The organism is Streptomyces sp. NPDC046335 (assembly GCF_055587985.1).
The window spans coordinates 1-57,671 of the sequence record NZ_JBVJFF010000023.1 but is presented as its reverse complement, the minus strand read 5'-3'; the positions used below and the strand labels follow the sequence as shown (position 1 = coordinate 57,671).

Sequence of the window (57,671 nt, the reverse complement as noted above, 5' to 3'; positions counted from 1 at the left end):
CACATCACCGAGCCCACCCCGCACGTGGACTGGACGTCGGGCGCGGTCTCACTGGTCACCGAGACCATGCAGTGGCCGGAGACCGGGCACCCCCGGCGGGCCGGTGTGTCCTCGTTCGGCATCAGCGGCACCAACGCCCACGCCGTACTGGAGCAGGCACCCGAAGAGACCCCGGCCGCCGAAGTGCCGACGTCCGCCCCGGCACCGACGTCCGGGCCGGTCCCGCTGGTGTTCTCCGCGCGTACGGAAGACGCTCTGCGCGCCCACGCGGCTCAACTCGCCGCCGCAGCGGAGAATATGTCACCCGCCGATGTCGCGGATGCCTTGCTGTCGCGGTCGGTGTTCGATCACCGGGCCGTGGTGGTGGCGGGTGGCGCGGACGCGCTGTCGGCGGTGGCCGCGGGTGCGGAGTCGGCTCGTGTGGCGGTGGGTGTGGCGAGGGCCGCGGGCAAGGTGGCCTTCGTCTTCCCGGGTCAGGGTTCGCAGTGGCTGGGGATGGGGGCGGAGCTGGCGGAGTCCTCGCCGGTCTTCCGGGCCTCCCTGGATGCTTGCGCTGAGGCTTTGGCCCCGCATGTGGACTGGTCGCTGCATGAAGCGCTGGGGGATGCCCGCCAGTTGGAGCGGGTGGATGTGGTGCAGCCCGTCCTGTTCGCGGTGATGGTGTCGCTGGCGGCGCTGTGGCGTTCCTACGGTGTGGAGCCGGACGCGGTGGTGGGTCACAGCCAGGGCGAGATAGCCGCCGCGCATGTGGCGGGAGCACTGTCTCTGGATGACGCCGCCCAAGTGGTGGCCTTGCGCAGCAAGGCGATTCTGGCGTTGTCGGGTCAGGGTGGCATGGTGTCGCTGGCGGTGACGGTCGGTCAGGCGCGTGAGCGGCTGGCGCGGTGGGACGGCCGTATCTCGGTCGCTGCCGTCAACGGACCCAGTTCGGTGGTGGTGGCGGGTGACGCCGACGCGCTGGACGAGCTGATGGAGTCCTGCGCGGCCGACGACGTACGTGCCCGTCGGGTGCCGGTGGACTACGCGTCGCACTCGCCGCATGTGGAGCGCATTCAGGACGTGTTGGCCGGGGTGCTGGCCGGGATTGAGCCGAAGTCGGCGAGTGTGCCGATGTTGTCGACGGTCACGGGGGAGTGGCTGACCGGGACGGAGGTCGGTGCCGAGTACTGGTATCAGAACCTGCGCAACACCGTACGGTTCGAGGATGCGACGCGGGGTCTGCTCGATCACGGCGTCGGCGTGTTCGTGGAGTGCAGCCCCCACCCCGTACTCACCATCGGCGTGCGCGAGACGGTGGAGGCCGCGGAGCGCGATGCCATCGTTGTCGGAACCCTGCGCCGGACCGACGGAGACCTGGACAGGTTCCTGCTCTCCGCCGCCGAGGCGTACGTGGAGGGCCTGCCGTTCGACTGGCGAGGTGTGGTGCCCGCCGGGCGGCCCGTGGACCTGCCCACCTACCCCTTCCAGCGCAGGCGGTTCTGGCTCGACGAGAAGACCCGCCCGTCGGCGGCCGTCGATCCCGCCTTCGAGGAGTTCTGGTCCGCGGTGGAGCGGGGCGACCTCGCCACCACGCTTGACGTGCCCGCCGACGCGCCGCTCACCGACGTCCTGCCCAGCCTGGCCGACTGGCGGCGCCGCAGCCAGGAGCGGTCCGCGGTCGACTCCTGGCGGCACCGGATCTCCTGGCGTCCCCTCGGGGCCAACCCCGCACCGGCCCTGAACGGCACCTGGCTCGTGGTCGGTTCGACGTCCCAGGCGGAGCACCCCTGGCGAGCGGCGGCCGCCGATGCGCTGCGCGCCCACGGCGCCGACGTCCTGGAGGTCGACGGCTCGGCCGATTCGCTGCGCGCAGTCGACGCCGTCCCCAGCGGCGTACTGTCCCTGCTGGCCCTCGACGAACGCCCCGACTCCGCCGCGCCGAGCGTTCCCCACGGCCTGTCCGGCACGCTGGCGCTGGTACGGGCGCTCGGCGAGGCCGGGATCGGCGCACCGCTGTGGCTGGCGACGACGGGCGCGGTGTCCGTCGGACGGTCCGATCCGCTGACGCACCCGACGCAGAGCCAGACCTGGGGTCTCGGCCTGGCCGTCGGTCTTGAGCACCCCGAACGCTGGGGCGGCCTCGTCGACCTGCCCGTGGCCCCCGACGCGAGGACCGCCGCGCGCCTCGCCGCCGTCCTCGCCGGGCAGACGGACGAGGACCAACTCGCGATCCGCGCCTCCGGCGTGTCCGTGCGACGGCTGACCCCCGCCCCCGCACCGGCCGAGGCGCCCGCCTGGCGCGCCGGCGGCACCGTACTGATCACCGGTGGCACCGGCGCCATCGGCGGCCACGTCGCCCGCTGGCTGGCCGCCAACGGCGCCGAGCACATCGTGCTGACCAGCCGCCGCGGCATGGACGCGCCCGGCGCGAGCGAATTGCGGGACGAGCTGAGCGGACTCGGCGTCCGCGCCACCGTCGCCGCCTGTGACGCCGCCGACCGCGCCGCCCTGGCCGAGCTGTTCGCCCGGTTCGACGCCGAGGGCACCCCGATCCGCTCCGTCTTCCACGCCGCGGGCACCGTCCCGTCCCTGCCGCTGGCCGAGACCGGCACCGCCGACCTCGCGTACGCGCTTGCGGCCAAGGCCGTCGGCGCCGCCCACCTGGACGAGCTGTGCGAGGGGCGCGAACTGGACGCGTTCGTGCTGTTCTCCTCCGGGTCCGCGGTGTGGGGCAGCGGCGAACTGGGCGCGTACGGCGCGGCCAACGCCTTCCTCGACGGCCTCGCGCAGCGCCGCCGCGCCGAAGGGCTGCCCGCCACCTCGGTCTCCTGGGGCATGTGGGCCGGCGGCGGAATGGTGACCGGCGACCTCGACGACCAGCTGCGCCGCCGGGGCCTGCGCCCCATGCGGCCGGAACTGGCGGTCGGCGCGCTCGCCACCGCCCTGGCGACGGGCGAGACGACCCTGACGGTCGCGGACATCGACTGGCCCCGCTTCGCCCCCGGCTTCACGGCGGCCCGCTCCCGGCCGCTGATCAGCGAGATCCCCGCCGTCGTCGCGCTCGCCGCCCAGGACACCCAGGAGCAGCCTGCCGCCGGCGGGGCACTGGCCGACCGCCTCACCGGGCTCAACGACGCCGACCAGCACCGGCTCCTGCTCGACCTGGTCCGCGGCCACGCGGCTGCGGTGCTCGGCCACGAGGGACCCGACACGGTCACCCACGACCGGGCCTTCCGCGAGCTGGGCTTCGACTCCCTCACCGCCATCGAGCTGCGCAAGCGCCTCAACACCGCCACCGGTGTACGGCTGCCCGCGACCGTCGTCTTCGACCACCCGACGCCGGAGGCGCTGGCCCACCACCTGCACACCGTGGTGCTCGGCGAGCGGCGCACCGCCGCGCCCGCCGAGAGCGCGCCCCGCGCCGCCGACGAGCCGATCGCCGTGGTCGCCATGAGCTGCCGCTACCCCGGCGGCGTACGCGGCCCCGAGGACCTGTGGTCGCTTGTCCTCGACGGGCACGACGCCATCGGTCCCTTCCCCGACGACCGGGGCTGGGACACCGACCGGCTCTACCCGGCCGACGCCGCGGCCCAGGGCCGCAGCCACACCCTGGAGGGCGCCTTCCTCGACGACGCGGGCGGCTTCGACGCGGGCTTCTTCGGCATCGCCCCGCGCGAGGCCCTGGCGATGGACCCCCAGCAGCGGCAGGTACTCGAACTGGCCTGGGAGGCCTTCGAACGGGCCGGCATCGACCCGACCTCCGTACGCGACAGCCTCACCGGCGTGTACGTCGGCGCCTCCCCGCAGAGCTACGCGGGCACCCTGGAGCAGGCGACACCCGAGATGGACGGCTACCGGCTGACCGGCGACGCGCTGAGCGTCGTCTCCGGCCGGATCGCCTACTCCCTCGGGCTGCGCGGCCCCGCCGTCACCGTGGACACCGCGTGCTCGTCCTCGCTGGTCGCCCTGCACCTCGCCGTGCAGGCGCTGCGGTCGGGCGAGTGCTCGATGGCCCTGGCGGGCGGCACGGCGATCATGGTGACGCCGACGCCCTTCGCCGAGTTCAGCCTCCAGGGCGGCCTGGCCCCCGACGGCCGGTGCAAGCCCTTCGCCGACGCCGCCGACGGCGTCGGCTGGGGCGAGGGCGCCGGCCTGGTCCTCCTGGAACGGCTCTCCGACGCACACGCCAACGGCCATGAGGTGCTCGCCGTCGTCCGGGGCTCGGCCACCAACCAGGACGGCGCGTCGAACGGCCTCTCCGCGCCGAGCGGGCCCGCGCAGCAGCGGGTCATCCGCGCGGCACTCGCGAACGCCGGCCTGACCCCCGCGGACGTGGACGCCGTCGAGGGCCACGGCACCGGCACCCGGCTCGGCGACCCCATCGAGGCACAGGCGCTCCTCGCCACCTACGGCCAGGACCGCCCCGCCGACCGGCCGCTGCTCCTCGGCGCGCTGAAGTCCAACATCGGCCACACCCAGGCAGCCTCCGGTATCGCGGGCGTCATCAAGATGGTGCAGGCGATGCGGCACGGCGTACTGCCCCGCACCCTGCACCTCGACCGCCCGTCCGAGCACGTGGACTGGACGGCCGGCGCCGTGGAACTGCTTCCCGAGCAGCGGCCGTGGCCCGAGGCCGGCCGGCCCCGGCGCGCCGCCGTCTCCGCGTTCGGCGTCAGCGGCACCAACGGCCACGTCATCCTCGAACAGGCCGAACCCGCCCCCGCTGCCCCCACCCCGGCCGACGGCCCAAGCGGCCGCCCCCTCGCGTGGGCGCTGTCCGCCCGCGACACCACCGCGCTGCGCGAACAGGCCGCCCGCCTGGCCGCCACCGTGGACGCCAGGCCCGAACTGCCGCCGCAGGACATCGCCGCGACCCTCGCCACCGGCCGGGCCGCGCTCGACCACCGCGCCGTCGTCCTCGGCACCGGCACACCCGAACTGCGCGCCGGTCTCGACGCGCTGGCCCAGGGCGCCGACGCCCCGGACGTGGTGCGCGGCACCCCCGACGGCGGCAGGCTCGCCGTGCTCTTCTCCGGCCAGGGCTCCCAGCGCGTCGGCATGGGCCGGGACCTGTACGGGACACACCCCGCGTTCGCCGACGCGCTCGACGAGGTGTTCGCCCACCTCGACCCGCACCTGGACGTGCCGCTGCGCGCCGTCGTCTTCGGCGACGACCAGGCCGCCCTCGACCGCACCGAGTACGCCCAGCCGGCCCTGTTCGCCGTCGAGGTCGCGCTGTACCGGCTGTGGGAGTCCTGGGGCCTTCGGCCCGACGCGCTCGCAGGCCACTCCATCGGTGAACTGGCCGCCGCGCACGTGGCGGGCGTCTTCTCCCTGGCCGACGCCTGCACGATCGTCGCCGCACGCGGCGCGCTCATGCAGGCCCTGCCCGAAGGCGGCGTCATGGTCGCCGTGCAGGCCACCGAGGACGAGATCACGCCGGAGTGCTCCGAGGACGTCGGTATCGCCGCCATCAACGGACCCGACTCACTGGTCCTGTCCGGCAGCGAACTCGAAGTGCTCGCCCTCGTCGACCGTCTCAAGGCGCAGGGCCGCAAGGTGAGCCGACTGCGGGTCAGCCACGCCTTCCACTCGCCGCTGATGGAGCCGATGCTCGCGGAGTTCCGCCGCGTCGTGGCGGGCGCGACCGCCCATCCGCCGACCCTGCCGATCGTCTCCACCCTGACCGGCGCACCGGTCGACGCCGGGGAACTCGCGTCGCCGGACCACTGGGTCCAGCACGTGCGCCGTCCCGTACGGTTCGCCGACGGCGTCACGAGCCTGGTCGCCCAGGGCGTGACGACGATGGTGGAGGTCGGACCCGGCGGCGTGCTCACCGCGATGGGCCAGGACACCGCCCCCCACGCCGTGTTCGTGCCGACGCTGCGCTCCGACCGGCCCGAGGCGGACACGACGCTCCTCGCCGCCGCGCGGCTCCACGTCCGGGGCGCACGCCTCGACCTGGCGGCCGTGCCCGGCCACCGCGGCACACGCGTCGACCTGCCCACCTACGCCTTCCAGCACGAGCGATACTGGCTGACCGCCGCCGTGGCGCCCGCCGGTGACGGTGCGACGGCGGCCCTCGGTCTCAGCACGGGCGACCACCCGCTGCTGCGGGCCGCGGTCGCACTGCCCGACTCCGACGGCACCGTCCTTACCGGCAGGCTCTCCACCCGCACCCAGCCCTGGCTCGCCGACCACGGCGTCGGCGGCCGGGTGCTCTTCCCCGGCACGGGCTTCCTCGACCTCGCCCTGCACGCCGCGGGCCACTGCGGGCTCGACACCGTCGAGGAGCTGACCCTGCACGCCCCGCTGGTCCTGCCCGAGCGCGGCGGCCGTGCCCTGCGGGTGACCGTCGGCGCCGACAGCGACGACCGGCGAAGCATCCGGGTGCACTCGCGGGCCGACGACGCCGACCGCGACGCACCGTGGACCGAGCACGCGACCGGCACACTCACGACGGGCGACGCTCCGGCGACCGAGCTGTCCGTGTGGCCCCCGCAGGGCGCCACACCGATGGACGCCGACGACGTCTACGACCGTCTCACCGAACTCGGATACGGCTACGGCCCGGTCTTCCGTGCCCTGCGCGCCGCCTGGCGCCTCGGCTCCGACGTGTACGTCGAGGTGTCCTTGCCCGAGGGGACCGGCGGCGAGGGCTTCAGCGTGCACCCGGCCCTGCTCGACGCCGCCCTGCACGCACCGGTGCTGCGCGCCCTGGAGGACATCGGCGGCGGCCCCCGGCTGCCGTTCAGCTTCTCGGGAGTGCGGCTGCACGCCGTCGGCGCCTCGCCGCTGCGGGTGCGCTGGTCGCCCACCGGGCAGGACCAGATGTCGCTGGCCGTCGCGGACCCGGCCGGCAGGCCCGTCGCGAGCGTCGAGTCACTGGTCATGCGGCCGGTCGAGCTGCACAAGGCCGCATCGCGGACCGCTGACGCCCTGTTCGCGCTGGAGTGGGCGGATGCCGACGCGTCGGCGGGGGAGAGGGCGGTCGAGCTCGCCGTGCTCGGTGCCGACCACGTCAGCGCGGGCGACCTCGGCGGCCCGGCCGCACTCACCGCAGGCGACCTCGGCCTCGACGCGCCGACCGTGTCCGGCTTCGGCGCCCTCGACGGCGTGACCGACCTGCTCGCCCTCTGCCCCCGGCCGTCCGGTACATCCGGTACATCCGGTACGAGGCAGACGTACGACAAGGCGGCGACCCGCACGGCGGTGTCCTGGGCACTGGCGCTGGCCAAGGACTGGCTCGCCGACGAGCGCACGACCGGCACCCGCCTCGTGTTCGTGACCCGTGGCGCCGTCGACACCACGTCACCCGACCCGGCGCAGGCCGCCGTATGGGGACTCGTACGGTCGGCGCAGACCGAGAACCCGGACCGCTTCGCGCTGATCGACCTCGACGAAACCACCGAATCCGCCCACGCCGTACCGGCCGCGCTGGCCACCGGCGAGCCCCAGACAGCGGTGCGCGCCGGCCTGGTGACCGTGCCACGGCTCGCCCGCGCCACCGCCGCCGACCTGCACACCCCGCCCGGCGACGGCCCCGTGCCCGCCCCGCTCGACCCCGACCGCCCGGTCCTGGTCACCGGCGGCCTCGGCACACTCGGCACGCTGGTGGCCCGGCACCTGGTCGCCGACCGGGGCATGCGCAACCTCGTCCTCGCCGGGCGCAAGGGCCTGGCGACCGAAGGCGCACGGGAACTGCGCGAGGAACTGACAGCACTCGGCGCCGAGGTGACCGTGGCGGAGTGCGACGTGGCCGACCGCGACGCGGTGGCCGCACTCCTCGCCTCCCTCGACCAGCCGCTCGGCGCGGTCGTGCACGCCGCTGGCGTCGTCGACGACGGCGTCCTCGAATCACTGACACCCGAACGGATCGACCGCGTCTTCGGCCCGAAGGTCGACGGCCTGCTGCACCTGGACGAACTCACCCGGGACACCGACCTCTCCGCGTTCGTCGTGTTCTCCTCGGCGGCAGGAATCCTCGGCAGCGCGGGCCAGGCGAGCTACGCCGCCGCGAACATGGCGCTCGACGCACTGGTGCACCGCCGACACGCACTCGGCCTGCCCGGCATCTCGCTGGCGTGGGGCATGTGGGCGGCGGCGAGCGGCATGACCGCGCAACTCGACGCCGACGACCGGGCCAGGCTCGGCCGCTCCGGCATCCTCGAACTGCCCACCGCCGACGCCCTGGCGCTGTTCGACGCCGCGACACGGGACGACCGTGCCGCGCTCGTGCCGCTCCTCCTCGACACCGCGACACTGCGCGGCCAGGCGGCGGACGGCACACTGCCCCCGCTGCTGCGGGGCCTCGTCCGCGCCCCCGCCCGCCGCGCCACGGCAGCGGCCCCCGCCACGAGCGAGACGTTCACCGAGACCGTCGCGGGCCAGTCCGCCGAGGACCGCGAACAGACGGTCCTCGACCTGGTCGGCGCACAGGTCGCGGCAGTACTCGGCCACACGGCCGGCACCCGAGTCGACCCCGGCAGGCCCCTGCAGGACCTCGGCTTCGACTCGCTGACCTCGGTGGAACTGCGCAACCGGCTCACCACGGCCACCGGCATCCGGCTGCCCTCCACGCTCGTGTTCGACCACCCGTCGGCCGCCGCGATCACCCGGCACGTGCTCACGCTGCTCCCGCGCACCGAACCCGAGCCCGAGACCGCCGTACTCGACCAGCTCGACCGCCTCGAAAGCGCGCTGCACGCCCTCGCCGACGACGGCACCGCCACCAAGGTGGACCTGCGGCTGCGGGCCCTCCTCGCCCGGTGGAGCGACGCACGGGCCGACGACACCGACGAGGACGTCGAGTCCGACGACCTCACCTCGGCCACCGACGACGAACTCTTCGGCTACCTCGACAACGAACTCGAAACCTCGTGACCGGTACGGACCGCGACGACCTCGCCCGCACCGCCGTAAGGAGCACACGCCAGATGCAGAACGAGGACAAGCTCCGCGATTACCTCAAGCGGGCCACCACCGATCTGCGCACCGCACGCCGACGCCTGCGCGAGGTCGAGGAGCGGGAGAACGAGCCCATCGCGATCATCGGGATGAGCTGCCGCTACCCCGGCGGCGTCGAATCCCCCGAAGACCTCTGGCAGTTGGTGGCCGAGGGCCGCGACGCCGTGGTCGAGTTCCCCTCCGACCGCGGCTGGGACACCGACTCCCTCTACGACCCCGACCCCGACCACGCGGGCACCTCCATCACCCGCCACGGCGGCTTCCTCCAGGGCGCCGCCCGCTTCGACCCGGCGTTCTTCGGGGTCAGCCCGCGCGAGGCGCTCGCCATGGACCCGCAGCAGCGGCTGCTCCTGGAGACGTCCTGGGAGGCGTTCGAGCGCGCCGGCATCGACCCGGCACAGGCCAGGGACACCAAGACCGGCGTGTTCGCGGGCGTGATGTACAACGACTACGCGACACGGCTGCCGCAGGCCCCCGAAGGCTTCGAGGGCTTCCTCGCCAACGGCAGCGCCGGCAGCATCGCCTCGGGCCGGATCGCCTACACACTCGGCCTCGTCGGCCCCGCCGTGACGGTCGACACAGCATGCTCCTCTTCACTGGTCGCCCTGCACCTGGCGATGGTGGCGCTCCGCCGCGACGAATGCTCACTCGCCCTCGCGGGCGGCGCCACCTTCATGTCCACACCGCGCACGTTCGTCGAGTACAGCAGGCAGCGCGCCCTGTCCGTGGACGGCCGCTGCAAGGCCTTCTCCGACAGCGCCGACGGCACCGGCTGGGGCGAGGGCGTCGGCATGCTCCTGGTGGAGCGCCTGTCCGACGCCCAGCGCAACGGCCACCCCATCCTCGCCGTCGTCCGCGGCTCGGCGGTCAACCAGGACGGCGCGTCCCACGGCCTGACCGCGCCGAACGGCCCCTCCCAGCAGTCAGTGATCAACCAGGCCCTGGCCGGCGCACGGCTCACCCCCGCACAGGTCGACGCGGTCGAGGCGCACGGCACCGGCACCACCCTCGGCGACCCCATCGAGGCCCAGGCCCTGATCGGCACCTACGGCGCGGAACGGGAAACCGACCGCCCCCTGTGGCTCGGCTCGCTGAAGTCGAACATCGGCCACTCCCAGGCGGCGGCCGGAGCCGGCGGCATCATCAAGATGGTCATGGCGATGCGGCACGGCGTACTGCCCAAGACCCTGCACGTCGACGAGCCAAGCAGCCACGTCGACTGGTCCGCGGGCACCGTCGCGCTGCTGACCGAGGACCGGCCCTGGCCCCGGACAGGCGAACCGCGCCGCGCCGGTGTGTCCTCCTTCGGCGTCAGCGGCACCAACGCCCACGTCATCCTGGAAGAGGCGCCCGCGCCCGACCCGGAGAACACCACCGACGACACCGTTCCCGCACCCGCCCCGGCCGGGGACCGCCCGGCCCCCGCTGTCACACCGTGGGCGCTGTCCGCCCGGACCCCCGAGGCACTGCGCGCGCAGGCCGACCGCCTGCGGTCCGCCGTTGCCACCTCCGCCGACTTCGACCCCACGGGCATCGGCTTCTCGCTGGCCACCACACGGTCACTCTTCGAGCACCGCGCCGTACTCCTCGCAGAGGACCGGACCACCACCATCGACCGGCTCACCGCCCTCGCCGAGGAACGCGGCGGCCCCGGCGTCGTACTGGGCGAGGCGACGCCACACAGGCTCGGCTTCCTGTTCTCGGGTCAGGGCTCGCAGCGGCTCGGCATGGGCCGCGAACTGGCCGACCAGTACCCGGTGTTCGCGGACGCTCTGAACGCCGTACTGGATGAGTGCGATCCGCGGGTGCGTGAGGTGCTGTTCGGCGAGGACGCCGAGGCGCTGAACGAAACGGGGGTGACGCAGCCCGCGCTGTTCGCGGTGGAGGTGGCTCTCTTCCGTCTCCTTGAGTCGTGGGGTGTGCGGCCGGATGCGCTGGCGGGTCACTCGATCGGCGAGTTGGCGGCGGCCCATGTGGCGGGTGTGTGGTCGCTGGCTGATGCGGTGAAGGTGGTGTCGGCGCGGGGCGCGCTGATGCAGGCGCTGCCCGCGGGCGGTGCGATGGTCGCGGTTCAGGCGACCGAGGCCGAGATCGCCCCGGACCTGTCGGAGACGGTGGGTCTTGCCGCCGTCAACGGTCCGGACTCGGTGGTCGTCTCCGGTGTCGCCGCTGATGTTGAGATGGTCGCGGAGCGGTGGCGTGCGGCGGGCCGGAAGGTGTCCCGCCTGAAGGTCAGTCACGCGTTCCACTCGCCGCTGATGGAGCCGATGCTCGACGACTTCCGTCGGGTGCTTGAGGGTGTGTCGTACGAGGCGCCGACGGTTCCGATCGTGTCGACACTGACCGGTGTCCGTGCGAGCGCCGAGGAGTTGGCGTCGCCCGAGTACTGGGTACGGCACGTCCGTGAGTCCGTGCGCTTCCACGGCGCCGTCGCGGGGCTGCGCGAACAGGGCATCGATGTCTTCCTGGAGATCGGCCCCGGCGGCGTCCTCTCCGCTCTCGGGCAGCTCAACGCCCCCGAGGCCACCTTCGTACCCGCCCTGCGCGGCGACCGCCCCGAAGTCGTCGCCCTGGCCACCGCCGTCGGGCAACTCCACGTACAGGGTGTTCCGGTGGAGCTGGCCGCCCTCTTCGACGGCAGCGGGGCCCAGCGGGTCGACCTGCCGACGTACGCGTTCCAGCGCGAGCACTACTGGCTCGACGCCCCGGCAGCCCAGGCGGGCACCGAGCGGACATCGCCGGAGGAGGCACGGTTTTGGGCGGCCGTGGAGGAGGGTGACCCCGCGGATCTCGCCCGTACGCTGGGCGTGTCGTCCGACGATCCGCTGAGCGCGGTGCTGCCCCGCCTGTCCGCATGGCGCAGGAAGCAGCGGGACCGGCTGACGGCCGATGGCTGGCGGTACCGGGTCGAGTGGCGTGCGGTGACCGCCGCGTCCCGCCGGCCGGCCGGTACCTGGCTGGTCGTGGCGCCGGTTGGTGATGAGCGCGCCGAGTGGGTGCGGGCGTCGCTGACACGGAACGGTGCCGACGAGGCGCACGTCCTGCACGTGGACCCGGAGGCAGTCGACTGGCCGGAGCAGCTGACCGGGCTGCCGGCGCTGAGCGGTGTGGTCTCGCTGCTGGGATTCGCCGACGCGGGCGAGAAGACCGTACCCGCGGGTCTCGCGGCCACGGTCGGTCTGTTGCAGGCGCTTGACGACGTGGAGGCACCGCTGTGGTGCCTCACGTCGGGCGCGGTCTCGGCGGGTGCCGACGGTACGGGCGCCGATGATGCCGGTGCCGGTACGGGCGCGGATGGTGCCGGTGCCGATGACGCGGTCGTCGGGTATGAGCAGTCGATGCTGTGGGGCCTGGGCCGGGCCGCCGCGCTGGAGTACCCCGGCCGCTGGGGCGGCCTGATCGACCTGCCCCGGGTGCGGGACGAGCGGACCGGCGACCTCCTCGCCTCCGCCCTCACCGCATCCGGCGAAGACCAGATCGCCCTGCGCGGCGACGCGATCCTCGGCCGTAGGCTGGTGCCCGCCCCGCTGGGCGAGGCTTTCGAGGAGAGCTGGTCGCCGCGCGGCACCGTGCTCGTCACCGGCGGCACCGGCGCCCTCGGCGGCCACGTGGCACGCTGGCTCGCGACGCACGGAGCCGAGCACATCGTGCTGGCCGCCCGGCGCGGCCGGACCGCCCAGGGGGCCGAGGAACTGGAGGCCGAGCTCGTCGGTCTTGGCGCGCGCGTCACGTTCGCCGCCTGCGACGTGGCCGACCGGGACGCCGTCGCGGCGATGCTGGAGAGCATCCCGCCGCTCACCGCCGTCGTCCACACGGCGGGCGTCGAGCGCCCGGTGGCCCTCGCCGACATCGGCCCGGACGGCTTCGACCCGGATGGCCTCGCCCCGGACGACCTCACCGGGTCCACCGGGTCCACCGAGTCCACCGGGTTCGCCGAGTTCGCCGACGTGCTGGCCGCCAAGGCCGACGGCGCGCGGAACCTGCACGAACTCCTTGCCGACTCGCCCCTGGACGCGTTCGTCCTGTTCTCCTCCATCGCCGGCGTGTGGGGCAGTGGCGGACAGGCCGCCTACGGGGCCGCCAACGCCTACCTGGACGCCCTCGCCGACCACCGCCGGGCGGCGGGCCTGCCCGCCACGGCCGTCGCGTGGGGGCCGTGGGGCGGCGGCGGCATGGTCGAGGACTCCGGGCAGGCCGCGCACCTCAAGCGCCTCGGCCTGCTCACGATGGCTCCCGACGCGGCGCTCGCCGGCCTCGGCGCCGCCATCGCGCACGGCGACGCGAACGTCACCATCGCCGACGTCGACTGGGCCCGGTTCGCCGACACCTTCATGGCGCAGCGCCCGAGCGCACTCCTCGGCGAACTCCCCGCCGTCCGCGCCGTGGCCGACGCCGCGTCCGACGGCGTACTCGTGGAGCGGGGCGGCACGTCGGCTCTCGCGCAGCGGCTGGCCGGTCTGGACGAGGCCGAGCAGGAGCGGTACCTCACCGAGCTGGTCCGGTCCGAGGCCGCCGCGGTACTCGGCCACGCTTCCGCCGACGCCTTCTCCGCGACGCGCGCGTTCAGGGAGCTCGGCTTCGACTCCCTGACGGCCGTGGAGCTGCGCGCCCGCCTCAGCGAGGCCACCGGCATCGCCCTGTCCGCAGCTGTGGTCTTCGACTACCCGACGCCCGCCGCCCTGGCCGCCCACCTGCGCGCGACGCTCTCCGGAGCGGCGCCTGCCGCCTCCGGCTCCGGAGCCGTCACCGGCGAGAGCGACGAGCCGATCGCGATCGTGGCGATGGCGTGCCGCTACCCCGGCGGCGTGGCCAGTCCGGAGGACCTGTGGCAGGTCCTGCTGTCGGGCCAGGACACCGTGACGGAGTTCCCGACCGACCGCGGCTGGGACGTCGAGGCGCTCTACAGCCCCGACCCCGAGACAGCGGGCGTCGGTACGACGTACTCCCGCAGGGGCGCCTTCCTCGACCACGTGGCGGACTTCGACCCGACGTTCTTCGGCATCTCGCCGCGCGAGGCGCTGGCGATGGACCCGCAGCAGCGGCTGCTCCTGGAAACCTCCTGGGAGGCCTTCGAGCGGGCGGGCATCGACCCGACGTCGCTGCGCGGCAGCCGGTCGGGCGTGTTCGTCGGCACCAACGGCCAGGACTACACGACGCTGATGATGGCCGCGCCGGACAGCGTCGACGGCTACTTCGGCACCGGCAGCGCGGCGAGCGTCATCTCCGGCCGCCTGTCGTACACGTTCGGCCTCGAAGGCCCCGCGGTGACCGTGGACACGGCGTGTTCGTCCTCCCTGGTCGCCCTGCACCTGGCGGTCCAGGCACTGCGGAAGGGCGAGTGCGAGCTGGCCCTCGCCGGCGGCGTGACGGTGATGTCCACGCCCGCCGCCTTCGTGGAGTTCAGCCGCCAGCGCGGACTGTCCGTGGACGGCCGGTGCAAGGCCTTCGGGGCCGACGCGGACGGCACCGGCTGGGGCGAGGGCATCGGCATGCTGCTCGTCGAGCGCCTGTCGGACGCCCGACGCAACGGCCATCAGGTCCTCGCGGTCGTACGGGGTTCCGCAGTCAACCAGGACGGCGCGTCCAACGGGCTCACCGCACCCAACGGCCCCTCGCAGCAGCGGGTCATCAGGGCCGCGCTGGAGGCCACCGGCCTCGACCCGTCCGACGTGGACGCGGTCGAGGCACACGGCACCGGTACGAAGCTGGGTGACCCGATCGAGGCCGAGGCCATCCTTGCCACCTACGGCCAGGACCGCCCCGCCGACCGGCCGCTGTTGCTGGGCTCGATCAAGTCCAACATCGGTCACACGCAGGCGGCGGCCGGTGTGGCGGGCGTCATCAAGATGGTCATGGCGATGCGGCACGGCGTACTGCCGCGTACCTTGCACGCCGATGAACCGTCGCCGCACGTGGACTGGTCCGCGGGTGCGGTGGAGCTGCTCACCGAGGAGCGTGAGTGGCCGGTCGCGGACCGGCCGTGGCGGGCGGGTGTGTCGTCGTTCGGATTCAGCGGTACGAACGCCCACGCAGTCATCGAGCAGGCCCCGCAAGCCGTTCAAGCCCCGCAGGCCCCGGAGGGAGCAGTCCCGCAGCCCTCGCCGTCCGGCACGGTCGTCCCGTGGCCGCTGTCGGCCAAGAGCCCCGAGGCGCTGCGCGAGCAGGCCGCGCGGCTGAACTCCTTCGTGGACGGGTCGTCGGACCTGGACGTGGCGGACGTCGCCCGTACGCTGACGTTCTCGCGAGCGGCCTTCGAGCACCGCGCGGTGGTGGTCGCCGCGGAGCCCGCCGAGTTTCAGTCGGCGCTGACGGCACTCGCCGAGGGGCGGGGCGGCGCGGGCGTCGTGTCCGGCGAGGCCGCGCCGCACCGACTGGGTCTCCTGTTCTCGGGCCAGGGTTCGCAGCGTCTTGGCATGGGCCGTGAACTGGCCTCCCGTAATCCGCAGTTCGCTGCGGCCCTCGACGCCGTACTGGATGAGTGTGACCCGAGAGTGCGCGAAGTCCTCTTCGGTGAGGACGCCGACGCGCTGAACGAGACCGGGGTGACGCAGCCCGCGCTGTTCGCGGTGGAGGTGGCTCTGTTCCGTCTTCTCCAGGCGTGGGGTGTACGCCCCGATGTCCTGGCCGGGCACTCGATCGGCGAGTTGGCTGCCGCGCATGTGGCTGGTGTGTGGTCGCTGGCTGATGCGGTGAAGGTGGTGTCGGCGCGGGGTGCGCTGATGCAGGCGCTGCCCGCGGGCGGTGCGATGGTCGCGATCCAGGCGTCCGAGGCAGAGGTGGCCCCGGATCTGTCGGAGACCGTCGGCATCGCTGCGGTCAACGGCCCCACCTCGGTGGTCGTCTCCGGTGTCGCGGAGGACGTAGACGCGGTCGCGGAGAAGTGGCGTGAGGCGGGCCGCAAGGTGTCCCGCTTGAAGGTCAGCCACGCGTTCCACTCGCCGCTGATGGAGCCTATGCTCGGCGATTTCCGTCGGGTGCTCGAAGAGGTGTCGTACGAGGCGCCGTCGATCCCGATCGTGTCGACGCTGACCGGCGTCCGCGCGAGCGCCGAGGAGTTGGCCTCGCCTGAGTACTGGGTGCGGCACGTGCGCGAGTCGGTGCGGTTCGCCGATGCCGTGGAAGCACTGGTGGCCGAGGGCGTGGCGACGTTCGTCGAGGTCGGTCCTGGCGGCACGCTGTGCGCCCTGGGCCAGGAATCCGCGCCGGAAGCGGCCTTCGTACCGACACTGCGCGGCGACCGTCCCGAAGCGGTGGCTGCCACGACGGCTCTCGGCCAGTTGCACGTACGCGGTGTCGAGGTGGACTGGGAGGCGTTCTTCGCCGGTCGTGGTACGCGGCGGGTGGACCTGCCGACGTACGCCTTCCAGCGTGAGCGCTTCTGGTTGGACACCCCGGCCGTCGACCTGAGCGCCGAGCGGATATCGCCGGTGGAGGCGCGGTTCTGGGAGGTCGTGGAAGAGGGCGACATCGCGGACCTCGCCCGTACCCTGGACGTTTCGTCCGACGATCCGCTGAGCGCCGTGCTGCCCCGCCTGTCGGCGTGGCGCAGGAAGCAGCGCGACCGGTCCACGGCCGATGGCTGGCGGTATCGCGTCGAGTGGCGTCCGGTGGCCGCCGGGAGCCGGCAGTTGGACGGTGCCTGGCTGGTCGTCGCGGCGGCCGGTGAGGAGCGCGCCGAGTGGGTCGGCGACGCGCTGACCCGCAATGGCGCGGACGTACGTGTCCTGCGCGTGGACCCGGAAGCGGCCGACTGGGCGCGGCAGTTGGCCGACCCGTCGTCTCTGACCGGTGTGGTCTCGCTGCTGGGGCTCGCCGACGCGGGCGCGTCGACCGTGCCCGCGGGTGTCGCCGCCACGGTCGGTCTGCTACGGGCTATCGGGGAGGCCGACGTGCCGCTGTGGTGCGTGACGTCGGGCGCGGTGTCGGTGGTTGACGGTGACACCGCCGCCGGGTTCGAGCAGTCGATGCTGTGGGGCCTGGGCCGGGTGGCAGCCCTGGAGCAGCCCGGCCGCTGGGGCGGCCTCATCGACCTCCCTGAGGCGGCGGACGAGGCGCAGGAAGAGGGGGAGGGCGAGGCTCGGGAGGAGACCGGCGATCTGCTGGCTTCCGTGCTCGCCGGAACCAGTGGCGAGGACCAGGTCGCGCTGCGCGGCGGCAAGGTGATGAGCCGCAGGCTGGTGCCCGCTCCGGTGGGCCAGGCGTCCGGGGAGGGCTGGTCGCCGCGTGGCACGGTCCTCGTCACCGGCGGCACCGGAGCCCTGGGCGCGCATGTAGCCCGATGGCTGGCGGGCAAGGGCGCCGAGCATCTGCTCCTGACCAGCAGGCGCGGCCCGGCGGCCGAGGGTGCGCGGGAGCTTTGTGCGGAGCTGACCGCGCTCGGCGCCCGGGTCACCATCGCGGCCTGTGACGCGGCTGACCGGAACGCGCTGGCGGACGTACTCGCCTCGGTCCCCGCCGAGTTCCCGCTCACCGCGGTCGTCCACGCGGCCGGCATCGAACGCTCGGCGGCCCTCGCCGACATCGACCCGGACGGCCTCAGCCCGGATGACCTCACCGGGTTCACCGAGTTCGCCGATGTGCTGGCGGCCAAGGCCGACGGCGCGCGCAACCTGCACGAGCTCCTCGGCGACACGCCCCTGGACGCGTTCGTCCTGTTCTCCTCCATCGCCGGCGTGTGGGGCAGCAGCGGACAGGGCGCGTACGCGGCTGCCAACGCCTATCTCGACGGCCTCGCCGACCACCGCCGGGCGGCGTGCCTGCCCGCCACGGCCGTCGCGTGGGGACCGTGGGGCGGCGGCGGCATGGTCGCGACCGACGCGCAGGCCACGCGGCTGCACCGCTGGGGCCTCGGGACCATGGCCCCGGAGGTGGCGATCGCGGGTCTCGCCACGGCCCTGGAGCGCGGGGACGGCACCATCGTCGTCGCCGACGTCGACTGGACCCGGTTCGCCGGCACCTTCATGGCACAGCGCCCCAGCGCACTCCTCGGCGAACTCCCCGAAGTACGCGAGGTGTTCGATGCCCTCCCCGCGGAGCAGGGCGGCACGTCGGCCCTCGCGCAGCGGCTGGCCGGTCTCGACGAGGCCGAGCAGGAGCGGCACCTCACCGAGCTGGTCCGGTACGAGGCCGCCGCGGTGCTCGGCCACGTATCCGGCGACGCCTTTCCCCCGACGCGCGCGTTCAAGGAGCTCGGCTTCGACTCCCTGACGGCCGTCGAGCTGCGCGCCCGGCTCCGCGATGCCACGGGCATCGCCCTGCCCGCGACCCTGGTCTTCGACTACCCGACGGCCGCCGCCCTGGCCGCCTACCTGCGCGTCGAACTGTGCGGAGCGGACGCGACACCCACCTCCGCCACGCCGGTCGCCCCCTCCGGTGTGACCGATGAGCCGATCGCGATCGTGTCGATGGCGTGCCGGTTCCCCGGCGGTGTGACGAGCCCCGAGGACCTGTGGGACTTCCTCCGGGCGGGCGGGGACGCGGTCACGGAGTTCCCGGCCGACCGCGGCTGGGACGTCGAGGCACTGTACGACCCCGACCCGGACTCGGTGGGTACCACCTACCTGCGTTCCGGCGCGTTCATGACCGACGTGAGCGCCTTCGACGCCGGGTTCTTCGGCATCTCGCCGCGCGAGGCGCTGGCGATGGACCCCCAGCAGCGGCTGCTCCTCGAAACGTCCTGGGAACTCCTCGAACGCGCGGGGATCGACTCGGCGTCGCTGCGCGGTGAACGCGTCGGCGTGTTCGTCGGGTCGAATGCCCAGGACTACAGCGTTGTCCTCGGCGGCGCCTGCGAGGACGTGGGCGGTTACGTGGCGACCGGCAACGCGGCCAGCGTGGCCTCGGGCCGCCTGTCGTACACCTTCGGCTTTGAAGGCCCGGCGGTCACGGTGGACACGGCGTGCTCGTCGTCGCTGGTGGCCCTGCACCTGGCGGTCCAGGCCCTGCGCTCGGGTGAGTGCGAGATGGCGCTCGCGGGTGGTGTGACGGTGATGTCGACGCCGGGCGCGTTCATCGAGTTCAGCCGGCAGCGCGGACTGTCTCAGGACGGCAGGTGCAAGGCATTCGGAGCGGGCGCCGACGGCACGAGCTGGGGCGAGGGCGTCGGCATGCTCTTCGTCGAGCGTCTTTCGGACGCCCGACGCAACGGCCACCCGGTGCTCGCGGTCGTACGGGGTTCCGCAGTCAACCAGGACGGCGCGTCCAACGGCCTGACCGCACCCAACGGCCCCTCCCAGCAGCGCGTCATCCGCCAGGCGCTCGCCAGCGCGGGCCTCACGCCGTCGGATGTCGACGCGGTCGAGGCGCACGGCACGGGCACGAAGCTGGGTGACCCGATCGAGGCGCAGGCGCTCCTTGCCACCTACGGGCAGGACCGCGGCGGTGACCGGCCTCTATTGCTGGGCTCGGTGAAGTCCAACATCGGTCACACGCAGGCGGCGGCCGGTGTGGCGGGCGTCATCAAGATGGTCATGGCGATGCGGCACGGCGTGCTGCCGCGTACCTTGCACGCCGATGAGCCGTCGCCGCACGTGGACTGGTCCGCGGGTGCGGTGGAGCTGCTCACCGAGGAGCGTGGATGGCCGGTCGCGGACCGGCCGTGGCGGGCGGGTGTGTCGTCGTTCGGGTTCAGCGGTACGAACGCCCACGCCGTCATCGAGCAGGCACCTGCGGTCGAGCGGGAGGAAACCTCGGAGCCGAGGGCACATGACGGCGGCCCGGTGCCGTGGGTGCTGTCGGCGGGCGACGAGGGCGCCCTGCGCGACCAGGCCGGGCGTCTGCTGGCCCTGGTGGACGAGCACTCTCCCATCGACGTCGGATACTCGCTCGCGACCTCGCGGTCGGTACTGGACCACCGTGCGGTGGTGGTGGCCTCCGACCGTGCGGAGTTCCTGGCGGCCCTGACGGCCATGGCCGACGGCCGGACAAACGGAGCCGTGATCAGCTCGGTCGCCGGTGAGCCCGGCCGGCTGGCTTTCCTGTTCTCGGGTCAGGGTTCGCAGCGTCTTGGGATGGGCCGTGAACTGGCCTCCCGGTATCCGGAGTTCGCCGACGCGCTGGACGCCGTACTGGATGAGTGTGACCCGAGAGTGCGCGAAGTCCTCTTCGGTGAGGACGCCGACGCGCTGAATGAGACGGGGGTGACGCAGCCCGCGTTGTTCGCGGTGGAGGTGGCTCTGTTCCGTCTTCTCCAGGCGTGGGGGGTACGCCCCGATGTCCTGGCCGGGCACTCGATCGGTGAGTTGGCTGCCGCGCATGTGGCGGGTGTGTGGTCGCTGGCTGATGCGGTGAAGGTGGTGTCGGCGCGGGGTGCGCTGATGCAGGCGCTGCCCGCGGGCGGTGCGATGGTTGCGATCCAGGCGTCCGAGGCAGAGGTGGCCCCGGATCTGTCGGAGACCGTCGGCATCGCTGCGGTCAACGGCCCCACCTCGGTGGTCGTCTCCGGTGTCGCGGAGGACGTTGACGCGGTCGCGGCGAAGTGGCGTGCGGCGGGCCGGAAGGTGTCGCGGCTGAAGGTCAGCCATGCGTTCCACTCGCCGCTGATGGACCCGATGCTGGACGAGTTCCGTCGGGTGCTTGAGGGCGTGTCGTACGAGGTGCCCAAGCTTCCGATCGTGTCGACGCTGACGGGCGGCCCGGCCACTGCCGATGAGCTGATGTCGGTGGAGTACTGGGTGCGGCATGTGCGGGAGCCGGTGCGGTTCCATGACGCGGTGGTGGCGCTGCGTGCGCAGGGCGCGGAGATGTTCGTCGAGGTCGGGCCCGGCGGTACGCTGTCCGCTCTGGGGCTGGGGTGTGCGCCGGACGCGGTGTTCCTGCCCGCGCTGCGTACGGACCGGCCGGAGGGGGCCGCGCTTGTCACCGCTGTCGCTGCCCTGCACACGCGGGGTGTGACGGTCGACTGGGCCGCGTATTTCGCGGGCAGCGGAGCCCGGCGGATCGATCTGCCCACGTACGCCTTCCAGCGCGAGCGCTACTGGATGGACGCCCGGCCCGCCGTCGCCGGAGCCGCGCCGAACGCGGACGAGGCGCGGTTCTGGGCCGCGGTGGACGGCGAGGAGGCGACCGCGCTCGCGTCGTCCCTGGGCATCACCGAGGACGGGGCGACCGACTCGCTCCGCGCCGTGCTGCCGTTCCTGACGTCGTGGCGGCGCAGGAGCCACGAGAAGACCACGTTGGACCAGTGGCGTTACACCGTCGGGTGGAAGTCCGTCGGTGTCCCCGCCACGACGCCGCCCTCGGGCACCTGGCTGATCGTGGCGCACGCCGGAGACGAGCGCGCCCGTGCGTTGAGCGGACTGCTCACCGGCGGCGGCCTGGCGCTCACCGTCGTCGAGGTCGACGGGGCGGCGGACCGCGCGGGGCTTGCCGACGCGCTGCGCACGGCCGTCGAGCGGGCGCCCGCGCACCAGGAAGGGATCGGCGGAGTCCTGTCGCTGCTGGCGTTCGACGAGTCGCCGCACGCCGACCACCCCGCGGTGCCGAACGGCGTCGCGGCCACCCTCGCGCTGGTGCAGGCGCTCGGCGACGCCGACGTACAGGCGCCGCTGTGGTGCGTGACGTCGGGTGCGGTGGCCGCGGTCGCGGATGACACGGTCGCGGGGTTCGCGCAGTCGATGGTGTGGGGTCTCGGCCGGGCCGCGGCGCTCGAACACCCGGCCCGCTGGGGCGGACTGGTCGACCTGCCGGACACGGTGGACGAGCGGGTGGCCGCACGGCTGTGCGGACTCCTCGGCGGGGCGGAGGACCAGGTCGCCGTACGCGGCACCGGCGTCTTCACGCGCCGACTCCGCAGGGCCGACGCCCGGGCCACCACGGGCCCCGGCTCCGGTTCCGGCTCCGGCTGGACCCCGCGCGGCACGGTCCTGGTGACCGGCGGTCTCGGCGCCCTGGGTGCGAGGGCCGCGCGCTGGACCGCCGAGCACGGCGCCGAGCACGTCGTCCTGGTCAGCCGTCGCGGCAGCGCGGCCGAGGGCGCCGCGGAGTTGGAGGCCGAGCTCGTCGGTCTCGGCGCCCGCGTCACCGTCGCCGCCGTCGACATCGCCGACCGGGAAGGGCTCGCCGCGCTGCTCGACGGCCTGGCCGCCGCCGGTGACCGGGTCGACGCCGTCGTGCACACCGCCGGACTCAACGACAGCACCCCCGTCCAGGAGACCGACCTCGCGCGTTTCGCGGACGTGGTCGGCGCCAAGGTCGCGGGCGCAGGGCACCTGCACGAACTGCTCGCCGACACACCGCTCGACGCCTTCCTCTCGTACTCCTCCATCGCCGGCGTCTGGGGCAGCGGCGGCCAGGTCGGCTACAGCGCCGCCAACGCCTACCTCGACGCGCTCGCCGAACACCGCACCGCCCACGGCCTGCCCGGCACAGCCGTGGCCTGGGGTCCCTGGGGCGGCGGCGGGATGGCCGACGACGAGGCACAGCGGCAGCTCTCACGGCGCGGACTCCTGACGCTGCCGCCCGAACTCGCGGTGGGCGCCATCGCCGACGCGGTCGGCGGCGGCACGGCGAGCACGGTCGTCGCGGACGTCGACTGGGAGAGGTTCGCACCCGCGTTCACCATCGGCAGGCCCAGCCCGCTCCTCGCCGACCTGCCCGAAGCACGTGACGCCGTCGCGGGCCGGAACGCCGGTGCCGGCGGACCCTCGGAAGCGGGCGGCTCCGACCGGGGCGGGGCGGAGCTGCGGGGCCGGCTCACCGGCCTGGACGCGGCCAAGCGGGGCGAACTGGTGCGTGGCCTGGTGGTGGCGCAGGCGGCCACCGTCCTCGGGCACACCACGGCCGGTGCCGTCGACGCCGACCGCGCCTTCCGCGACCTGGGCTTCGACTCACTGACCGCCGTGGAACTGCGCAACGCGCTGGCCACCGCGACCGGCCTGACCCTGCCCGCGACCGTGGTCTTCGACTACCCCACCCCCGCTGCGCTCGCCGACCACCTGCTGTCGGCCGTCGTGGAACCGCACGGCGAAGCACCCCCGGCACCGGACGCCGCACCGCCGGCCGTGTCCGACGAGCCGATCGCGATCGTGGCGATGGCGTGCCGGTACCCCGGGGGTGTGGCGAGCCCGGAGGACCTGTGGCAGGTGCTCATGTCGGGCGGGGACGCGGTGACGGACTTCCCGGCCGACCGCGGCTGGGACATCGAGGCACTGTACGACCCGGACCCCGCGGGCATCGGCACGACGTACTCACGCAGAGGCGCCTTCCTCGACCAGGTGGCGGACTTCGACGCGACGTTCTTCGGGACCTCACCGCGTGAGGCGCTGGCGATGGACCCGCAGCAGCGGCTGCTCCTGGAAACCTCCTGGGAGGCCTTCGAGCGGGCCGGCATCGACCCGAACTCGGTCCGCGGCGAGCGTGTCGGCGTGTTCGTCGGCTCCAACGTGCAGGACTACGGACTGGTCCTCGGCGACGCCGTGGAGGACGTGGGCGGGCACGTGGCCACGGGCAGCGCGGCCAGCGTCATGTCGGGCAGGCTGTCGTACACGTTCGGCCTCGAAGGCCCCGCGGTGACGGTGGACACGGCGTGCTCGTCGTCCCTGGTCGCCCTGCACCTGGCGGCGCAGGCCCTGCGCTCGGGTGAGTGCGAGATGGCGCTCGCGGGCGGTGTGACGGTGATGTCGACGCCGGGCGCGTTCATCGAGTTCAGCCGGCAGCGCGGACTGTCCGTGGACGGCCGGTGCAAGGCGTTCTCCGACAGCGCCGACGGCACCGGCTGGGGCGAGGGCATCGGCATGCTGATCGTCGAGCGGCTCTCCGACGCCCAACGCAACGGGCACCAGGTCCTCGCGGTCGTACGGGGTTCCGCAGTCAACCAGGACGGCGCGTCCAACGGCCTGACCGCCCCCAACGGCCCCTCCCAGCAGCGCGTCATCCGCCAGGCGCTCGCCAGCGCGGGCCTCACACCGGCGGACGTGGACGCCGTCGAGGCGCACGGCACCGGCACCACCCTCGGCGACCCGATCGAGGCGCAGGCCCTGCTCGCCACCTATGGCCAGGGCCGCCCCGCCGAGCGGCCGCTCCAATTGGGGTCGGTGAAGTCCAACATCGGTCACACCCAGGCCGCGGCCGGTGTCGCCGGTGTGATCAAGATGGTGATGTCGATGCGGCACGGCGTACTGCCGAAGACACTGCACGTCACCGAGCCGTCGTCGCACGTGGACTGGTCGGCGGGAGCGATGGAACTGCTCACCGACCGGCGCGAGTGGCCTGCCGTGGACCGCCCCTGGCGGGCCGGTGTGTCATCGTTCGGCTTCAGCGGAACCAACGCGCACACCATCATCGAGCAGGCCCCCGAACCGACGGCCCCCGAGACGGCGTCCCCCGACATCACAGCGACGGCGCCGGGCGTCGTACCGACTGAGCCGGGCGTCGTGCCGTGGGTGCTGTCGGCGCGGTCCGTCGAAGCCCTGCGGGAGCAGGCGTCCCGCCTCCGCGACGACTTCGAGCGCGGCGACGCGGCCGTGACGGCCGCCGACATCGCCCACTCACTGAGGGCCCGCTCGGTGTTCGACCACCGGGCCGTGGTGGTGGGCCTGGACCGGGAGGACTTCCGCACCGGCCTCACCGCCCTGGCCGAAGGCCGCGAGGCGCCGAACGTCGTGACCGGCACGGCCGAGAACCGCGGCACCGGAACGGTGTTCGTCTTCCCCGGCCACGGCACGCAGTGGGTCGGCATGGCCCTGGAACTCCTCGACTCCTCACCGGTGTTCCGCACACGGATGGAGGAGTGCGCCCAGGCACTGGGCGAGTACGTCGACTGGTCGCTCCTCGACGCGATCAAGGACCCCGGCCTGATGGAGCGCCTCGACGTCGTCCAGCCCGCCCTGTTCGCGGTGATGGTGTCACTGGCCGCCACCTGGCGGTCCTGGGGCGTCGAGCCGAGCGCCGTACTGGGACACTCCCAGGGCGAGATCGCCGCGGCATGCGTCGCGGGCGCCCTGTCCCTGCCGGACGCCGCCCGGCTGGCCGTCCTGCGCAGCAAGGCCCTGACCGCGCTGGCCGGCCAAGGCGGCATGGCCTCACTCGCCCTCGGCGCGGACGAGGCACGCGAACTCATCGCCCGCTGGGACGGCCGGCTCGCCGTCGGCGTGGTGAACGGCCCCGCCTCGGTCGTCGTCTCCGGTGACATCACCGCGCTGGACGAGCTGATGGAGGTCTGCGCCGAACGCGGTGTATGGGCACGGCGGGTCAACGCCGACTACGCCCCGCACTCCCACCACGTCGAACGCGTCGAGGCGGAACTCCTCGACGGCCTCGCGGACGTGACTCCGCGCTCCGGCGACGTGCCGTACCACTCGCCGCTGACCGGCGGCTGGCTCGACACCCGCGACCTGGACGCCTCGTACTGGTACCGCAGCCTGCGGCAGCCGGTGGAGTTCGCGGACTCCGTCACCACCCTGGTGGCGGAAGGCTTCACCACCTTCGTCGAGGTCAGCCCGCACCCGGTCCTGGTGGCCGGGCTCGGCGAACTGACCGGCACCGACGGCCTGGTCACCGGCTCCCTGCGGCGCGGCGACGGCGGCCGGGACCGGCTGCTGAACTCGGCGAGCAGACTGTTCGTGCGCGGCTGCCGGATCGACTGGCCGCTGCCCGAAGCCCGGCGCGTCGACCTCCCCACCTACCCCTTCCAGCGCCGGCGCTTCTGGCCCACGACGACGCACACCACCTCCGGCGACGTGACATCGGCGGGCCTCGGCCGGGTCGAGCACCCGCTGCTCGCCGCCGTCACCGAACTCGCCGACTCCCAGGGCCTGGTGTTCAGCGGCAGACTGTCCCTGCGCACCCACCCCTGGCTCACCGACTACCGCGTCCTGGACACCGCGGTACTCCCCGGCGCGGCCTACGTGGACCTCGCGCTGCGCGCCGGCGACCACGTCGGCTGCGCCTCCCTCGACGACCTGGTCCTCGAAGCGCCCCTCGTGCTGCCCGAACGGGACGGCGTCCACATACGGCTCAGCCTCAACGGTCCCGACGCGTCCGGCAGGCGCGCGTTCACCGTGGACTCCCGTACCGACGAGGGCGGGGACTGGGCCCGCCACGCCACCGGCACCCTGACGGCCCAGGCGCCCCCCGTCACCGACGACCTCGTGGCCTGGCCGCCCGGCGAAGCCGAACCGGTCGACCTGGAACAGCACTACGCCACCCTCGCCGCATCCGGCCTCGACCACGGCCCCGCCTTCCAGGGGCTGCGCGCAGCCTGGCGCAAGGGCGACGAGGTGTTCGCCGAAGTGACACTGCCCGACGGCCTCGCCGACACCGGCTTCGGCCTGCACCCGGCACTCCTGGACGCCGCGCTGCACGCCACCGGGCTCGGGACGAGCGCGCAGGGGCTGCCGTTCTCCTGGGCCGGGGTACGGCTCCTGGCGACCGGAGCGACAGCGCTGCGGGTCCGGCTGACACCGGTCGGCGTGGACGCCGTCGCCGTACTCGCCGCCGACGGCTCCGGCGAACCGGTCGCCGCCGTCGACGAACTGAGCCTGCGCCCCCTCTCCGCCGACCAGCTCAACGCCGCGCGCTCCGCCCACCGCGACTCGCTCTTCGAGGTCACATGGGCGCCGATGCCGGACGCCGTACCCGAAACCGGCACCTGGGCGGTCCTCGGCGGCGACACCGCCCGCCTCGCCCACGCGCTCACCGCGGCAGGCGAACCGGTCGACGAGCACCCCGACCTGGCCGCGCTCCTCGCCGCCGTCGACGCCGGCATGCCCGCACCGCGGTGCGTGGCCGTGACACCCGCGGAGAACGCGACGACCCCGCGCGAGGCGACGCACCACACCCTGGACCTGCTCCAGAAGTGGCTCGCGGACGACCGGCTCGCCGCATCGCGGCTCGTCTTCGTGACGAGCGGCGCCGTACCGGCAGGACCTGACGACGCCGTACCGGACCTGGTACGCGCTCCCGCCTGGGGCCTGGTGCGCTCGGCACAGACCGAGCACCCGGCACGGTTCGTCCTGGCCGACGTGGACGGCGACGAGAAGTCGCTGCGGAAGCTGCCCGCCGCCGTGGCGACCGGCGAACCGCAGGTGGTCATCAGGAACGGCACCGCCACGGTGGCCAGACTCGCGCGGCTCACCGCCCCCGCGGAAGCCCCCGCCGACGCCCCCGAGCAGCCCGCCTTCACCCCCGAAAGCACCGTGCTGATCACCGGCGGCCTCGGCGTACTCGGCGGCCTCACCGCACGCCACCTCGCCACCCACCACGGCGTACGGGATCTCGTACTGACCGGCAGGCGCGGCCCGGCCACACCAGGAGCGGAGGAACTGCACCGGGAACTGACCGACCTCGGCGCACGGGTCACCGTCGCCGCATGCGACGTCAGCGACCGCGCCGCCCTCGCCGCACTCCTCGCCGAACACCCCGTCACCGCCGTCATCCACACGGCGGGCGCCCTGGACGACAGCGTGATCGAGTCTCTGACCCCGGAACACATCGACACCGTGTTCGCACCCAAGGCCGACGCCGCGCTGCACCTGCACGAACTGACCAGAGAGCAGGACCTCACCGCGTTCGTGCTGTTCTCCGCCGCAGCCGGTGTGTTCGGCGGCCCCGGCCAAGGCAACTACGCGGCCGCCAACGCCTACCTCGACGCGCTCGCCCAGCACCGCAGGGCCGCGGGGCTGCCCGCCACCTCACTGGCCTGGGGCCTGTGGGCCGAGGCCAGCGGCATCACCGGCCACCTCGACGACGCCGACGTACAGCGGATGGCCAGGGGCGGCATGACCCCGCTGTCCAACACCGCCGGCATGGCACTGTTCGACGCCGCGCAGACGACCGGCACCGCCACCGCGGTACCCGCCGCGCTCAACCTCACCGCACTGCGGGCCGACCCGGAACAGGTGCGGCCACTGCTGCGCGGCCTGGTGCCCACACCCGGCCGCCGGTCCGCACGCTCCGGCGACGGCTCCAACGCGGCCCCGGTCCCGCTCGCCCAACGGCTCGCCGGCCTCACCGAAGCGGAGCAGGACCGCGCCCTGGTGCAACTCGTACGCACCCACACCGCGGCCGTGCTCGGCTTCCCCGGCCCGGAGGCCGTCGAGGCCGACCGCGCGTTCAAGGAGCTCGGCTTCGACTCCCTCACCGCCGTGGAACTGCGCAACAGACTCGACGCCGAGGTCGAATCACGACTGCCCGCCACCCTGGTGTTCGACCACCCCAACCCGGCGGCACTCGCGGCCCACCTGCGCACGACGGTGCTCACCGGCGACGGCACACCCGCCGCCGCGGTGCTCGGCGAACTGAACAAGCTGACGGTCACCATCTCCAAACTCGACCCCAACGACGCCCTGGCCGGAGACATCCGGCTGCGGCTCCGCTCGCTCCTGTCCACCTGGGACGAGAGCGAACCCGAGGCCCCGGCGGACGACCTGACATCGGCAACCCTCGACGACGTCTTCGACATCATCGACGAGGAACTCGGAAAGTCCTGACCAGCGGGAACGCACTCTCACCAATCTGACCAGCCGGGTACGCACTCCCGTCCACGCGGGTACGGACTCTCACCCAGAGGGGTAGCAAGCACATGTCGACCGACGAGAAGGTCCTCGACTATCTGAAGCGCCTGACCGCGGACCTGCGGCAGACGAAGCAACGTCTCCGCGAGGTCGAGGAGAAGGACAGCGAGCCGATCGCGATCGTCGGCATGAGCTGCCGCTTCCCCGGCGGGGTCGCGTCACCGGAGGACCTGTGGCGTCTGGTCGAGTCGGGCGCGGACGCGGTGGCCGGCTTCCCCACCGACCGCGGCTGGGACCTCCAGTCCCTGTACGACGCGGACCCCGACCACACGGGCACCACCTACGCCCGTGAAGGCGGATTCCTCTACGGCGCGACGGACTTCGACCCCGGCTTCTTCGGGATCTCCCCGCGCGAGGCCGCGGCGATGGACCCGCAGCAGCGGCTGCTCCTGGAAACCTCCTGGGAGGCATTCGAGCGCGCGGGCATCGACCCGACGTCGCTGCGCGGCAGCAGGTCGGGCGTGTTCGTCGGCACGAACGGCCAGGACTACGCGGCGCTGCTGATGGCCGCGCAGGAGGAGGTCGAGGGATACGCGGGCACCGGCATCTCGGCGAGCGTCATCTCCGGCCGCCTGTCGTACACGTTCGGCCTCGAAGGCCCCGCGGTCACGGTCGACACGGCATGCTCGTCCTCCCTGGTCGCCCTGCACCTGGCAGTCCAGGCCCTGCACAAGGGCGAATGCGAAATGGCGCTGGTCGGCGGCGTCACGGTGATGTCCACGCCGGGCTCCTTCATCGAGTTCAGCCGACAGCGCGGCCTCGCCCCCGACGGCCGGTGCAAGGCGTTCTCCGACAGCGCCGACGGCACCGGCTGGGGCGAAGGCGTCGGCATGCTGCTCGTCGAGCGCCTGTCGGACGCCCAGCGCAACGGCCACCAGATCCTCGCCGTAGTCCGCGGCTCGGCGGTGAACCAGGACGGCGCGTCCAACGGCCTGACCGCCCCCAACGGCCCTTCCCAGCAGCGCGTCATCCGCCAGGCCCTGGCGAGCGCGGGACTGACCCCGGCCGACGTGGACGCCATGGAGGCCCACGGCACCGGCACCAAGCTGGGCGACCCGATCGAGGCCCAGGCCCTCCTTGCCACCTACGGCCAGGACCGCCCCGTCGACCGGCCGCTGTGGCTCGGCTCGATCAAGTCAAACATCGGCCACACCCAGGCCGCCGCGGGCGTCGCCGGTGTCATCAAGATGGTCATGTCGATGCGGCACGGCGTACTCCCCAAGACGCTGCACGTCACCGAGCCGTCATCGCACGTGGACTGGTCCGCCGGCGCCGTGGAACTGCTGACGGAGACCCGCTCGTGGCCGCGGACGGGACAGCCGTGGCGGGCCGGCATCTCGTCGTTCGGCGTGAGCGGCACCAACGCGCACACCATCATCGAGCAGGCCCCGGAACCCGAGGAGCCGACTCCTCCAGTGGCGTCCGCCGCGGCCGGACCGGTGCCGTGGGTCCTGTCGGCACGGAGCGCCGAGGCACTGCGGGACCAGGCGGCGCGGCTGATCACCGGCATCATCGGCCTGGACCCCAGGGACGTCGGCTTCTCCCTCGCGACGACGCGGGCGTCCCTCGAACAGCGCGCGGTCGTCCTCGTGGACGACGAGGAGACCCGGCTGACCGCTCTCACCGCCCTGGCCGAGGGCAGGCAGGCGGCGAGCGTGACGACGGGTTCCGCCGCCCCCGGCCCGCTGGGGTTCCTTTTCTCGGGGCAGGGTTCGCAGCGCCTCGGCATGGGCCGCGAACTGGCCAACCAGTACCCGGTGTTCGCGGACGCCCTGAACGCCGTACTGGATGAGTGTGATCCGCGGGTGCGTGAGGTGCTGTTCGGTGAGGATGCCGAGGCGCTGAATGAGACGGGGGTGACGCAGCCTGCGCTGTTCGCGGTGGAGGTGGCGCTGTTCCGCCTGCTTGAGTCGTGGGGTGTGCGCCCGGATGTTCTGGCTGGTCATTCGATAGGTGAGTTGGCTGCCGCGCATGTGGCGGGTGTGTGGTCGCTGGCTGATGTGGTGAAGGTGGTGTCGGCGCGGGGTGCGCTGATGCAGGCGCTGCCTGTGGGCGGTGCGATGGTCGCGGTCCAGGCGTCCGAGGCCGAGATCGCCCCGGACCTGTCGGAGACGGTGGGCCTTGCCGCCGTCAACGGCCCCACCTCCGTGGTCATCTCCGGTGTCGCCGCTGATGTGGAGGTGGTCGCGGAGCGGTGGCGTGGGGCGGGCCGGAAGGTGTCGCGGTTGAAGGTCAGCCATGCGTTCCACTCGCCGCTGATGGACCCGATGCTGGACGAGTTCCGCCGGGTGCTTGAGAGCGTGTCGTACGAGGTGCCCATGCTTCCGATCGTGTCGACGCTGACGGGCGGCCCGGCCACTGCCGATGAGCTGATGTCGGTGGAGTACTGGGTGCGGCATGTGCGTGAACCGGTGCGGTTCCATGACGCGGTGGTGGCGCTGCGTGAGCAGGGCGTGGAGATGTTCGTCGAGGTCGGGCCCGGCGGGACGCTGTCCGCTCTGGGGCTGGGGTGTGCGCCGGACGCGGTGTTCCTGCCCGCGTTGCGTGCGGACCGGCCGGAGGTGGCCGCGCTTGTCACCGCTGTCGCTGCCCTGCACACGCGGGGTGTGACGGTCGACTGGGCAGCGTATTTCGCGGGCAGCGGCGCCCGGCGGGTCGACCTGCCGACGTACGCCTTCCAGCGCGAGCGCTACTGGCTGGACGCAGCGGTCGGCCGGCGCGCCGGGACGCTGTCGCCGACGGAGACGCGGTTCTGGGAAGTCGTCGAAGACGGTGACCTTGCTGACGCCGCCCGTACGTTCGATGTGTCGTCGGATGCTCCGTTGAGTGAGGTGTTGCCGAGGCTTTCGGCGTGGCGCAGGGAGCAGCAGGGTCGCGCCACGGTGGATGGTTGGCGGTACCGGGTCGAGTGGCGGTCGGTGGCTGCGGCTGCCGCGCCCGGGCGCCTGGCTGGTGCGTGGTTGGTTGTCGCGCCGGTTGGTGAGGGGCGTGCCGAGTGGGTGCGTGCGTCGCTGACGCGTAACGGTGCGGTTGATGTACGTGTCCTGCTGGTGGACCCGGAGGCGGTCGACTGGGCGGAGGAGCTGGCCGGCCTGACGGCTCTGGACGGGGTCGTCTCGTTGTTGGGGCTTGCTGATGCGGGTGGGTCGGCGGTGCCTGCGGGTGTTGTGGCCACGGTTGGCTTGTTGCGGGCGCTGGGTGAGGCGGAGGTGCCGCTGTGGTGCCTGACGTCGGGTGCGGTGGCTGCGGGTTCGGCTGATGAGGTTGCCGGGTTCGAGCAGTCGATGTTGTGGGGTCTGGGGCGGGTGGCCGCGCTGGAGCAGTCCGGCCGCTGGGGCGGTCTCATCGACCTGCCCGAAGCGCAGGACGACGCAGCCGGCGATCTGCTGGTTTCAGTGCTCGCCGGAACGGGTGGCGAGGACCAGGTCGCGCTGCGTGGCGGCGAGGTTCTGGGGCGCAGGCTGGTGCCCGCACCACTGGGCAACGCGTTCGGGACGGGCTGGTCGCCGCGTGGGACTGTCCTGGTCACAGGTGGTACCGGTGCGCTCGGCGCGCATGTCGCCAGATGGCTGGTGGCGAAGGGCGCCGAGCACCTGTTGCTGACCAACAGGCGCGGCCTGGCGGCCGATGGGGCGAAGGAACTGCACGCGGAGCTGTCCGCGCTCGGTGTCCGCGTCACGATCGCGGCCTGCGACGTCGCCGACCGGGACGCCCTGGCAGATGTGCTGGCGTCGGTTCCCGCTGAGTTCCCGCTCACCGGTGTCGTGCATGCGGCGGGTATTGAGCGTTCGGCGTTCCTCGCGGATCTGAATCCGGACGACTTGGGTGAGTTCGCCGATGTGCTGTCGGCGAAGGTGGTGGGCGCGCGGAACCTGCACGAGCTGCTGGCCGACCGGCAGTTGGACGCGTTTGTGTTGTTCTCGTCCATTGCTGGTGTGTGGGGCAGTGGTGGGCAGGGTGCGTATGCGGCGGCCAATGCCTATCTGGATGCGCTGGCCGAGCACCGTAGGGCTCATGGTCTGCCTGCGACGGCGGTTGCGTGGGGTCCGTGGGGTGGTGGCGGCATGGTCGCCGGCGCCGGTCAGGATGCGGCGGAGCAGTTGCGGAGCAGGGGTTTGCCGACGATGGCTCCGGAGGTGGCGATCGCGGGTCTGGCCACGGCGTTGGAGCGTGGTGACGGCAATGTCATCGTCGCTGATGTGGACTGGGAGCGGTTCGCGGGGACGTTCATGGCGCAGCGGCCGAGCCCGTTGCTGGGTGAACTGCCGCAGGTGCGGGCCGCGTTCGAAGCCACTTCGGTGGATGGCGGGGGCATGTCGGCGCTGGCGCAGCGTCTGGCGGGGCTGGATGAGGTGGAGCAGGAGCGGCAGCTCACCGAGTTGGTGCGGTATGAGGCGGCCGCGGTGCTCGGTCATGTGTCGGGTGACGCGTTTTCGGCGTCCCGGGCGTTCAGGGAGCTGGGTTTTGATTCGCTGACGGCGGTGGAGTTGCGTGCCCGGTTGAGCGAGGCCACGGGTGTCACGCTGCCTGCCACGTTGGTTTACGACTACCCGAACGCGGCGGTGCTGGCCGCGTATCTGCGTACGGAACTGTCCGGTGTGGTTCCCACGGTCTCCGCTTCGGCGGCGGTGACGGTTGCGTCCGATGAGCCGATCGCGATCGTGGCGATGGCGTGCCGGTTCCCGGGTGGTGTGTCGAGCCCGGAGGAGTTGTGGGACATAGTCCTGTCGGGTGAGGACGCGGTGTCGGAGTTCCCGACCGACCGTGGCTGGGACTTGGAGGCGTTGTACGACCCCGATCCCGACTCGGTGGGGACCTCGTATTCGCGGTCCGGTGCGTTCTTGTCGGATGTGGGTGCGTTCGATCCGGCGTTCTTCGGTATTTCGCCGCGTGAGGCGCTGGCGATGGACCCGCAGCAGCGGCTGCTCCTGGAGACCTCGTGGGAGGCCTTCGAGCGGGCCGGTGTCGACCCGGCGTCGCTGCGCGGCGAGCGGGTCGGCGTGTTCGTCGGATCGAACATGCAGGACTACGGGCTGGTGCTCGGCGGAGCCGCTGAAGATGTGGGCGGTTATGTGGCGACCGGCAACGCGGCCAGCATGGCGTCCGGCCGTCTGTCGTACACCTTCGGCTTTGAAGGTCCCGCCGTCACGGTGGACACGGCGTGCTCGTCGTCGCTGGTGGCCCTGCACCTGGCGATCCAGGCACTGAGGTCCGGCGAGTGCGAGATGGCCCTAGCGGGCGGTGTGACGGTGATGTCGACGCCGGGTGCGTTCATCGAGTTCAGCCGGCAGCGCGGCCTTGCCATGGACGGGCGGTGCAAGGCGTTCGCCGGCGCCGCTGACGGCACAGGCTGGGGCGAGGGCATCGGCATGCTGTTCGTGGAGCGTCTTTCGGACGCTCAGCGCAACGGTCACCAGGTCCTTGCGGTGGTACGCGGTTCAGCGGTGAACCAGGACGGCGCGTCGAACGGTCTGACGGCGCCGAACGGTCCGTCGCAGCAGCGTGTGATCCGTCAGGCGCTGGCGAGCGCGGGTCTGGCCCCGTCCGAGGTGGACGTGGTCGAGGCGCATGGCACCGGTACGAAGCTGGGCGACCCGATCGAGGCGCAGGCGCTCCTTGCCACCTACGGCCAGGACCGCGGCGGCGAGCCGCTGTTGCTGGGCTCCATCAAGTCCAACATCGGTCACACGCAGGCCGCGGCCGGTGTGGCGGGCGTCATCAAGATGGTCATGGCGATGCGGCACGGGGTGCTGCCGCGCACCCTGCACGTGGACGAACCGTCCCCCCACGTCGACTGGTCCACGGGTGCCGTGGAACTGCTCACCGACGAGCGTGGATGGCCGGTCACGGACCGGCCGTGGCGGGCCGGTGTGTCGTCGTTCGGGTTCAGCGGCACCAACGCGCACACCATCATCGAGCAGGCACCTGCGGTCGAGCGGGAGGAAGCCCCGGAGCCGAGGGCACATGACGGCGGTCTGGTGCCGTGGGTGCTTTCGGCAGGCGACGAGGGCGCGTTGCGCGGCCAGGCTGAGCGGCTGATGGCAGTGGTGGACGCGCACGAACACGATTACGAGCTCGTCGATGTCGGTTACTCGCTCGCGACGACGCGGTCGGCGTTGACCCATCGCGCGGTGATCGTGGCGGCTGACCGGTCCGAGTTCCTGGCCGCCCTGACGGTTGTGGCGGAGGGCCGGGAGGCCGGCGCCGTGGTCACAGGGGCCGCTGATGAGCCCGGCCGGGTGGGGTTCCTTTTCTCGGGTCAGGGTTCGCAGCGTCTCGGTATGGGCCGCGAACTGGCCGCCGAGTACCCGGTGTTCGCGGACGCTCTGGACGCCGTACTGGATGAGTGTGATCCGCGGGTGCGTGAGGTGCTGTTCGGTGAGGATGCCGAGGCGCTGAATGAGACGGGGGTGACGCAGCCCGCGTTGTTCGCGGTGGAGGTGGCGCTGTTCCGTCTCCTTGAGTCGTGGGGTGTTCGGCCGGATGTTCTGGCGGGTCATTCGATCGGCGAGTTGGCCGCCGCGCATGTGGCGGGTGTGTGGTCGCTGGCTGATGCGGTGAAGGTGGTGTCGGCGCGGGGTGCGCTGATGCAGGCGCTGCCTGTGGGCGGTGCGATGGTGGCGGTTCAGGCTTCCGAGGCCGAGGTCGCCTCTGACCTGTCGGAGACGGTGGGCATCGCTGCGGTGAATGGCCCGAACTCGGTGGTCATCTCCGGTGTCGCTGCTGATGTGGAGGCGGTTGCTGAGCGGTGGCGTGCGGCGGGCCGTAAGGTGTCCCGCCTGAAGGTCAGCCATGCGTTCCACTCGCCGCTGATGGAGCCGATGCTCGACGACTTCCGTCGGGTGCTTGAAGAGGTGTCGTACGAGGCGCCGTCGATCCCGATCGTGTCGACGCTGACCGGCGCCCGCGCGAGCGCCGAGGAGCTCGTCTCGCCCGAGTACTGGGTGCGGCACGTACGCGAGTCGGTGCGGTTCGCCGACGCCGTTGACGCACTGGTCGCTGAAGGCGTGGGCACGTTCGTCGAGGTCGGCCCGGGTGGCACGCTGGCAGCGCTGGGCCAGGAGTCCGCGCCGGACGCGACCTTCGTACCGGTGCTAAGGGGCGATCGCCCGGAGGCGGTGGCCGCGATGACGGCCGCCGGACAGCTTCACGTGTGCGGGGTGCGGGTGGACTGGGAGGTGTTCTTCGCCGGCCGTGGTGCGCGGCGGGTGGACCTGCCGACGTACGCATTCCAGCGCGAGCACTTCTGGCCCGATGTGCTGCCGATGGTCGGCAACGTCGCGGCGGCCGGGCTCGGTGCTGCCGAGCACCCGCTGCTCGGCGCGGCTGTCACGGTGGGCGGCGCGGATGGTGTGCTGCTGACTGGCCGGCTGTCTCTTCAGACGCACCCGTGGCTGGCTGACTACGTGGTTCAGGGTTCGGTGTTGCTGCCGGGTGCTGCGTTCGCCGAGTTGGCGGTGCGGGCGGGGGATCAGGTCGGGTGTGACCTGGTGGAGGAGTTGACTCTTGAGGCGCCGCTCGTCCTGCCTGAGAGCGGTTCGGTGCGGGTGCAGGTGTGGGTCGGTGCGGAGGATGAGTCGGGCCGGCGTGAGCTGACCTTCCACTCCAGCGCGGGTGACACCGACGACGGCCATGCGTGGTTGCGGCATGCCACTGGTGTGCTGGGTGAGGGTGGCCGCAGTGATGGGGCTTCGCTGGTCGAGTGGCCGCCGGTGGGTGCGGAGGCTGTGGACCTGGAGGGGTTCTACGGTGGTTTGGCGGAGCTGGGCTTGGATTATGGCCCGGTGTTCCAGGGGCTGCGTTCGGCCTGGCGTCAGGGCGATGCGGTGTTCGCAGAGGTCGCGCTGCCGGAAGGTGTGAAGGCTGAGGGGTTCGGCCTGCACCCGGCGTTGTTGGACGCCGCGTTGCACGTGATTGGGTTGCTGGACGGCGATGCGGAGGGGTTGCCGTTCTCGTGGTCGGGTGTGCGGCTGCACGCCTCGGGTGCTACGGCGCTGCGGGTACGGCTGACACCTGCGGGCGCTGACGGAGTGGCGCTGACGGTCGCTGACGGCTCTGGTGCTCCGGTGGCCACGGTCGACTCGTTGGTGCTGCGCCCGGTGTCGTTCTCGCTGGAACAGCTCGCCGGTGGCGCCCAGGACGACGCGCTGTTCGGCGTCGACTGGGTGCCGGCTCCGCTGGTCGACGGGGATGTTCCGACGGTCGAGTGGAGTGACCTGGAGGCACTGGCGGGAGACTCGGCGGAGCTGCCTGACTTCGTCGTTCTGTCGTGTCCGGTCGCTTCCGGGTCCGACCCGGCTGGCGGTGCGCATGAGGCGGCGCACTGGGCGTTGAACGCGGTTCAGTCCTGGTTGGTGGATGAGCGGTTCGCCGGGTCGCGTCTTGTGATCGTCACCCATGGCGCGATGGCTGCTGCCTCCGATGAGGATGTGCCGAACCTTGCGCAGGCTGCGGTGTGGGGGCTGGTGCGCTCTGCCCAGTCGGAGAACCCTGAGCGGTTCGTGCTGGTCGACCTCGATCACGAGACGGCGTCGCTGGACGTATTGCCGTCCGCGCTGGCCACGGGCGAGCCGCAGTTGGCTGTGCGTTCGGGCGGCGTATGTGTGCCCCGCCTGGCCAGGGTGCGGCAGTCCGTGACGGATGATCCGAGCTTCGGCTTCGGCTTCGGCGAGGGAGCCGTGCTGCTGACCGGCGCGACGGGCATGCTCGGCGGCCTCCTGGCCCGCCACCTGGTTGCTGAGCGAGGCGTACGGAACCTGCTGCTGGTGAGCAGGCGTGGTGTCGCGGCTGATGGTGCCGAGGAACTGCGTGCCGAACTGGTCGAGCTGGGCGCCGAGGTGGCCTTCGCGGCCTGTGACGTGGCCGACCGCGAAGCCCTCAAGGATCTCCTGGCCAAGCATCGGGTGTCGGCCGTCGTCCACACCGCAGGTGTACTGGACGACGGCACGATCGGCTCACTGACCGCCGAGCGGATCGATGGGGTGTTCCGGCCGAAGGTCGACGCTGCTTGGAACCTGCACGAGTTGACCCGTGACCTGGACCTTTCAGCGTTCGTGTTGTTCTCCTCAGTGGCGGGCATTCTCGGTGGCCCTGGGCAGGGCAATTACGCGGCGGCCAACACCTTCCTGGACGCCCTTGCCCAGCACCGCCGGGCTCTCGGTCTGGCTGCGACGTCGCTTGCGTGGGGCCTGTGGGCGTCGCCCGACGGCATGGCCGGCAGCCTTGATGAGGCTGATGTGCGGCGTATCACCAGCGGCGGTGCGATTCCGATTGGCGCGGCCGAGGGGCTGGCGCTGTTCGACGCGGCGGGTTGCTCGGGGCGTGCCGCGTTGGTGCCGATCCCTCTTGATCTGCCGGTGTTGCGTCGGCAGGCGCGTTCGCAGCCTGTGCCGCACATCATGCGTGGGCTCGTTCGAGGCACTGCGCGCAGGACGGTCGAGGCCGGTCTGATGGTTGCCGGGTCGGCGTTGGCGCAGTCGCTGGTGGGGCTGCCTGTGGCGGAGCGGGAGAAGGCCCTGCTGGATCTTGTGCTCGGTCACGTGGCTGTGGTTCTTGGCCATGGTTCGGCGCAGGCGATTGCTCCCGACCGGGCGTTCAAGGAGCTGGGTTTTGACTCGTTGAGCTCGGTGGAGCTGCGTAACCGGTTGAATGCTGCCACCGAGTTGGCGCTGCCGGCCACGCTGGTCTTCGACTATCCGACTCCTGCCGCACTGGCTGCGCACCTTGGTGCCGAGCTGCTGGGCGGGGTGGTCGATGTCGTCGCCGACGACCTGGTCGCGATGGTGGCTGATGAGCCGATCGTGATCGTCGGGATGAGCTGCCGCTTTGCGGGCGGTGTTCGCTCGCCGGAGGACTTGTGGCGCTTGGTGGCCGAGGGCGGCGATGCGGTGTCGCAGTTCCCGACGGACCGTGGCTGGGACATGGACTCCCTCTACGATCCCGACCCGGGTCCCGAGCAGTCGGGCACCACGTACAGCCGTATGGGTGCCTTCCTGGAGGGTGTGGCGGACTTCGATCCGGCGTTCTTCGGGATCTCGCCGCGTGAGGCGCTGGCGATGGACCCGCAGCAGCGACTGCTCCTGGAGACCTCCTGGGAGGCCTTCGAACGAGCCGGTATCGACCCCAACTCGCTGCGGGGCAGCCGGTCGGGCGTGTTCGTCGGCACCAATGGCCAGGACTACGGAGCGTTGCTGATGGCCTCGCGCGAGAGCGTGGAGGGATACGCGGGCACCGGGAATGCGGCAAGTGTCATCTCCGGCCGCCTTTCGTACACGTTCGGTCTTGAGGGCCCGGCGGTGACAGTGGACACGGCGTGCTCCTCGTCACTGGTCGCTCTGCACTGGGCGAGCCAGGCCCTGCACAAGGGTGAGTGTGAACTGGCCTTGGTCGGTGGTGTGACGGTGATGTCGACGCCGGGCGCGTTCATCGAGTTCAGCCGGCAGCGCGGTCTCGCGGTGGACGGCCGGGTCAAGGCGTTCGCCGAGGCCGCCGATGGCACCGGCTGGGGCGAAGGCGTCGGCATGCTGCTCGTCGAGCGTCTGTCGGACGCCCGGCGCAACGGCCACCAGATCCTTGCCGTCGTACGAGGTTCGGCGGTGAACCAGGACGGTGCGTCGAATGGTCTGACGGCGCCGAACGGTCCGTCGCAGCAGCGTGTGATCCGGCAAGCCCTGGCGAGCGCGGGCCTGACCTCGGCCGACGTGGACGCCATGGAGGCGCACGGCACCGGTACGAAGCTGGGTGACCCGATCGAGGCGCAGGCGCTCCTTGCCACCTACGGCCAGGACCGCCCGGCCGATCAGCCCCTGTGGCTGGGGTCGATCAAGTCCAACATCGGTCACACCCAGGCGGCCGCCGGCGTCGCGGGCGTCATCAAGATGGTCATGGCGATGCAGCACGGTGTACTGCCGCGGACGCTGCATGTCGACGAGCCGACCTCGCATGTGGACTGGTCCGCCGGCGCTGTTCAGTTGCTGACGGAGGCGCGCCCGTGGCCGGAGACCGGTCAGCCGTGGCGTGCGGGTGTGTCGTCGTTCGGCGTGAGCGGCACGAACGCGCACACCATCATCGAGCAGGCGCCTGCGGTTGAGCGGGAGGAAGTCCCGGAGCCGAGGGCACATGACGGTGGTCTGGTGCCGTGGGTGCTTTCCGCCAGGAGCGCTGAGGCGCTGCGGGAGCAGGCCGCGCGACTTGAGTCGTTCGTGGACGAGACACCGGATCTGACCGTGGCGGACGTGGGCCGTGCGCTGGTGTCCTCGCGGACGCTGCTTGAGCACCGTGCGGTGGTGGTCGGCGCGGATCGTACGGAACTCCTTGCCGCGTTGGAGTCCATGGCCGAGGGCCGGGCGAACGGTGCCGTGGTCACAGGGGCCGCTGATGAGCCTGACCGGGTGGGTTTCCTGTTCTCGGGACAGGGTTCGCAGCGGCTCGGGATGGGCCGCGAGTTGGCCGACCGGTATCCGGTATTCGCCGAGGCTCTGGACGCCGTACTGGATGAGTGTGACTCGCGGGTGCGTGAGGTGCTGTTCGGCGAGGATGCCGAGGCGCTGAATGAGACGGGGGCGACGCAGCCTGCGCTGTTCGCGGTGGAGGTGGCGCTGTTCCGTCTCCTTGAGTCGTGGGGTGTTCGTCCCGATGTCCTGGCGGGTCACTCGATCGGTGAGCTGGCCGCCGCGCACGTGGCCGGTGTCTGGTCGCTGGCAGACGCGGTGAAGGTGGTGTCGGCGCGTGGTGCGCTGATGCAGGCGCTGCCGTCCGGTGGCGCGATGGTCGCGATCCAGGCTTCCGAGGCCGAGATCGCGGCGGACCTGTCGGAGACGGTGGGCCTTGCCGCCATCAACGGCCCCACCTCTGTGGTTGTTTCCGGTGCCGCCGAGGACGTCGACGCGGTCGCGGAGAAGTGGCGTGACGCGGGCCGCAAGGTGTCGCGGCTGAAGGTCAGCCACGCGTTCCACTCGCCGCTGATGGAGCCGATGCTCGATGACTTCCGTCGGGTGCTTGAAGAGGTGTCGTACGAGGCACCGACGGTTCCGATCGTCTCCACCCTGACCGGCGTCCGCGCCACCACCGACGAGCTCGCCTCGCCCGAGTACTGGGTGCGGCACGTCCGTGAGTCCGTCCGTTTCGCCGACGCCGTCGGCACACTCACGGATGAGGGCGTGGGAACGTTCGTCGAGGTCGGCCCGGGTGGCACGCTGTCCGCGCTGGGCCAGGAGACCGCGCCGGACGCCGTCTTCGTGCCGGTGCTGCGGAACGGCCGCCCCGAGGCCGTGGCCGCAACGACCGCAGCGGGCCAACTGCACGTGCGCGGTGTGCGGGTGGACTGGAACGTGTTCTTCCCGGGCCGTGGTACACGGCACGTGGACCTGCCCACGTACGCCTTCGAGCGTGAACGCTTCTGGCCCGACGTGCTGCCCGCGATCGGCGACGTCTCGGCGGTCGGGCTCGGTGCCGCCGAGCACCCGCTGCTCGGCGCGGCTGTCACGGTGGGCGGTACGGATGGTGTGCTGCTGACCGGTCGGTTGTCTCTTCAGACGCACCCGTGGCTGGCTGACTACGTGGTTCAGGGTTCGGTGCTGCTGCCGGGTGCTGCGTTCGTCGAGTTGGCGGTGCGCGCCGGTGACGAGGTCGGTTGTGACCTGGTGGAGGAGTTGACGCTTGAGGCGCCGCTCGTCCTGCCCGAGAGCGGTTCGGTGCGGGTCCAGGTGTGGGTCGGTGCGGAAGACGAGTCGGGCCGGCGTGAGCTGACCTTCCACTCCAGCGCCAGTGACACCACCGACGGCCGTGCGTGGACCCGTCACGCCACTGGTGTGCTTGGCGCGGGCGGGCGCTCCGGTGGAACTTCGCTGACTGCGTGGCCGCCGGTGGGCGCGCAGGCCGTGGACCTTGAGGGGTTCTACGGTGGTTTGGCGGAGCTGGGCTTGGAATACGGCCCCGTGTTCCAGGGGCTGCGGTCGGCTTGGCGCCAGGGCGATGAGGTGTTCGCCGAGGTCGCGCTGCCGGACGGGGTGAGCGTGGACGGCTTTGCTCTCCACCCGGTGTTGCTGGACGCTGCGTTGCACGCGATCGGCCTGGCCGATGGCGAAGGTGACTCCGGCGGCTTGCCATTCTCGTGGTCGGGTGTGCGGCTGCACGCCTCGGGCGCTACGGCGCTACGGGTACGGCTGGCACCTGCGGGCGCTGACGGAGTGGCGCTCACGGTCGCGGACAGCTCCGGTGCTCCGGTGGCCACGATCGACTCGTTGGTGTTGCGCCCGGTGTCGCTGTCGCTGGAACAGCTCGCCGGTGACGGCCAGGACGACGCGCTGTTCGGCGTCGACTGGATGCCGGTTCCTCTGCCCGGAGACGCCGTACCGACGGCCGAGTGGGCTGACCTGGACGCGCTGGCCGGGTCGGTGGAACTGCCTGACTTCGTCGTTCTGTCGTGTCCGGTCACTTCCCGGTTCGACCCGGCTGGCGGTGCGCATGAGGCGGCGCACTGGGCCTTGAACGCGGTCCAGTCCTGGTTGGCGGATGAGCGGTTCGCCTCGTCGCGGCTGGTGATCGTCACCCATGGCGCGATGGCCGCCACCTCCGATGAGGACGCGCCGAATCTGGCGCAGGCTGCGGTGTGGGGGCTGGTGCGCTCAGCTCAGTCGGAGAACCCGGACCGGTTCGTGCTGGTCGACTTCGACGAGGACACGGCGTCGTTGGACGTGCTGCCGTCCGCGCTGGCCACGGGCGAGCCACAGTTGGCTGTGCGGTCCGGTGGCGTACGTGTGCCCCGCCTGACCAGGGCGCGGCAGTCCGTGACGGACGACCCGGGCTTCGGCGAGGGTGCGGTGCTGATCACTGGCGCGACGGGCACGCTCGGCGGTCTGGTCGCCCGGCACCTGGTCGCCGAGCGTGGTGTGCGTGACCTGCTGCTGGTGAGCAGGCGTGGTGTCGCGGCCGATGGCGCCGAGGAACTGCGTACCGAACTCGTCGAGCTGGGCGCCGAGGTGGCCTTCGCGGCCTGTGACGTGGCAGACCGCGAAGCCCTCAAGGAACTCCTGGCCAAGCATCGGGTGTCGGCCGTCGTCCACACCGCAGGCGTACTGGACGACGGCACGATCGGCTCGCTGACCCCGGACCGGATCGACACCGTCTTCCGGCCCAAGGTCGACGCGGCCTGGCACCTGCACGAACTGACCCGTGACCTGGACCTGTCCGCGTTCGTGCTGTTCTCCTCGGTGGCGGGCATCCTCGGCGGCCCTGGCCAGGGCAATTACGCGGCGGCCAATACCTTCCTGGACGCCCTTGCCCAGCACCGCCGGGCTCTCGGTCTGGCTGCGACGTCGCTTGCCTGGGGTTTGTGGGCGTCGCCCGACGGCATGGCCGGCAGTCTCGATGAGGCTGATGTGCGGCGGATCACGAGCGGGGGTGTGCTTCCGATCGGGGCGGCCGAGGGGCTGGCGCTGTTCGACGCGGCGGGTTGCTCGGGGCGTGCCGCGTTGGTGCCGATCCCTCTTGATCTGCCGGTGTTGCGTCGGCAGGCGCGTTCTCAGCCTGTGCCGCACATGATGCGCGGCCTGGTTCGGGGCACCATGCGCAGGACGGTCGAGGCCGGTCTGGTGGTTGCCGGGTCGGCGTTGGCACGGTCTCTTGCGGGGCTGAGCGCGGCGGAGCGGGAGAAGGCGCTGCTGGACCTCGTTCTCGGTCACGTGGCCGTCGTGCTCGGCCATGGTTCGGCGCAGGCCGTCGCCGCGGACCGGGCGTTCAAGGAGCTGGGTTTTGACTCGCTCAGTTCGGTGGAGCTGCGTAACCGGTTGAATGCTGCCACCGAGTTGGCGCTGCCGGCCACGCTGGTCTTCGACTATCCGACGCCTGCCGCGCTGGCTGCGCACCTTGGCGCGGAGTTGCTGGGCGGGGTGGTCGATGTCGTTGCCGACGACGTGGTGGCGATGGTGGCTGATGAGCCGATCGTGATCGTCGGGATGAGCTGCCGCTTTGCGGGCGGTGTTCGCTCGCCGGAGGACTTGTGGCGCTTGGTGGCCGAGGGCGGCGACGCGGTGTCGCAGTTCCCGACCGACCGTGGCTGGGACATGGACTCGCTCTACGACCCGGACCCTGGTCCCGAGCAGTCGGGCACCACGTACAGCCGTATGGGTGCCTTCCTGGAGGGTGTGGCGGACTTCGATCCGGCGTTCTTCGGGATCTCGCCGCGTGAGGCGCTGGCGATGGACCCGCAGCAGCGGCTGCTCCTGGAGGCTTCCTGGGAGGCCTTCGAACGAGCCGGTATCGACCCCAACTCACTGCGCGGCAGCCGTTCCGGTGTCTTCGTCGGCACCAATGGCCAGGACTACGGAGCGTTGCTGATGGCCTCGCGCGAGAGCGTGGAGGGATACGCGGGAACCGGTAACGCGGCAAGTGTCATCTCCGGCCGCCTGTCCTACACGTTCGGCCTTGAGGGTCCGGCCGTCACCGTCGACACCGCGTGCTCCTCGTCGCTGGTCGCTTTGCACTGGGCGAGCCAGGCACTGCACAAGGGTGAGTGTGAACTGGCCCTGGTCGGTGGTGTGACGGTGATGTCGACGCCGGGTGCGTTCATCGAGTTCAGTCGGCAGCGCGGTCTCGCGGTGGACGGCCGGGTCAAGGCGTTCGCCGAGGCCGCTGATGGCACCGGCTGGGGCGAGGGCGTCGGCATGCTGCTCGTGGAGCGGCTGTCCGATGCCCGGCGCAACGGCCACCAGATCCTTGCCGTCGTACGCGGCTCCGCCGTCAACCAGGACGGTGCGTCCAACGGCCTGACCGCACCCAACGGCCCCTCCCAGCAGCGCGTCATCCGCCAAGCCCTGGCCAGCGCGGGCTTGACCTCGGCCGACGTGGACGCCATGGAGGCCCACGGCACCGGCACCACCCTCGGTGACCCGATCGAGGCCCAAGCCCTGCTTGCCACTTACGGCCAGGACCGTTCCGCCGATCGACCCCTGTGGCTGGGCTCGGTGAAGTCGAACATCGGCCACACCCAGGCGGCCGCCGGCGTCGCGGGCGTCATCAAGATGGTCATGGCGATGCAGCACGGCATGCTTCCCAAGACCCTCCACGTGGACGAGCCGTCGTCGCACGTGGACTGGTCCACCGGTGCGGTGGAGCTGCTGACGGAGGCGCGCCCGTGGCCGGAGACCGGCCAGCCCTGGCGCGCGGGTGTGTCGTCGTTTGGCGTGAGCGGCACCAACGCGCACACCATCATCGAGCAGGCGCCCGCGGTCGAGCGGCAGGAAGCCCCGGAGCCGAGGGAGCATGACGGTGGTCCGGTGCCGTGGGTGCTGTCGGCCAAGAGCGCCGAGGCGCTGCGGGAGCAGGCCGCACGGCTCAGGGCCTTCGCGGACACGACTCCCGAGCTGACTGTGCCGGACGTGGGCCGTGCGCTGGTGTCCTCGCGGGCGGTGCTTGAGCACCGTGCGGTGGTGGTCGCCGATGAGCGTTCGGAGTTCGTGGCCGCGCTGACGGCCATGGCCGAGGGGCGGGCGACCGGCGCCGCGGTCACAGGGGCCGCTGATGAGCCTGGCCGGGTGGGTTTCCTGTTCTCGGGGCAGGGTTCGCAGCGGCTCGGCATGGGCCGCGAACTGGCCGCTCAGTACACGGTGTTCGCCGAGGCGCTGGACGCCGTACTCAACGAATGCGACCCGCAGGTGCGTGAGGTGCTGTTCGGCGAGGACGCCGACGCGCTGAACGAGACCGGGGTGACGCAGCCCGCGCTGTTCGCCATCGAGGTGGCGCTGTTCCGCCTCCTTGAGTCGTGGGGCGTCCGCCCCGACATGCTGGCGGGTCACTCGATCGGTGAGCTGGCCGCCGCGCACGTGGCCGGTGTCTGGTCGCTGGCAGACGCGGTCAAGGTGGTGTCGGCGCGAGGCGTGCTGATGCAGGCGCTGCCCGCGGGCGGTGCGATGGTCGCGATCCAGGCGACCGAGTCCGAGATCGCCCCGGACCTGTCGGAGACCGTGGGCATCGCAGCGGTCAACGGCCCGAACTCGGTGGTCGTCTCCGGTGTCGCCGCCGACGTCGAGAAGGTCTCGGAGCGGTGGCGTGCGGCGGGCCGGAAGGTGTCTCGCCTGAAGGTCAGCCACGCGTTCCACTCGCCGCTGATGGACCCGATGCTTGATGACTTCCGCAGGGTGCTTGAAGAGGTGTCGTACGAGGCGCCGACGGTTCCGATCGTGTCGACGCTGACCGGCGTCCGCGCCACCACCGACGAGCTCGCCTCGCCCGAGTACTGGGTGCGGCACGTACGCGAGTCCGTCCGCTTCGCCGACGCCGTCGGCACACTCACGGATGAGGGCGTGGGAACGTTCGTCGAGGTCGGCCCGGGTGGCACGCTGTCGGCGCTGGGGCGGGAGACCGCGCCGGACGCCGTCTTCGTACCGGTACTGCGAAACGACCGCCCCGAGGCCGTATCCGCAACGACCGCAGCGGGCCAACTGCACGTGTGTGGCGTGCGGGTGGACTGGAACGTGTTCTTCCCGGGCCGTGGTACACGGCACGTGGACCTGCCCACGTACGCCTTCGAGCGTGAACGCTTCTGGCCCGACGTGCTGCCCGCGATCGGAGACGTCGCGGCGGCCGGGCTCGGCCCGGCGGAGCACCCGCTGCTCAGCGCGGCTGTCACGGTGGGCGGCACGGATGGTGTGCTGCTGACCGGTCGGCTGTCGCTTCAGACGCACCCGTGGCTGGCCGACTCCCTCGTACAGGATTCGGTGCTGCTGCCCGGTGCTGCGTTCGTCGAGCTGGCGGTGCGTGCGGGCGATCAGGTCGGGTGTGACCTGGTCGAGGAGTTGACGCTTGAGGCACCCCTCGTCCTGCCCGAGAGCGGTTCGGTGCGGGTCCAGGTGTGGGTCGGCGCCGAGGACTCTTCGGGCCGGCGCGAGCTGACGATTCACTCCAGCGCGGGTGACACCGACGACGGCCGTGCGTGGACCCGTCACGCCTCCGGCGTGCTGGGCGCGGGCGGGCGCTCCGACGGGGCTTCGCTGGTCGAGTGGCCGCCCGCCGACGCGGACGCCGTGGACCTGGACGGCTACTACGACCGCATGGTCGCGGGAGGCTTCGGTTACGGCCCGGTGTTCCAGGGGCTGCGGTCGGCCTGGCGCCAGGGCGATGAGGTGTTCGCCGAGGTCGCGCTGCCGGACGGGGTGAGCGTGGACGGTTTTGCTCTGCATCCGGCGTTGCTGGAGGCGGCATTGCACGCGATCGGCCTGGCCGATGGCGAAGGCGAATCCGGCGGCTTGCCGTTCTCGTGGTCGGGTGTGCGGCTGCACGCCTCGGGCGCTACGGCGCTGCGGGTACGGCTGACGCCCACCGGCACCACCGACGGAGTGGCGCTCACGGTCGCGGACGGCTCCGGTGCCCCGGTGGCCACGATCGACTCGCTGGTGCTGCGCCCCATGACGACGAAGCCGTCGCGGCAGGACCGGGAGTCGCTGTTCGGCGTCGACTGGGTGCCGGTTTCCCTGCCCGGGGACGATGTCCCGACGGTCGAGTGGACTGACCTGGAGGCGCTGGCGGACTCCCCGGAGCTGCCCGACTTCGTCGTCCTGCCGTGCCCGGTCGCCACCACGTCCGACCCGGTCGCCACCACGTCCGACCAGGTGACCGACACGTCTGACCCGGTAGCCGGCGCGCACGCGGCGGCCCACTGGGCGCTGCACACGGTCCAAGCCTGGCTCGATGACGAGCGGTACGACGCGGCGCGCCTGGTCATCGTCACCAGTGGCGCGATCGCCGCCACGGCCGACGACGACGTACGAGATGTCGCGCAGGCGGCGGTGTGGGGGCTGCTGCGCTCTGCCCAGTCGGAGAACCCCGACCGGATCGTGCTGGTCGACCTCGACGAGGACACGGCATCGCTGGACGCGCTGCCGTCCGCGCTGGCCACGGGTGAGCCGCAGATGGCCGTGCGTTCGGGCGCCGTCAGCGCGCCCCGCCTGGCCAGGGCCCGGCAGTCCGTGACGGACGACCCCGGCTTCGGCGAAGGCACCGTACTGCTGACCGGCGCGACAGGCACGCTCGGCGGCCTCCTCGCCCGCCACCTGGTCGCCGAGCGAGGCGTACGGAACCTGCTGCTGGTGAGCAGGCGCGGCGCCGCAGCCGACGGCGCCGAGCAACTGCGCGACGAACTGGTCGAGGCGGGCGCCGAGGTGACGTACGCGGCCTGTGACGTGGCCGACCGCGAAGCCCTCAAGGCTCTGCTCTCCGGGCACGACATCTCCGCCGTCGTCCACACCGCAGGCGTACTGGACGACGGCACGATCGGCTCGCTCACCCCCGACCGGATCGACACCGTCTTCCGGCCCAAGGTCGACGCGGCCTGGTACCTACACGAACTGACCCGCGACCTGGACCTGTCCGCGTTCGTCCTGTTCTCCTCGGCGGCGGGCACTCTCGGTGACCCCGCGCAGGGCAACTGCGCGGCGGCCAGCACCTTCCTGGACGCCCTCGCACAGCACCGCCGCGCCGCCGGCCTGCCCGCCACGTCGCTGGCATGGGGCCCCTGGACGGCGGACGGCACAGCAGCCGACCTCGACGAGGCCGACATACAGCCGATGCCCCGCACCGGCGTGCCCCGGACCGGCGAGACCCCGACCGGCGTGACCCCGACCGGCGTGACCCCGACCGGCGTGACCCCGACCGGCGTGACCGAGGCCTTGGCCCTGTTCGACGCGGCGGGTCCGGAAGGGCGTGCCGCGCTGGTTCCGGTTTCCCTGGATCTGCTGGCGCTGCACCGGCAGGCGCGCTCCCAGCCCGTGCCGCACATGCTGCGCGGCCTGGTACGGGGAACCGTGCGCAGGGCCGCCGGGTCCGGGGCCGCCGAGTCCACGCTGGCGCGGTCTCTCGCGGGGCTGAGCGCGGCGGAGCGGGAGAAGGCGCTGCTGGACCTCGTTCTCGGTCACGTGGCCGTCGTGCTCGGCCATGGTTCGGCGCAGGCCGTCGTACCGGATCGCGCGTTCAAGGAGCTCGGGTTCGACTCGCTGACCGCCGTCGAGTTCCGCGACCGGCTCAACGCGGCCACCGAACTGCGGCTGCCCGCCACGCTGGTCTTCGACTACCCGACGCCTGCCGCGCTCGTCGCGCACCTCGGTGCCGAACTCGCGGGCACGCCCGTCGCCGCGGCACGCACCCGTACGACGGTCGCCGTGGCGGACGAGCCGATCGCGATCGTCGGCATGAGCTGCCGTTTCCCCGGCGGGGTGAACTCGCCCGAGGACCTGTGGCGCCTTGTTTCGGACGGTACCGATGCCATCAGCGGGTTCCCCGGGAACCGAGGCTGGGACCTGGACGCCATCTACCACCCGGACCCCGACCACATGGGCACCACCTACACCCGCGAGGGCGGCTTCCTGCACGACGCCGACCTGTTCGACCCGACGTTCTTCGGGATCTCGCCGCGTGAGGCGCTGTCGATGGACCCGCAGCACCGGCTGCTCCTGGAGACGACATGGGAGGCGTTCGAGCGGGCCGGTATCGACCCGGAATCGGTGCGGGGGCGCGACATCGGCGTCTACGCCGGTACCAGCATCCAGGACTACACCACGCTGCTGGGGGCGAGCGAGGAGAGCGTCGAGGGATACGTCGGTACGGGCAACGCGGCGAGTGTCACCTCCGGCCGCCTGTCCTACACGTTCGGCCTTGAGGGACCTGCCGTGACGGTCGACACCGCGTGTTCGTCCTCGCTGGTGGCCCTGCACCTGGCCGTGCAGGCGGTGCGGTCGGGGGAGTGCTCGATGGCGCTGGCCGGCGGTGTGGCGGTGATGACGACGCCTGGCGCGTTCCTGGACTTCAGCCGTCAGCGCGGCCTGTCCGCCGACGGCCGGTGCAAGCCGTTCTCGTCGGACGCCGACGGTACCGGCTGGGGCGAGGGCGTCGGCATGCTCGTCCTTGAGCGGCTGTCCGACGCGCAGAGCAACGGTCACACGGTCCTTGCCGTCGTGCGGGGTTCGGCGGTGAACCAGGACGGCGCGTCGAACGGTCTGACCGCCCCGAACGGGCCTTCGCAGCAGCGGGTGATCCGCCAGGCGCTGGCCAGTGCGGGCCTGGAGTCGGCCGACGTGGACGCCATGGAGGCACACGGCACCGGCACGAAGCTGGGTGACCCGATCGAGGCGCAGGCGCTGCTCGCCACCTACGGCCAGGACCGCCCCGCCGATCAGCCCCTGTGGCTCGGATCGCTGAAGTCGAACATCGGTCACACGCAGGCCGCCGCGGGCGTCGCCGGTGTCATCAAGATGGTCATGGCGATGCGGCACGGTGTGCTGCCCAAGACCCTGCACGTCGCCGAGCCGACCCCGCAGGTCGACTGGTCGGCCGGTGACATCGAGCTCCTCACCGAGGCGCGCGACTGGCCGGACATCGACCGGCCGCGCCGGTTCGCCGTGTCGTCGTTCGGCTTCAGCGGCACCAACGCGCACGCCATCATCGAGCAGGCGCCGGTCACCCAGGCCGCCGCGAGGAGGGCCGCTCCGAAGGCCGCTCCGAAGGCCGCGCCGGAGCCGTCCGTGCTGCCGCTGCTGGTGTCGGCCAAGAGCGACGACGCGCTGCGGGCGCAGGCCGAGCGGCTGCGTGCCCACCTCACGTCGCACCCGGAGCTGAATCTGCTCGACGTCGTCGGCACCCTCGCGGACACGCGGGCCGCCCTGGACCACCGGGCGGTCGTCGTGGGGCAGGACCGTGACGGGCTGCTCTCGGCCCTCACCGCGTTCATCGAGGGGCGAACCGCGAACGGCCTCGTCTCCGGCGTCGCGGCGGGGCACCGGACGGCGTTCCTGTTCTCCGGCCAGGGCGCACAGCGCCTGGGCATGGGCCGCGAAATGTACGAGCACTTCCCGGTGTTCGCCGAAGCGCTCGACGAGGTCTGCGCCCACCTGGACGCCCACCTGGGCGCCCACCTGGACACCGACGTGGACGCCGGCCGACCACTGCGAGACCTGCTGTTCGGCGACGACGCCGACGCGCTGAACGAGACGGGCGTGACGCAGCCCGCGCTGTTCGCGGTCGAGGTCGCCCTGTTCCGGCTGCTGGAATCCTGGGGCGTCCGCCCCGAGATGCTGGCAGGCCACTCGATCGGCGAGCTGGCCGCGGCCCACGTGGCCGGCGTCTGGTCGCTGGCCGACGCCGCCGCGGTCGTGGCGAGCCGGGGGCGCCTGATGCAGGCGCTGCCCGAGGGCGGCGCGATGTTCGCCATCCAGGCGAGCGAGGCCGAGATCCTGCCGGAGCTGACCGGCACCGTGGGCATCGCCGCGGTGAACGGCCCGACCTCGGTGGTCATCTCCGGCGTCGCCGCCGACGCCGAGGCCATCGCCGGGCGTTGGCGTGAGAGCGGGCGGAAGGTGACACGGCTGCGCGTCAGCCACGCCTTCCACTCGCCGCTCATGGAGCCGATGCTCGGCGACTTCCGCCGGGTGCTCGAAGAGATCTCGTACGAGGCGCCGAAGATCCCCATCGTGTCGACGCTGACCGGCGCCCGCGCCACCGCCGAGGAGCTCGCATCCCCGGAGTACTGGGTGCGGCACGTGCGGGAGTCGGTGCGGTTCGCCGACGCCGTCGGCACACTGCGGGAGCAGGGCGTCGACGCGTTCCTGGAGATCGGGCCGGGCGGGGTGCTCACCGCGCTGGGCCAGGAGAGCGCACCCGACGCCGCGTTCGTGCCCGCACTGCGCGGCGACCGGCCCGAGGCGCTCGAACTGGCCACGGCCGCGGCCAGGCTGCACGTGCTCGGCGTCACCGTCGACTGGACCGCGCTGACCGCCGGCGGCACCCACATCGACCTGCCCACCTACGCCTTCCAACGGCAGAGGTTCTGGCCGACCCCGGCCGCCGGGACCCCGGCGGGCGACGTCTCAGGAGCCGTCGACGCGCGGTTCTGGGCGGCCGTGGCCGACGGCGACCTCGGTGAACTCGCGGACGAGCTGGCCGTGTCCCTCGACGAACCGATCAGCGCCGTACTGCCCCGCCTCTCGTCGTGGCGGCGGGAACAGGCCGAGAACTCCGCGGTCGACGGCCTGCGCTACCGCGTCACCTGGCAGCCGGTGAGCGAGCCCACCGCGGCGCTCACGGGCACCTGGCTCGTGGTCAGCCGGGACGGCGCCGACGAGGAAACCGTCGCCGCCGCGCTGAGCAGGCACGGCGCGCGGGTCGTACCCGTCCGGACCGGCGAAGCTGTGGACCGCGAAGCACTCGCGGCCCGGATGGCGACCGGCGAGCCCGTCGCGGGCGTGCTCTCGCTGTTCGCCCTCGACCCCGAACTGCCCTCCGGCGGCCTGTACGCGACACTCGCCCTGGTCCAGGCACTCAGCGACATCGGCCTCGCCGCCCCGCTGTGGTGCGCGACGCGCGGCGGAGTCACCACCGGCGGCTCCGACACACCCGCCGACCCCGAGCAGGCGATGGTGTGGGGACTCGGCCGGGTCGTCGCACTGGAACACCCCGAAAGCTGGGGCGGCCTCATCGACCTGCCCGGCACCCTCGACGAACGCGGCGGCGCCCGCCTCGCGGGCGTCCTGTCCGGAACACAGGCCGATGACCAGGTCGCGCTCCGCGCGGGCGGCATGTACGGCCGCAGGCTCCTGCCGGTGACATCGGCACACCTGGGCGACTGGGACCCCACAGGCACGGTCCTCGTCACCGGCGGCACCGGCTCGCTCGGCAGGCACGTCGCCAGGTGGCTGGTGGCCAAGGGTGCCGAACACCTGCTGCTGACCAGCAGGCGCGGCATGGAGGCCGACGGCGCGAAGGAGCTGCACGCGGAGCTGACCGAGCTGGGCGCCCGCGTCACGATCGCGGCCTGCGACGTCGCCGACCGCGACGCGCTCAGGGACCTGCTGGCCTCGGTCCCCGCCGAGTTCCCGCTCACCGCGGTCGTGCACGCGGCGGGCACCCTGGACGACGGCGTACTGTCCGCACTCACCACGGAGCGGCTCGACGCCGTGCTGCGGCCGAAGACCGTCGCCGCGGCCAACCTGGACGAGCTGACCCGCGACCTGGACCTGTCGGCGTTCGTGATGTTCTCCTCCGTGTCGGGTACGTTCGGAGCGACGGCCCAGGGCAACTACGCGCCGGCCAACGCCTTCCTCGACGCACTCGCCGAACAGCGCGTGGCCGCGGGCCTGCCCGCGACCGCTGTCGCCTGGGGACCCTGGGGCGGCGGCGGCATGGTCGACGGGCAGCTCGGCGAACAGATGCGCCGCCGCGGCCTGGCACCGATGGAACCCGAGCAGGCCGTCGCCGCGATGGACAGGGCCGTCCGTCAGGGCGACCCGACGGCGCTGGTCGCGGACGTCGACTGGAGCGTGTTCGCCCCGGCCTTCACCTCCGTGCGGCCCAGCCCGCTGTTCCAGGACCTGCCCGGCGTGCACCGCGCCCAGGGCCCCGCAGAGGCGTCGGCCCCGGCCGACAGGATGGCCAAGATCACCGAACTGTCCGGACCTGAGCGCGAACGCGCCGTGCTCGACATGGTGCGGGAGGCGGCGGCCGCCGTCCTCGGACACGAGGGCACCAAGCTGGTCGAACCCGGCCGCCCCTTCCAGGAGTTGGGCTTCGACTCGCTCACCGCGGTCGAGTTCCGCAACCTCCTCAACGTCACCACCGGACTGACTTTGCCCGCCACCCTCGTCTTCGACTTCCCCACGCCGTCCGCGCTCGCCGCGCACGTGCTCGACGGGCTGCCGGGCGGCGGCACACCGACCATCGACACCGAACTGGACCGACTGGAGTCCACGCTGTCCCTCCTCACACCGGACGACGAGCAGAGCGCGGCCGTCGGAGACCGACTCCGCACCCTGCTGTCCATGTGGGACGAAACGCACAACCGCACAGAACCCGCCGAGTCCGGAACGGACGCGCGTACCGCGTCGGCGGATGAGCTGCTCGCGCTGCTCGACGAACAACTTGGCAACTCCTGAGCACGAGCCGCTCCCGCTGCTCGACGAACAACTCGGTAGGTACTGAGCCGATGAACTCACCTGAAGGGTCCCAAGACATGTCCAACGAGGAGAAGTACCTCGACTACCTCCGCCGAGCCTCCGTGGACCTCCAGGAGGCGCGCGGCAAGCTGCGCGAGGCCGAGGAACGCGAGGTCGAGCCGATCGCGATCGTCGGCATGAGCTGCCGGTTCCCCGGGGGTGTGCGGTCCCCGGAGGACCTGTGGCGACTCCTGCGGGACGGCGAGGACGCCGTCTCGGAGTTCCCCACCGACCGCGGCTGGGACCTGGAAGCACTCTTCGATGACGACCCCGACCGGCAGGGCACCTGCTACACCCGCGAGGGCGCCTTCGTCCACGACGCACCGGACTTCGACCCGGCGTTCTTCAACATCTCGCCCCGCGAGGCCGCCGCGATGGACCCGCAGCAGCGGCTGCTCCTCGAAACGTCCTGGGAGGCCTTCGAGCGGGCGGGCATCGACCCGACGTCGCTGCGCGGCAGCAGGTCGGGCGTGTTCGTCGGCACCAACGGCCAGGACTACCTGGCCCGCCTGCTGACCGGCGCGCCCGAGGGCTACGAGGGCTTCCTCGGCACCGGAAACGCGGCGAGCGTCATCTCCGGCCGCCTCTCCTACACCTTCGGTTTCGAGGGCCCCGCGCTGACCATCGACACGGCCTGCTCGTCGTCCCTGGTCGCCATGCACCTCGCGGTGCACGCGCTGCGGCACGGCGAGTGCCCGATCGCCCTCGCCGGCGGCGTCACCGTGATGTCGTCGCCCGGGGTGTTCATCGACTTCAGCCGCCAGCGCGGCCTCGCGGCGGACGGCCGCGTCAAGGCGTTCGCCGAAGCCGCCGACGGCACCGGCTGGGGTGAGGGCGTCGGCCTGCTCGTACTGGAACGCCTCTCGGACGCCCAGCGCAACGGCCACCCCGTCCTCGGGGTGATCCGCGGCTCCGCGGTGAACCAGGACGGCGCGTCCAACGGCCTGACCGCCCCCAACGGCCCCTCCCAGCAGCGGGTCATCCGCCAGGCACTGGCCGCCGCACGGCTCTCCGCGGCACAGGTGGACGCGGTAGAGGCGCACGGTACGGGGACGAAGCTGGGTGACCCGATCGAAGCCCAGGCACTGCTGACGGCCTACGGCCAGGACCGCCCCGCCGACCGGCCGCTGTGGCTGGGCTCGGTGAAGTCGAACATCGGCCACACCCAGGCCGCCGCCGGCGTCGCGGGCGTCATCAAGATGGTCATGGCGATGCGGCACGGCGTGCTGCCGCGGACACTCCACGTGGACGAGCCGACCTCACACGTGAACTGGTCCGCCGGCGCCGTTCAGTTGCTGACGGAGGCGCGCCCCTGGCCGGAGACCGGCCAGCCGTGGCGCGCGGGTGTGTCATCGTTCGGCGTGAGCGGCACGAACGCCCACGTCATCGTCGAGCAGGCCCCCGCCGAGCAGCCTCAAACCCCTGAGCAGCCCGAAGCCCCCGAGCCGGTGGGGGAGGGCCTGGTGCCGTGGGTGCTCTCGGCGCGCAGTGCCGAGGCGCTGCGCGAGCAGGCCGCGCGCCTCAAGTCCTTCGTGGACGAGGCATCGGATCTGGCGGCGCCGGATGTGGGCCGTGCGCTCGTGTCCTCGCGGGCGGTCCATGAGCATCGCGCGGTGGTGACCGGCGCCGACCGGTCGGCGCTCCTGGCCGCCTTGACGACCGTCGCCGAGGGCCGGCCGACCGGCACCGCCGTCACGGGCGTGGCCGACGCCCCCGGCCGACTGGCCTTCTTGTTCTCGGGTCAGGGTTCGCAGCGGCTCGGGATGGGCCGTGAACTGGCGGGCCTGTATCCGGTGTTCGCCGAGGCGCTGGATGCCGTACTGGATGAGTGTGATCCGCGGGTGCGTGAGGTGCTGTTCGGTGAGGATGCCGAGGCGCTGAATGAGACGGGAGTGACGCAGCCTGCGCTGTTCGCGGTGGAGGTGGCGCTGTTCCGTCTGCTTGAGTCGTGGGGTGTTCGGCCGGATGCGCTGGCGGGTCACTCGATCGGCGAGTTGGCGGCAGCCCATGTGGCTGGTGTGTGGTCGCTGGCTGATGCGGTGAAGGTGGTGTCGGCGCGGGGTGCGCTGATGCAGGCGCTGCCTGGGGGCGGTGCGATGGTGGCGGTCCAGGCGTCCGAGGCGGAGATCGCGGCGGATCTGTCGGAGACGGTGGGCATCGCCGCCGTCAACGGTCCGGACTCGGTGGTGATCTCCGGTGTCGCGGAGGACGTAGACGCGGTCGCGGAGAAGTGGCGTGAGGCGGGCCGGAAGGTGTCTCGCCTGAAGGTCAGCCATGCGTTCCACTCGCCGCTGATGGACCCGATGCTGGACGAGTTCCGCCGGGTGCTTGAGGGCGTGTCGTGCCAGGCGCCCGCGATTCCGATCGTGTCGACGCTGACCGGTGTCCGAGCGAGCGCCGAGGAGTTGATGTCACCCGAGTACTGGGTGCGGCATGTGCGCGAATCCGTCCGTTTCGCCGACGCCGTCGGCACGCTCGTGGACGACGACGTGAGTACGTTCGTCGAGGTCGGACCGGGCGGCACGCTGGCCGCGCTGGGCCAGATGTCCGCGCCGGAGGCGGCCTTCGTGCCGGTACTGCGGAACGACCGCCCCGAGGCCCTGGCCGCAACGACCGCGGCGGGACAACTGCACGTGCGTGGCGTGCGGGTGGACTGGGAGGCGTTCTTCGCCGGTCGCGGCACACGGCACGTCGACCTGCCGACGTACGCCTTCCAGCGCGAGCGCTACTGGCTCGACGCCCGCCCCGCCGACATGGACGTCGAACTGCTTTCGCCGGTGGACGCGCGGTTCTGGGGCGTCGTGGAGGACGGCGACATCGCCGATCTCGCCCGCACGCTGGATGTGTCGTCGGATGCTCCGTTGAGTGAGGTGTTGCCGAGGCTTTCGGCGTGGCGCAGGGAGCAGCAGGGGCGCGCCACGGTGGATGGTTGGCGGTATCGGGTCGAGTGGCGGTCGGTGGCTGCGGCTGCCGGGTCTGGGCGCGTGGGTGGTGCTTGGTTGGTTGTCGCGCCGGTTGGTGAGGGGCGTGCCGAGTGGGTGCGTGCGTCGCTGACGCGTAATGGCGCGGTTGATGTGCGTGTCCTGCTGGTGGACCCGGAGGCGGTCGACTGGGCGGAGGAGCTGGCCGGCCTGTCGGCTCTGGACGGGGTCGTCTCGTTGTTGGGGCTTGCTGATGCGGGTGGGTCGGCGGTGCCTGCGGGTGTTGTGGCCACGGTTGGCTTGTTGCGGGCGCTGGGTGAGGCGGAGGTGCCGCTGTGGTGCCTGACGTCGGGTGCGGTGGCTGCGGGTTCGGCTGATGAGGTTGCCGGGTTCGAGCAGTCGATGTTGTGGGGTCTGGGGCGGGTGGCCGCGCTGGAGCAGTCCGGCCGCTGGGGCGGTCTCATCGACCTGCCCGAAGCGCAGGACGAGACGACCGCGGACCTGCTCGCAGCCTTCCTCGCCGAACCGAACGGCGAGGACCAGATCGCCATACGTGGCAACGGAATCCTCGGCCGCAGGCTGGTGCCCGCGCCGCTGAGCGAGGCCACCACCGGCACCGGCTGGACGCCGCGCGGCACGGTACTGGTCACCGGTGGCCTCGGCGCCCTGGGCGGACACGTGGCGCGCTGGCTGGCGGGGCACGGGGCCGAGCACCTCGTACTGGTCAGCCGGCGCGGCAGTGCGGCCGAGGGCGCCGCGGAGTTGGAGGCCGAGCTCGTCGAGCTGGGCGCGCGCGTCACCTTCGCCGCGTGCGACATGACGGACAGGGAGTCCGTCGCCGAACTGCTCTGGAGCATCCCGTCGCTGACCGCCGTCGTACACGCGGCAGGCATCGAGCGTTCGACCGTCCTCGCGGACCTCGATCCGGCGGACCTGGGTGACTTCGCTGATGTGCTGTCGGCGAAGGTCGACGGTGCGCGGAATTTGCATGAGCTGCTGGATGGTCGGCAGTTGGACGCGTTTGTGTTGTTCTCGTCCATTGCTGGTGTGTGGGGCAGTGGTGGGCAGGGTGCGTATGCGGCGGCCAATGCCTATCTGGATGCGCTGGCCGAGCATCGTAGGGCTCATGGTCTGCCTGCGACGGCGGTTGCGTGGGGTCCGTGGGGTGGTGGCGGCATGGTTGCCGGTGCCGGTCAGGGCGCGGCGGCGCAGTTGCGGAGCAGGGGCTTGCCGACGATGGCTCCGGAGGTGGCGATCGCGGGTCTGGCCACGGCGTTGGAGCGTGGTGACGGCAATGTCATCGTCGCTGATGTGGACTGGGA

4 protein-coding genes (1 of these 4 running past the window's edge) are annotated in these 57,671 nt (G+C 72.2%); all 4 read left to right on the top strand.

Annotated features, from left to right (window positions below; all coding sequences use genetic code 11):
• Positions 1-8,862: the 3' portion of a type I polyketide synthase gene (locus ACZ6JY_RS38430; protein ID WP_469203864.1), read on the top strand. Its footprint begins 3,390 nt before the window's first position; only the last 8,862 of its 12,252 coding nucleotides appear in the window; its start codon lies beyond the left edge, outside the window; the stop codon is at positions 8,860-8,862.
• Between the two features lie 53 nt (positions 8,863-8,915).
• Entirely contained in the window at positions 8,916-28,373 is a 19,458-nt protein-coding gene (locus tag ACZ6JY_RS38425) for a type I polyketide synthase (protein WP_469203862.1), read from the top strand.
• A gap of 92 nt (positions 28,374-28,465) precedes the next feature.
• On the top strand, positions 28,466-53,368 hold the full coding sequence (locus ACZ6JY_RS38420; RefSeq protein WP_469203860.1) for a type I polyketide synthase: 24,903 nt from the start codon (positions 28,466-28,468) through the stop codon (positions 53,366-53,368).
• Positions 53,369-53,445: 77 nt separating this feature from the next.
• A partial coding sequence (locus tag ACZ6JY_RS38415) for a type I polyketide synthase (protein ID WP_469203858.1) occupies positions 53,446-57,671 on the top strand: 4,226 nt, incomplete at its 3' end.

What these genes read in the sequence shown, in the direction of transcription:
- ACZ6JY_RS38425 (WP_469203862.1), top strand. Translation starts at nt 8,916, where the DNA reads ATGCAGAACGAGGACAAGCTCCGCGATTACCTCAAGCGGGCCACCACC.
- ACZ6JY_RS38420 (WP_469203860.1), top strand. Translation starts at nt 28,466, where the DNA reads ATGTCGACCGACGAGAAGGTCCTCGACTATCTGAAGCGCCTGACCGCG.